The sequence below is a fragment of the Gandjariella thermophila genome (assembly GCF_005405885.1).
GTDB classification, from domain to species: domain Bacteria; phylum Actinomycetota; class Actinomycetes; order Mycobacteriales; family Pseudonocardiaceae; genus Gandjariella; species Gandjariella thermophila.
In genome coordinates, this window is sequence record NZ_BJFL01000013.1 from 55,801 (window position 1) to 113,471 (window position 57,671).

At 73.3% G+C, this 57,671-nt stretch carries 50 protein-coding genes (2 of these 50 only partly in view); 23 read left to right on the forward strand and 27 right to left on the reverse strand.

Annotated elements, in window-relative coordinates; all coding sequences use genetic code 11:
* Positions 1–404 carry the 3' portion of a hypothetical protein gene (locus FFT21_RS14460; protein ID WP_225978412.1) on the forward strand. It extends 655 nt beyond the left edge of the window, so 404 of the gene's 1,059 nt are visible here — the last part of the coding sequence; its start codon lies beyond the left edge, outside the window; the stop codon is at positions 402–404.
* Between the two features lie 9 nt (positions 405–413).
* On the forward strand, positions 414–2,759 hold the full coding sequence (locus tag FFT21_RS14465) for an ATP-binding protein (RefSeq protein WP_137814380.1): 2,346 nt from the start codon (positions 414–416) through the stop codon (positions 2,757–2,759).
* Between the two features lie 165 nt (positions 2,760–2,924).
* Here the strand turns inward: FFT21_RS14465 and ahcY are convergent, their stop codons facing one another.
* The gene (gene ahcY / locus FFT21_RS14470) at positions 2,925–4,388 is read right to left on the reverse strand and encodes an adenosylhomocysteinase (RefSeq protein ID WP_137814381.1); all 1,464 of its coding nucleotides are present in this window, start codon (positions 4,386–4,388) and stop codon (positions 2,925–2,927) included.
* Between the two features lie 297 nt (positions 4,389–4,685).
* Between ahcY and FFT21_RS14475 the strand changes: the two genes are divergently transcribed.
* Positions 4,686–7,097 carry a hypothetical protein gene (locus tag FFT21_RS14475; protein ID WP_192909542.1) on the forward strand — a complete coding sequence of 804 codons (2,412 nt, stop codon included), beginning with the start codon at positions 4,686–4,688 and terminating at the stop codon, positions 7,095–7,097.
* A 154-nt stretch (positions 7,098–7,251) separates the two neighbouring features.
* Here FFT21_RS14475 and FFT21_RS14485 read toward each other — a convergent pair whose 3' ends face one another.
* The 3 genes from FFT21_RS14485 to FFT21_RS14495 are packed head-to-tail and all read right to left on the reverse strand — an operon-like array spanning position 7,252 to position 9,641.
* Positions 7,252–8,589 carry a glutamate mutase L gene (locus tag FFT21_RS14485; RefSeq protein ID WP_137814382.1) on the reverse strand — a complete coding sequence of 446 codons (1,338 nt, stop codon included), beginning with the start codon at positions 8,587–8,589 and terminating at the stop codon, positions 7,252–7,254.
* The gene (locus FFT21_RS14490) at positions 8,586–8,765 is read right to left on the reverse strand and encodes a DUF397 domain-containing protein (protein ID WP_137814383.1); all 180 of its coding nucleotides are present in this window, start codon (positions 8,763–8,765) and stop codon (positions 8,586–8,588) included. The genes FFT21_RS14485 and FFT21_RS14490 overlap by 4 nt, the downstream gene beginning before the upstream one ends.
* 39 nt (positions 8,766–8,804) lie before the next feature.
* On the reverse strand, positions 8,805–9,641 hold the full coding sequence (locus tag FFT21_RS14495) for a helix-turn-helix domain-containing protein (protein WP_225978413.1): 837 nt from the start codon (positions 9,639–9,641) through the stop codon (positions 8,805–8,807).
* An 83-nt stretch (positions 9,642–9,724) separates the two neighbouring features.
* Between FFT21_RS14495 and FFT21_RS14500 the strand changes: the two genes are divergently transcribed.
* On the forward strand, positions 9,725–10,312 hold the full coding sequence (locus FFT21_RS14500) for a hypothetical protein (protein WP_225978414.1): 588 nt from the start codon (positions 9,725–9,727) through the stop codon (positions 10,310–10,312).
* A 509-nt stretch (positions 10,313–10,821) separates the two neighbouring features.
* Here the strand turns inward: FFT21_RS14500 and FFT21_RS14505 are convergent.
* The 8 genes from FFT21_RS14505 to FFT21_RS14540 form a co-directional block, all read right to left on the reverse strand.
* Complete coding sequence (locus FFT21_RS14505; protein WP_137814384.1) at positions 10,822–11,100, reverse strand: hypothetical protein; 279 nt, start codon at positions 11,098–11,100, stop codon at positions 10,822–10,824.
* 57 nt (positions 11,101–11,157) lie between these two features.
* Positions 11,158–12,699, reverse strand: coding sequence for an amino acid permease (locus FFT21_RS14510; RefSeq protein WP_137814385.1), 1,542 nt, complete (start codon positions 12,697–12,699; stop codon positions 11,158–11,160).
* Positions 12,700–12,832: 133 nt separating this feature from the next.
* Complete coding sequence (locus tag FFT21_RS14515; RefSeq protein WP_137814386.1) at positions 12,833–13,768, reverse strand: cation diffusion facilitator family transporter; 936 nt, start codon at positions 13,766–13,768, stop codon at positions 12,833–12,835.
* A gap of 58 nt (positions 13,769–13,826) precedes the next feature.
* On the reverse strand, positions 13,827–15,059 hold the full coding sequence (manA, locus tag FFT21_RS14520) for a mannose-6-phosphate isomerase, class I (protein WP_137814387.1): 1,233 nt from the start codon (positions 15,057–15,059) through the stop codon (positions 13,827–13,829).
* 116 nt (positions 15,060–15,175) lie between these two features.
* On the reverse strand, positions 15,176–16,264 hold the full coding sequence (locus FFT21_RS14525; protein WP_137814388.1) for an SIS domain-containing protein: 1,089 nt from the start codon (positions 16,262–16,264) through the stop codon (positions 15,176–15,178).
* Between the two features lie 181 nt (positions 16,265–16,445).
* Positions 16,446–16,700: a Trm112 family protein gene (locus FFT21_RS14530; protein ID WP_137814389.1), complete on the reverse strand. Its 255-nt coding sequence runs from the start codon at positions 16,698–16,700 to the stop codon at positions 16,446–16,448.
* 59 nt (positions 16,701–16,759) lie between these two features.
* Entirely contained in the window at positions 16,760–18,109 is a 1,350-nt protein-coding gene (locus FFT21_RS14535; protein ID WP_137814390.1) for a phosphomannomutase/phosphoglucomutase, read from the reverse strand.
* Between the two features lie 153 nt (positions 18,110–18,262).
* Positions 18,263–18,625, reverse strand: a complete 363-nt coding sequence (locus FFT21_RS14540; protein ID WP_137814391.1) for a DUF3499 domain-containing protein — start codon at positions 18,623–18,625, stop codon at positions 18,263–18,265.
* Between the two features lie 91 nt (positions 18,626–18,716).
* On the opposite strand from FFT21_RS14540, the gene FFT21_RS14545 reads away from it, so the two are divergent.
* Entirely contained in the window at positions 18,717–19,181 is a 465-nt protein-coding gene (locus tag FFT21_RS14545) for a metallopeptidase family protein (protein ID WP_137814392.1), read from the forward strand.
* A gap of 177 nt (positions 19,182–19,358) precedes the next feature.
* Here FFT21_RS14545 and FFT21_RS14550 read toward each other — a convergent pair whose 3' ends face one another.
* Together FFT21_RS14550 and FFT21_RS14555 are read right to left on the reverse strand one after the other, a co-directional pair.
* A complete protein-coding gene (locus FFT21_RS14550; RefSeq protein WP_225978415.1) occupies positions 19,359–22,820 on the reverse strand; it encodes a glycosyltransferase family 2 protein in 3,462 nt (1,153 codons plus the stop codon).
* Positions 22,821–23,106: 286 nt separating this feature from the next.
* Positions 23,107–23,388 (reverse strand): WhiB family transcriptional regulator, encoded by a 282-nt coding sequence (locus FFT21_RS14555; protein WP_225978425.1) that lies wholly within the window; start codon positions 23,386–23,388, stop codon positions 23,107–23,109.
* 283 nt (positions 23,389–23,671) lie between these two features.
* Here FFT21_RS14555 and FFT21_RS14560 point away from each other — a divergent pair, with 283 nt between their 5' ends.
* The 5 genes from FFT21_RS14560 (at position 23,672) to FFT21_RS14580 (ending at position 28,657) form a co-directional block, all read left to right on the forward strand.
* The gene (locus FFT21_RS14560) at positions 23,672–24,424 is read left to right on the forward strand and encodes a site-2 protease family protein (RefSeq protein WP_137814395.1); all 753 of its coding nucleotides are present in this window, start codon (positions 23,672–23,674) and stop codon (positions 24,422–24,424) included.
* 47 nt (positions 24,425–24,471) lie between these two features.
* The gene (gene cofD, locus FFT21_RS14565) at positions 24,472–25,539 is read left to right on the forward strand and encodes a 2-phospho-L-lactate transferase (protein WP_137814396.1); all 1,068 of its coding nucleotides are present in this window, start codon (positions 24,472–24,474) and stop codon (positions 25,537–25,539) included.
* Positions 25,540–25,564: 25 nt separating this feature from the next.
* Complete coding sequence (locus FFT21_RS14570; protein WP_137814450.1) at positions 25,565–26,908, forward strand: coenzyme F420-0:L-glutamate ligase; 1,344 nt, start codon at positions 25,565–25,567, stop codon at positions 26,906–26,908.
* Positions 26,905–27,447: an NUDIX hydrolase gene (locus FFT21_RS14575; protein WP_137814397.1), complete on the forward strand. Its 543-nt coding sequence runs from the start codon at positions 26,905–26,907 to the stop codon at positions 27,445–27,447. The genes FFT21_RS14570 and FFT21_RS14575 overlap by 4 nt, the downstream gene beginning before the upstream one ends.
* A gap of 109 nt (positions 27,448–27,556) precedes the next feature.
* Entirely contained in the window at positions 27,557–28,657 is a 1,101-nt protein-coding gene (locus FFT21_RS14580) for a sugar ABC transporter substrate-binding protein (RefSeq protein ID WP_137814398.1), read from the forward strand.
* 63 nt (positions 28,658–28,720) lie between these two features.
* On the opposite strand, the gene FFT21_RS14585 is transcribed toward FFT21_RS14580, so the two are convergent.
* The gene (locus FFT21_RS14585) at positions 28,721–29,647 is read right to left on the reverse strand and encodes a DNA-3-methyladenine glycosylase family protein (RefSeq protein ID WP_137814399.1); all 927 of its coding nucleotides are present in this window, start codon (positions 29,645–29,647) and stop codon (positions 28,721–28,723) included.
* Positions 29,648–29,649: 2 nt separating this feature from the next.
* On the reverse strand, positions 29,650–30,759 hold the full coding sequence (gene manB, locus FFT21_RS14590; RefSeq protein ID WP_137814400.1) for a mannose-1-phosphate guanylyltransferase: 1,110 nt from the start codon (positions 30,757–30,759) through the stop codon (positions 29,650–29,652).
* A gap of 173 nt (positions 30,760–30,932) precedes the next feature.
* On the opposite strand from manB, the gene FFT21_RS14595 reads away from it, so the two are divergent.
* Positions 30,933–31,640, forward strand: a complete 708-nt coding sequence (locus FFT21_RS14595; RefSeq protein WP_137814401.1) for a hypothetical protein — start codon at positions 30,933–30,935, stop codon at positions 31,638–31,640.
* 105 nt (positions 31,641–31,745) lie between these two features.
* On the opposite strand, the gene FFT21_RS14600 is transcribed toward FFT21_RS14595, so the two are convergent.
* The 3 genes from FFT21_RS14600 to FFT21_RS14610 all read right to left on the reverse strand — a co-directional run bounded on the left by FFT21_RS14600 (position 31,746) and on the right by FFT21_RS14610 (position 35,019).
* A complete protein-coding gene (locus FFT21_RS14600) occupies positions 31,746–32,609 on the reverse strand; it encodes a glycosyltransferase family 2 protein (protein ID WP_137814402.1) in 864 nt (287 codons plus the stop codon).
* Positions 32,610–32,645: 36 nt separating this feature from the next.
* On the reverse strand, positions 32,646–33,797 hold the full coding sequence (locus FFT21_RS14605) for a glycosyltransferase family 4 protein (RefSeq protein WP_137814403.1): 1,152 nt from the start codon (positions 33,795–33,797) through the stop codon (positions 32,646–32,648).
* Between the two features lie 61 nt (positions 33,798–33,858).
* Positions 33,859–35,019: a glycosyltransferase family 4 protein gene (locus FFT21_RS14610; protein ID WP_137814404.1), complete on the reverse strand. Its 1,161-nt coding sequence runs from the start codon at positions 35,017–35,019 to the stop codon at positions 33,859–33,861.
* A 73-nt stretch (positions 35,020–35,092) separates the two neighbouring features.
* On the opposite strand from FFT21_RS14610, the gene FFT21_RS14615 reads away from it, so the two are divergent.
* Entirely contained in the window at positions 35,093–36,028 is a 936-nt protein-coding gene (locus tag FFT21_RS14615; RefSeq protein WP_225978417.1) for a glycosyltransferase family 2 protein, read from the forward strand.
* Positions 36,029–36,056: 28 nt separating this feature from the next.
* Here FFT21_RS14615 and FFT21_RS14620 read toward each other — a convergent pair whose 3' ends face one another.
* Positions 36,057–36,926 carry a methyltransferase domain-containing protein gene (locus FFT21_RS14620; protein ID WP_137814405.1) on the reverse strand — a complete coding sequence of 290 codons (870 nt, stop codon included), beginning with the start codon at positions 36,924–36,926 and terminating at the stop codon, positions 36,057–36,059.
* 251 nt (positions 36,927–37,177) lie between these two features.
* Between FFT21_RS14620 and FFT21_RS14625 the strand changes: the two genes are divergently transcribed.
* The 3 genes from FFT21_RS14625 to FFT21_RS14635 all read left to right on the forward strand — a co-directional run bounded on the left by FFT21_RS14625 (position 37,178) and on the right by FFT21_RS14635 (position 41,550).
* Complete coding sequence (locus FFT21_RS14625) at positions 37,178–39,712, forward strand: glycosyltransferase (RefSeq protein WP_225978418.1); 2,535 nt, start codon at positions 37,178–37,180, stop codon at positions 39,710–39,712.
* On the forward strand, positions 39,699–40,781 hold the full coding sequence (locus tag FFT21_RS14630; RefSeq protein WP_137814406.1) for a glycosyltransferase family 4 protein: 1,083 nt from the start codon (positions 39,699–39,701) through the stop codon (positions 40,779–40,781). The genes FFT21_RS14625 and FFT21_RS14630 overlap by 14 nt, the downstream gene beginning before the upstream one ends.
* Positions 40,782–41,121: 340 nt before the next feature.
* The gene (locus FFT21_RS14635; RefSeq protein WP_137814407.1) at positions 41,122–41,550 is read left to right on the forward strand and encodes an HIT family protein; all 429 of its coding nucleotides are present in this window, start codon (positions 41,122–41,124) and stop codon (positions 41,548–41,550) included.
* Between the two features lie 8 nt (positions 41,551–41,558).
* On the opposite strand, the gene rfbD is transcribed toward FFT21_RS14635, so the two are convergent.
* Together rfbD and rfbB are read right to left on the reverse strand one after the other, a co-directional pair.
* Positions 41,559–42,518: a dTDP-4-dehydrorhamnose reductase gene (gene rfbD, locus FFT21_RS14640; RefSeq protein WP_225978419.1), complete on the reverse strand. Its 960-nt coding sequence runs from the start codon at positions 42,516–42,518 to the stop codon at positions 41,559–41,561.
* A complete protein-coding gene (rfbB, locus tag FFT21_RS14645) occupies positions 42,476–43,468 on the reverse strand; it encodes a dTDP-glucose 4,6-dehydratase (protein WP_137814408.1) in 993 nt (330 codons plus the stop codon). The genes rfbD and rfbB overlap by 43 nt, the downstream gene beginning before the upstream one ends.
* A 186-nt stretch (positions 43,469–43,654) precedes the next feature.
* On the opposite strand from rfbB, the gene FFT21_RS14650 reads away from it, so the two are divergent.
* The 3 genes from FFT21_RS14650 (at position 43,655) to FFT21_RS14660 (ending at position 47,274) form a co-directional block, all read left to right on the forward strand.
* A complete protein-coding gene (locus tag FFT21_RS14650) occupies positions 43,655–45,055 on the forward strand; it encodes an LCP family protein (RefSeq protein ID WP_225978420.1) in 1,401 nt (466 codons plus the stop codon).
* 109 nt (positions 45,056–45,164) lie between these two features.
* Positions 45,165–46,502 carry an LCP family protein gene (locus FFT21_RS14655; RefSeq protein ID WP_225978421.1) on the forward strand — a complete coding sequence of 446 codons (1,338 nt, stop codon included), beginning with the start codon at positions 45,165–45,167 and terminating at the stop codon, positions 46,500–46,502.
* Positions 46,503–46,545: 43 nt separating this feature from the next.
* Entirely contained in the window at positions 46,546–47,274 is a 729-nt protein-coding gene (locus FFT21_RS14660) for a TIGR03089 family protein (protein ID WP_137814409.1), read from the forward strand.
* 22 nt (positions 47,275–47,296) lie between these two features.
* Here FFT21_RS14660 and FFT21_RS14665 read toward each other — a convergent pair whose 3' ends face one another.
* Complete coding sequence (locus tag FFT21_RS14665; protein WP_192909544.1) at positions 47,297–48,136, reverse strand: EamA family transporter; 840 nt, start codon at positions 48,134–48,136, stop codon at positions 47,297–47,299.
* Between the two features lie 453 nt (positions 48,137–48,589).
* Here FFT21_RS14665 and bla point away from each other — a divergent pair, with 453 nt between their 5' ends.
* Positions 48,590–49,522 (forward strand): class A beta-lactamase, encoded by a 933-nt coding sequence (bla, locus tag FFT21_RS14670; protein WP_137814457.1) that lies wholly within the window; start codon positions 48,590–48,592, stop codon positions 49,520–49,522.
* Positions 49,523–49,549: 27 nt separating this feature from the next.
* Here the strand turns inward: bla and FFT21_RS14675 are convergent, their stop codons facing one another.
* The gene (locus FFT21_RS14675; RefSeq protein WP_137814410.1) at positions 49,550–50,056 is read right to left on the reverse strand and encodes a DinB family protein; all 507 of its coding nucleotides are present in this window, start codon (positions 50,054–50,056) and stop codon (positions 49,550–49,552) included.
* A 484-nt stretch (positions 50,057–50,540) separates the two neighbouring features.
* Between FFT21_RS14675 and FFT21_RS14680 the strand changes: the two genes are divergently transcribed.
* A complete protein-coding gene (locus FFT21_RS14680) occupies positions 50,541–52,169 on the forward strand; it encodes a glycoside hydrolase family 18 protein (RefSeq protein WP_137814411.1) in 1,629 nt (542 codons plus the stop codon).
* Between the two features lie 258 nt (positions 52,170–52,427).
* Positions 52,428–52,796 (forward strand): hypothetical protein, encoded by a 369-nt coding sequence (locus FFT21_RS14685; protein WP_137814412.1) that lies wholly within the window; start codon positions 52,428–52,430, stop codon positions 52,794–52,796.
* A gap of 41 nt (positions 52,797–52,837) precedes the next feature.
* On the opposite strand, the gene FFT21_RS14690 is transcribed toward FFT21_RS14685, so the two are convergent.
* The 3 genes from FFT21_RS14690 to FFT21_RS14700 form a co-directional block, all read right to left on the reverse strand.
* Complete coding sequence (locus FFT21_RS14690; RefSeq protein ID WP_137814413.1) at positions 52,838–54,001, reverse strand: acyl-CoA dehydrogenase; 1,164 nt, start codon at positions 53,999–54,001, stop codon at positions 52,838–52,840.
* Between the two features lie 132 nt (positions 54,002–54,133).
* Positions 54,134–54,643, reverse strand: coding sequence for a 5-(carboxyamino)imidazole ribonucleotide mutase (gene purE, locus FFT21_RS14695; protein ID WP_192909545.1), 510 nt, complete (start codon positions 54,641–54,643; stop codon positions 54,134–54,136).
* Entirely contained in the window at positions 54,643–55,836 is a 1,194-nt protein-coding gene (locus FFT21_RS14700; protein WP_137814414.1) for a 5-(carboxyamino)imidazole ribonucleotide synthase, read from the reverse strand. Before FFT21_RS14700 ends, purE begins: the two co-directional genes overlap by 1 nt.
* A gap of 417 nt (positions 55,837–56,253) precedes the next feature.
* Here FFT21_RS14700 and FFT21_RS14705 point away from each other — a divergent pair, with 417 nt between their 5' ends.
* Together FFT21_RS14705 and FFT21_RS14710 are read left to right on the forward strand one after the other, a co-directional pair.
* Positions 56,254–57,432 carry a sigma-70 family RNA polymerase sigma factor gene (locus tag FFT21_RS14705; protein WP_137814415.1) on the forward strand — a complete coding sequence of 393 codons (1,179 nt, stop codon included), beginning with the start codon at positions 56,254–56,256 and terminating at the stop codon, positions 57,430–57,432.
* A gap of 9 nt (positions 57,433–57,441) precedes the next feature.
* A protein-coding gene (locus FFT21_RS14710) for a GtrA family protein (protein ID WP_137814416.1) crosses the window boundary here: on the forward strand, positions 57,442–57,671 show its beginning. Its footprint extends 331 nt past the window's final position; only the first 230 of its 561 coding nucleotides appear in the window; it begins with the start codon at positions 57,442–57,444; its stop codon lies beyond the right edge, outside the window.

The following is a 57,671-nucleotide window of genomic DNA, read 5'->3' on the forward strand; positions in this document are numbered from 1 at the left end:
GGTGCCGGCCCGGCTGGCTCCGGCGCGCCGCCGCGGTCCCCGGCCTGGTCGCCGAGCTGCTGTTCGACCGGCGGCTCGCGGAGGGCGAGACGCACGTGTTCTGCTTCACCGTCCGGGACGGCACCGGCGGGCCCACCCCCGGGCAGTACCGGATGTTCCGCGGCTCGTGCGCCAGCTACCTGGTGCAGATGTCGTTCCGGCCGGAGATGCCGCCGGCCCGCTGCGTCCGCCGGTTCCGCGCCGCGGACGGCACGGAGCCGGCGAGCGCCGACGACCTGGTGTGCGGGCTCGGCGGGGTGGTCAGCGCGTACTTCCCCGATGTCGGCCCCGGCCTGGCCGGCATCGACATCACCTGGTCCCGGGAACACAGCGCGGCTGCGCATGTCAGCGGGCAATCCGGCTAGCCTGGCGCCATGACGGCGGCCCTCCGCACCGGTACCCCACGTCGGGTCGGCAACCTGCCGTTCGACACGACGAGCTTCTTCGGCCGCCGACGTGAGATCGGCCAGATCAGGCGGCTGCTGTCCAACTACCGCGTGGTCACCATCACCGGTCCCGGCGGGGTGGGCAAGACCCGGCTGGCCGTGCGCACGGCCGGCGACACGGGGCGGGCGTTCCGGAACAACGTGTGGTTCGTCGAGCTCGGCGAGCTTCGCGACCCCAGCCTGCTGGGCACCACCGTCGCGGAGACCCTGGGCCTGTACGACCACACCAAGCGGTCCCCGATCGACACGGTCATCGACCACGTCGCCGACAGCCCGACGCTGCTCCTGCTGGACAACTGCGAGCACCTGGTCGACGAGGTGGCGGCGTTCGTGGACCGGCTCATCCGCAACTGCCCCGGGCTGACGGTCATGGCCACCAGCCGCCAGTCGCTCGGCCTGGTCGGGGAGAGCACGTTCGCGGTCGCGCCGCTCCAGGTTCCCGATCCGGACCACGTCCGGTCGCCGGACGCGGTCATGCAGTACGACTCGGTGCTGCTGTTCGCCGAACGTGCCGCCGCGGTGTGGCCGCACTTCAGCGTGACCGAACAGAACTACCGGGCCGTCGCCCGGCTGTGCCACGACCTGGACGGGATGCCGCTGGCCATCGAGTTGGCCGCGGCCCGCCTGCGGGCACTGTCCCTGGACCAGATCGTCGAGCGGCTCCGCGAGCGCTTCCGGCTGCTCTCCGGCGGCGCGCGCGGCGCGCCCACCCGGCAGCGCACGCTACGGGCGCTCATCGACTGGAGCTACGAGCTGTGCTCCGAGCGGGAACGGCACGTTTGGGCGCGCGCGGCGGTGTTCTCCGGCAGCTTCGACCTGGCCGCCGCCGAATACGTGGCCGGCGGCGGCCTGGACCCCGCGGACGTGTACAGCACCGTGGATTCCCTGTTGGACAAGTCGATCCTGATGCGCGAGGAGCACGGCGCCACCGTGCGGTACCGGATGCTCGAGACGATCCGGGAGTACGGCGAGGACATGCTCGCCGAGGCCGGCGAACTCACCGCCGTCCGGCGCCGCCACCGCGACTGGTACGGGCGGCTCGCCGCGCGGTTCGAGGCCGAGTGGATCGGTCCGCACCAGGTCGACTGGGTTCGCCGGTTGCAGCGGGAACACCCCAACCTGCGGGTGGCGCTGGAGTTCTGCGCCCAGGAGCCCGGTGAGGCGGTCGCCGGGTTGCGCCTTGCCGCGCGGCTCGACGACTACTGGGCGGTGCGCGGCCTCTACACCGAGCTGCGGCACTGGCTGGACCGGACCCTGCGGGTGGCGACCGAGCCCACCCCGGAACGGGTGGCCGGGCTGCGGATGAACGCCTGGTACGCGACGCTCCAGGGCGACATCCCCGCGGCACGACGGCTGCTCGCCGATGCCGTGATGCTCAACGGCGCGCTCGGGGTCGAGGCCGAGCGCGCCTACCTGATCCAGGCAACGGCTCTCGGTGCCCTCTTCAGCGGCGACCGGGACACGGCGGTCACGCTGTTCGGGGAGGCGCTCGCGGCGTTCCGGGCGGCCCGGGACATGCGCGGGGAACTGATCAGCCTGATGCTGCTCGGCGCGACCGTGGGCCTGCACGGAGATCCCGAGAAGGGGCTGGCCCTGCTGCACGAGTGCATCGGGAAGGCGACGGCGCTCGGCGAGGTGGGCTGGCGGTCGTGGGCGCTGTGGGAGGTGACCCAGATCGAAGTGCCCTACGGCTCGCTGGACGACGCCGACTCCGCCGCCCGCGAGGCACTCGAGCTGCACCAACGGCTCGGCATGAAGCTCGCCATGGCCTTCGCCCTCGACACCCTGGCGTGGATCGCCGAGCGTCGTGACCAGCACACCCGGGCAGCCGAGCTGTTCGGCGCCGCCAGCACCCTGTGGGACGCGGTCGGAGCCTCGCCGGAGAACTACATGGGCTTCGAGACCCAGCACCGCCGGCAGTGGGACCGTGCCCGCAAGGCGCTCGGCGACGCCGCGTTCGACGCGGCGTTCCAGCACGGCAGGCAACTGCCCACCGACGCGGCCGTGAACCTCGCGCTGGGGCGACGCCCGGTCGAAGCCGCCGCGCCACCGCCGAGCCCGAGGAAGGCACCGCTGACGCGGCGCGAGGGGGAGATCGCCGAACTGGTCGCCGAGGGCATGACCAACAGGGACATCGCCGAGCGGCTGGTGATCTCGCCGCGCACCGCGGACACGCACGTCGAGCACATCCTGACCAAGCTCGGCTTCACCTCCCGCGCCCAGATCGCGTCGTGGGTGGCCGCCCAGAAGGGGCGGCCACCCGGCACGACGTAACCGGCCCGCGGTCTCGGCGGGGCGACTCAGTGCCTGCTCCTGAACGCGCGCCGCGATCGCGTCGCCGGGGCTCGCAGGTGAGTCCACTTCCGGAACAGGCCGTCAGAGCCTGTCCCGGCGCGTTCCCAGCTCGTCACCGCCGGTCAGTCCCGTCGGAGGAGGCTGTCAGTACCGGTAGTGCTCCGACTTGAACGGGCCCTCCGGGTCCACGCCGATGTACTCGGCCTGGTCCTTGGTGAGCTTGGTGATCTCACCGCCGAGCGCCTCGACGTGGATCCTGGCCACCTTCTCGTCGAGGATCTTGGGCAGCCGGTACACCTCGCGGTCGTACCCCTGGTACTTGGTGAACAGCTCGACCTGCGCGATGACCTGGTTGGAGAACGAGTTCGACATCACGAACGACGGGTGACCGGTGGCGTTGCCCAGGTTCAGCAGCCGCCCCTCGGACAGCACGATGATCGAGTGCCCGTCCGGGAACACCCACTCGTCCACCTGCGGCTTGATGTTGATCCGGTGAATCCCGGGGTAGCGGGCCAGGCCGGCCATGTCCAGCTCATTGTCGAAGTGACCGATGTTGCCCAGGATCGCCTGGTGCTTCATCCGGGCCATGTGGTCGACCGTGACCACGTCCTTGTTACCGGTCGTGGTGATCACGATGTCGGCGGTGTCGAGCACGCTCTCCAACTTGGCCACCTGGTAGCCGTCCATCATGGCCTGCAGCGCGCAGATCGGGTCGATCTCGGTGACGATCACCCGGGCGCCCTGGCCGCGTAGCGACTCGGCGGCGCCCTTGCCCACGTCGCCGTAGCCGCAGACCACCGCCACCTTGCCGCCGATGAGCACGTCGGTGCCCCGGTTGATGCCGTCGATCAGTGAGTGCCGGATGCCGTAGCGGTTGTCGAACTTCGACTTGGTGACCGAGTCGTTGACGTTGATCGCCGGGAACAGCAGCTCACCCGCGGCGGCGAGCTGGTACAGCCGCAGCACGCCGGTGGTGGTCTCCTCGGTGACGCCCCGGATGCCCTCGCCGATCTTGGTCCACTTGCCCGGGTCGGCCGCGAGGGACGCCCGCAGCAGCTCCAGGATGACCTTCCACTCCTCCGGGTCGTCCTCCTCGGGTGAGGGCACCACGCCGGCCTTCTCGTACTGGGTGCCCTTGTGCACCAGCAGCGTCGCGTCCCCGCCGTCGTCCAGGATCATGTTCGGGCCGGCGCCGTCCGGCCAGGTCAGCGCGCGTTCGGTGCACCACCAGTACTCGGTCAGCGACTCACCCTTCCAGGCGAACACCGGCACGCCCTTCGGCTCCTCGGGGCTGCCGTGCGGGCCGACCACCACGGCGGCCGCGGCGTGGTCCTGGGTGGAGAAGATGTTGCAGGACGCCCACCGCACCTCGGCACCCAGCGCGACCAGCGTCTCGATCAGCACGGCGGTCTGCACCGTCATGTGCAGCGATCCGGAGATCCGGGCGCCCCGCAGGGGGTAGACCTCGGCGTACTCCCGGCGCAGCGCCATCAACCCCGGCATCTCGTGCTCGGCCAGCCGGATCTCCTTGCGGCCGAACTCGGCCTGCGCGAGATCGGCAACGGCGAAGTCGACGCCGTTGCGGGTCTGCAGCCGTTCTGCGGTCATGGGCGCGCCCCTCCCTGGATCCGGTTTTCGCGCCTCGACCCTACCGCCCACCACCTGCGGCTCCCGTCCGATCGACGGAAATCGCGCCGTTCCGCAGCGGCGCGCCGCGTCATCTCGAAGAATGATCGCGAGCCTGACGGTTCGCGGAGCCGCAGAGGTTACCTGGCCGACGTGAGTCGCGGCACGTGGGGCGACCCGCGCGCGCCGGGCCGCCGGGCCCGCGATCGGGGTGGCCAGAGGCGCCCTGCCGACACGATCGCGGCGGCGCGCGAAGTCGCGAAGGGAGGAGCCGTGCTGATGCCGGGGCCCGACACGCGGGTGGTCGAGCTGAGGGTGCATGGCGTGCACGGGACCGCGCCCGAGGACCTGGTCGACGCGGTGGCCGCGGTGGACGTGGCCGGCGACGGGGTGGGCCGGATCGTGCGCCCGGCGGACCGGCTGCGCAGACCGGCGCCCGGGCCGGTGCTGCACGCCGCGGTGCAGCCGGTCACCCGCACCGTGGAGGGCTACCACTGGGGCGCGATGACCTCCGGCGGGCTGGCCAAGTCGACCTGGGCGCTGCTGTTCCCGTTCGCGCTGGCCAACGTCGCGCACTGGATGCTGCCGCCGGTGCCCGAGGGCGATCGCCCGGCCCGGGTGCTCGGCTACCTGCTGCGCGCGCTCCTGCGGCTGGCCGCGTTACTGCTGACGATGCTGCTCACCGCCCAGTTGACAGTGGTCAGCTTCGACCTGCTGGCCGCCCAGTGCCTCGCGCCCGGCTCATCCTGCCTGGCCGGCACGGTCGGAGAGTGGCTGCGCGAGCTACCCGGCGTGCGCCCGGCGGCCGGCCTGCTCCCGGTGGCACTGGCCGCGTACGTGCTGCACCGGGTGTCCACGGTGAACTGGAAGGTGTCCGAGGACGCGACCGCGACGACGGCGCCGCGCGAGGGCGTCGACCCGAAGCTGCCCGGGGCCACGGTGGACGCCGACCCGGACACCGCGGCGCTGCGCACGTTGCACCTCACCGCGGCCCTGGCGGTGACCGCGCTGCTGGTGCTCGGCGGCCCGCTGCGGCCGACCGGCTCGGACACGGCCACGGTGACCTGGCTTGCCTCGCTGGTGCTGCTCGCGGTGTGCGGGGTGGGGGTACTGCTGCTGGACGACCCCACCTCGGCCACCCCGAGCCGCACGCCCGGCTGGGTGCATGCCCGGCTCGGCCCGGTGCCCCGGCGGGTGCTCGGCGGCCTGGGCGCGGTCGTCTTCGCCGTCTCCGGAGTACTGGCCACCCCGCTGCCGGAGCGGCTCGCCGGGCCGGACGCCACCGTGGAGACCATCGCCGGGCTGCTCGTGGTGGTGTGCGTGGCATTCGCCGTGCTGCTGGCGCCGGCCGCGCTGCTGGCCCGCCGCGGGTGCCACTGGTCGGCGCTGCCGCGCCGGCTACGCCCGTGGGCCGGGGGCTGGATGGCCGCGCCGGTGCTGGTGCTCGGCGCGCTGCTCGGCGGCGGGTTCGGCGCCGGCCTGGCGATCACGGTCCGCGAGGCCATCCACAGCGTCCGCCTGGACCTGCCCGCGGGCTACCGGCTGATCACCCTGCTGTGGGGCGCCGGCGCGGTGCTCGGGCTGGCGGCCGCGCTCACCGGGGTCGGCGTCGCCGCGATGCTGCGCTGGCTGTCCGCGCGCCGGGGCCGGGACACCGCACCCGAGGTCGGGCTGCTGCACGAGGGCCGGCCGGAGGATGCCCGGCGCGCGGCCCGGGCCTGGGCGCGGGCCAGCCTGGAACGCGGCCACGGGCAGCACGTGCTGCTCGCCGTGGCCGGCGCACTGGCCACCGGCGCGGCGCTCGCCATCCTGGTCCGCCTCGGCCTGCTGCCGCTGCCGGACTGGCTGCAGCCGCTGTCCACGGTCGGGGTGGCGGTGCTGTGGCTGCTGGTCGGCGGGCTGCTGCGGCTGGTGTATCTCGCCGCTGCGCGCCCGGGCGCGGCACGCGGCCTCGGCATCCTGTACGACCTGGCGTCGTTCTGGCCGAGGGAGGCGCATCCCGTGGTGCCGCCCTGCTACGCACTCAAGGCGGTGCCCGAGGTGGCCGCCCGGGCGGCGGAGCACCTCAAAGACCCGAACACCCGCGTCGTGCTCACCGGGCACAGCCAGGGCAGCCTGCTGGTCGCGGTGGCCGCGTCCCGGCTGCTCGCCGCGCTGCCGGACGCGGACCACGAGCGGGTCGGCCTGGTCACAGCGGGGTCGCAGCTGCAGTGGGCCTACCCGAGAGCGTTCCCGGCCGTGGTGCCGCACGCGTCGCTGACCGCGCTGTTCGGCGAGTTGGGCGGCCGCTGGCGGGCGCTGTGCCGGGGCACCGACCCGCTTGGCGGCGCGGTGTCCAGTTGGGGTCGCCAGGTCTACGGCGGGATGCTGCTCGGCGTCGGGTTCCGCGCGGACGGCACGGACGGCGCGCTGCCCGCCGCGACCCGCGGGCCGACCGGGGTGCTGGTGCTCGGCGGTGACCACTGGCTGCCCGACCCGCAGCGCGGCCCGTTCCCGGGCCGCCGCTGGCGCGCCGGGGTGCTCGGCCACGCCGACTACTACTCCGACCCGGAATGGGACCGCGCGGTGGCCATGGCCGCAGGCCTCGAACCCACGGTGACCGAGGAGCCGGCCGAGGAGCCGCCCAATCTGCTCGCCGCCGTCAACGGCAGCCGGGAGCCGAGCGGGCTGGCACCGCAGGACGGGCCGTGACGGCCGTTTTCGCTCGACAGCCCTGGCGGAGTGGACCGGTGAAGACGATCGGCTCGTCCGGCCCGAGGACAGCCCGGTCCCGGTGTTCCCCACCACGCGCCTGCACGTCGACGCGGCCGTGGCGCGGGGCCTGGACGAGTAGCGGCCTGGCCGGTCAACCGCTGGCGACCGCCGATTCGGCCGCCAGACGGCCGGTGAGCAGGGCGTCGGCGGTGGCCTGCCGGCCGGCGCCCGCCAGCAACCCGGCCGGCGCGAGCACGTAGTCGGCGTCCACCGTGACCGCCGCGCCGCGCAGCACCGGCCGGAGCACCGGGTCCGCGCGCAGGTCGTGTTCCAGGCCGGCGAGGGCGTCGCGGTCGGCGTGCCGGAACACACCGCCGGAGAGGACCAGCAGCCCGGCGCCGCGCGGCCCGAGCCGCCCGTCGACCAGCCGCAGATGCCGGCGGACGGCGAGCACCACGGCCAGGCGGGCGAGCGTCAGGTCGACGGTTCTCTCCCGCGCGTCGTCCGGCACCCAGCCGACGTCGGTGGCTCGCCTCTCCGCCGCCTCCCCGAGTTCCGCCGCCTGACCGGCGTCGACCAGCCGTTCCGCTGCCGCCTCGGCCACCACCGTCGGCGCCGACCACCGCATGCCGAGGTCCCCCTCGACCGTGCGCCGGTCGGCCGGCAGCCCGACGGCCCGCTCGCCTCCGTCCGGTGTGGACACCGCCGAGTACACGTCCGTGGTGGCTCCGCCGACATCGACCACGAGGACCGCGCCGCCGCTGCCGTCCCGCTCGGCGAGCACACCGGCCAGCCGGGACACCCCGGCCAGCACCGCGTCCGGGGTCACCGCGCGCACCATGCGGCGGAACGCCGGACCGCGCGACAGCCCCTTGCCGCCGATCACGTGCCGCAGGAACGCCTCCCGGATCGCCTTTCGCGCCGGCCCTGGCGCGAGTTCGCCCACGTCGGGGAGCACGTTGTCGGTGGCCGCCACGGTGCGGCCGGTGTCCCGCAGGATGGCCAGCGCCTCGTCCCTGGCGTCGGCGTTGCCGGCCAGCACGATCGGGGTGCGCAGTCGGTTGGTGGCCAGCCGGTGCGCGTTGTGCAGCAGCACGCGGCGGTCCCCGCCGTCGGTGCCGCCGACCAGCAGCACCAGGTCCGGCCGGGCGGCCCGTAGCGCCCGTAACCCCGCCCCGTCCAGCTCACCGGCGGCGACGTGCACCACCTTCGCCCCGGCGGACAGTGCCACCCGGTACCCGGCCTCGGCGCTGATCAGCCGCTCCTGCCCGACCACGGCCAGCCGCAGCCCACCACCGGCCGACGAGCACGCGAACACGTCCGCGTCTGACGCCCCGAGCCGCGCGGCCACCTCGGCGATCCCGTCCCGCACCTCTGGCGGCGTCGTCGGATGCTGCGCCGTGCCGAGCAGTTCCCCGGCCTCGCCGACCAACGCCCCCTTCGTCCACGTCGACCCGACATCCAGGCACAGCACGGGTTTCGCGCTCATCGAGGGACACCGGCGACGAACTCAGACCACGCAGTCCGCGGGAAGGTCAGCACGGCACCAGCCGCGTTCTTCGAGTCCCGAACAGCGACCACCGTCTCAGCCACCGCCACCTCGACGCAGTTGTCGTTGTTGCCGCCACCGCTGCGGCTGCTCTTCCGCCACCGGGCGTTGGACATGTGCACACTGGGCAATCCCGCACCGCCCTTCGTCGCCAGCTACAGCTCCCCGGCCACCTGACGGACAAAGCGGATCGATGCGTCCGGATCGAGCGCGCACCCCCGTAGGCGGTCGAACTTCAGCCTAGCGGCGCGGACCTGATCGACCTTCTCGATGTGCAACGCGCCGGTGGAGTGCGCGATGTAAAGCCGATCCGGCAAGACGTCGCGTGGGAAGCTCAGCACCGTGAACGCACCCTGCATGCTGACGTGCGCGCCAGCAGCCGCAGGAAGAACGTGCAACGTCACATTCGGGAGCGCGGCTAACTCGGAGATGTTCAGAAGCTGCTCACGCATGGCTACCGCGCCTCCGACCAAGGAACGCAGCGCGTGCTCGTGTACCACCGCTTCGAGCACAAGGGGCTCGTCGGCATGGAGCCGACCCTGGCGCAGCATGCGGACATCGACGTGTCGGCCGATGTCACGGCTTGGCACATCACCCTCCGCCTCGAACACCGCCCGCGCGTACGCGCTGGTCTGGAGCAACCCTGGTACGAGCGTGAGTTGGAAGTCCCGCACGACCGCGGCATCCGTTTCCAGGGCGACGTAGCCGTAGTCGCTGATTCCGTACTCCTGCCACCAACCCTTGCGGCGGGCCTGGCGGGCCAGGTCCAGCAGTTCGTTCCAGCAGTCGCTGCCGTTGTAGAGGTCGAGCATGCTGCGCACGAGGTGGACGTTGACGCCCTGCTTTCCGTTCTCGATACGGCTGAGGGTCGCCGTGGAGACATCCAGTTCCTTGGCCGCGTGATCGAGGCTGAGCCGGGCGATCTCCCGCAGCCGCTTCAGTTCACGCGCCAGCCGCAGCCTTGGCACGATCGGACTGAACGGCTCGGCCACCGGCCACCTCCCGGACTATTGATCAACACATAGCCTGCGAGCGGAACCCAGCGTCCGTAATTGCGCCGCGCTCACCCGAACGAGTGACTACCTCGGTCAAGGAAACCGGCTGGCCGGACAGGGTTATCGCCGGCATGATGCCGCTGGTGCGTGACTGGCCGCCGCAGGACGACGTCGAGATACCGTCACCCTCTCTGGTAGCCGCGTGGCTTGTCCTGGACACGCTTGCCACCGAGCGGGTTCCGCTCTGGGCCGCGCACTGGCTGGCGGCTGGACACGGCGGGGAAGCCCTCGCCGAACTTGCCGGTCTGCGCGGTGACGACCCGCGAGAGGTCCGCGACTTGCTGGATGGTCCACTGGCCGAGTGCGGCGTCACCGCGCCAGATATCGACGCTGCCAACCATCGGGCCGAACGGGCCGCGGCGATGGTCGCGTTCACGGCCATCGCCGAGCTTCAGGTGAACGGCCGGGCCAGCGAGCGATGGTTGGTCCAGAAGGTTGTCGAGATCGCGGAACCCTACTTCCCCGACTGGATCGTCAGTCTCCCGCTCGGCCAGTTGTCGTGCCTCGACGACGAGTGGGACGCCGACTGGGGACGTTCGGAGGAACAACTGCGAGAAATTGTCAACAAATCCTGCATTGACCAACTGAGAGAATCCGGAATACGGTGAACGAGAACAACACGGCACACGCCGCTGCGACCGATCCGAAGCCGCACGTACCGGTGGCTTCCACTGCGAAGAAAAGGAAACCGGCCACCAGACCCGGGTACCGCCCGGTCATGCGGCCCAACGACGGAAAAGATCGACTCAGCGAAGCCCTTGAAGCGCTGCGGAACGAGGAATCCTGGTAGGGCCACGGCACATTCCGAGACATCCTGCCACGCTTCAGTTATGTGGCGGCTGACCGGCGCGCGGCATAGGTGAAGGTCAGGAAATCGCCAGTTCATCGTCGCGGGCGGCATCGTCGATCGTGTAGAGGATACGCCACTCCCTCATCACCCGAGCCGCCTAGACACCGTCGTAAGGCACCTCGAGTTCCTTTCCAACGCGGTGCGGGTTCTCGGACAACGGGCCGTCCAGAAACTCGTACACGGCCATGGCGACCTCAAAGGGAAGGCGTTCGGCTAAGGCTCGCCGCGTGGTCGCGTTGATCGCGACCGTAAAGCGTTGTCGGGACGTCACCGGCCCTCGCGTTCGGCTCGCTCGGCGAGAAGGGCGCGAATAGCGTCGGTACCCTCCAGGACGTCGTCCGTGTCTTCCAGAGCACGACGGGCCTCCGGATCAGCCAACACCTCGATTGTCTCGCGGAGGCGCGCGAGTTCGCCCGAGGGCACGACGTCGGCCACGTGCTCGCCGTGCGCGATCACGGCGACAGTCTCGCCGCGCTCGGCCCGGCGAACAGCATCGTTCCACGACTCGAAACCGTCCGCGGACACGCTCACCGGATGCTCGCTCATGACCTCCAGTGTCGCCGAATTCGGGCGGCTTGGCGAGCAGGCCAACCCTCCGAGCGGTCAGGTCGGGAAGGCGCGTTGGGTGGGGGCGGGTCCGCCGAGTTCGGCGGGGAGGCCGCGGAGGCGGCGGCCGAGGACGGAGTGGCGGACGCCGTACAGGAAGTAGATGACCAGGCCGAGGGCCATCCAGGCGGCGAACCGCACCCAGGTCAGCGCGGTGAGGTTGAGCATCAGCCACAGGCAGGACGCCACCGACAGGATCGGCACCAGCGGCACGAGCGGGGTGCGGAACCCGCGCGGCAGGTCGGGCCGGGTGCGGCGGAGGATCAGCACGCCGATGGAGACCAGCACGAACGCGAACAGCGTGCCGACGTTGACCATCTCCTCGAGTTTCTCCGCCGGGAAGAATCCGGCCGCCACGGCGACCAGCAGGCCGACCAGCAGGGTGGCGCGCACCGGGGTGCCCCGGTGGCCGGTGATCGCGAGCGGGCGGGGCAGCAGGCCGTCCCGGGACATCGCGAACAGCACCCGGATCTGGCCGAGCAGCAGCACCAGGACCACCGTGGTGAGGCCGGCCAGCGCGCCGATCGCGACCACCACCGCGGCCCAGGTGACGCCGTGGTCGGCGAACGCGGTCGCCAGGGTGGCCTTGGTGCCGTCCGGCTTGGTCTTCAGGTTGGTGTACGGGACCATGCCGGTGAGCACCAGGGCGACGGCCACGTAGAGGACCGTGACGATGGCCAGCGAGCCGAGGATGCCGCGCGGCACGTCCCGCTTCGGGCGGCGGGTCTCCTCGGCGGTGGTGGCCACCACGTCGAAGCCGATGAAGGCGAAGAACACGATGGACGCCGCGGCGAGCAGGCCGAAGATGCCGTAGGTGCTGGTCGCGCCGCCGACGATGAGGGAGAACAGGGACTGTTCCAGCCCGCTGCCGGCGCCGCTGCCGGCCGACGCGGCGGGCGGGATGTACGGGTGGTAGTTGGCCGCGCTGACGTAGCGCAGGCCGAGCAGGATGACCAGCAGGATCACCAGGATCTTGATCGCGGTGATCACCTGGCTGACGCGGGAGGACAGCTTGGTGCCCGCGGCCAGCAGCCCGGTCAGCACCGCGACCAGCAGCACCGCGCCCCAGTCGAGGCTCACCGCGCCGAGGTGGACGGTGGTGCGCATGCCCGGCCCGCCGAGGCCGAGCAGGTTCTGCAGGTAGGACGACCAGCCCTTGCCCACCACGGCCGCGCCGACGGCGAACTCGAGCACCAGGTCCCAGCCGATGACCCAGGCGATGAACTCGCCGAAGGTGGCGTAGGAGAACGTGTACGCGCTGCCGGCGACCGGGACGGTGGAGGCGAACTCGGCGTAGCAGAGCGCGGCCAGCCCGCAGGCGATCGCGGACAGCACGAAGGCCAGCGAGACGGACGGGCCGGCCAGGTTACCGGCGGTGCTCGCGGCGAGCGTGAAGATGCCGGCGCCGACCACCACGGCGACACCGAAGACGGTCAGGTCGAGCGCGGTGAGGTCCTTGCGGAGCCGTGTCGCCGGCGCGTCGGTGTCGGCGATGGACTGTTCCACGGACTTGGTGCGCCACAGGCGGTTCCCCAGCACGGCAACCTCCCCCATTCCCCCAAGCACCGCCGTCACCGTTCGTGACGCGGGTCACACGAACGGCCAGGTAAGGCTCACCGTACGCGCGTTCGTGTCACCTCGCCGACCACCTGTGCGGTACGGACCACCCGTTTCAGTCGGCCGGGACGGACCGCTCGGCGGTGCTGCGGTCCAGGTCGGGCTCCAGGTAGATGAGCCGCGCCGCGGGCACCTTGCCGCGCACCCGCAGCTCCGCGTCGTCGATGGCCTGCGCGACCTCGGCCAGCGGGAGTTCGCTGACCAGCGCGATCTTGGCGGCGACCAGCAGCTCGTCCGGCCCGAGGTACTGGGTGCGGATGTGGATCACCCGCTCCACCCTGCCGGCTTCCAGGGCGGTGACGATGGTGTGCAGTTCCTCCGGGGTGGCGCCCTCGCCGATCAGCAGGCTCTTCATCTCGACGATCAGGAACAGCGCGATCGCGCCGAGCAGGGCGCCGATCGCGACGGTGCCCACGCCGTCCCACAGCGGGTCGCCGGTGACCAGCGAGAGCACCACACCGAGCAGCGCGAACAGCAGGCCGACCAGCGCGCCGGTGTCCTCCAGCAGCACCACCGGCAGTTCGGGCGCCCTGGCCTGGCGGAGGAACCGCAACCAGCTCGCGGAGCCCTTCAGCGGCGCCGACTCGCGTACCGCGGTGCGGAAGCTGAACCCTTCCAGGATGGTCGCGACCAGCAGGATGGCCACCCCGACAACGGGCGTGGTGAGCGGGTGCGGGTGGGTGATCTTCTCGATGCCCTCGTAGACCGCGAACACCGAACCGAGAGTGAACAGCAGCAGGGCCACCACGAACGAGTAGAAGTACCTGTCTCGGCCGTAGCCGAACGGGTGCTCCGGGGTGGCGCGGCGCCGCGAGGTGCGCCGGCCGAGCAGCAGCAGCGCCTGGTTCGCGGTGTCCGCCAGCGAGTGCACCGCCTCGGCCAGCAGCGAGGACGCGCCAGTGACCAGGAACCCGACGAACTTGGCCGCCGCGATCCCCGCGTTCGCCAGCAGGGCCGCGATGATCGCCCGAGCGCCACCTTCCGCCGACACGCCGCCAACTCCTTACCCGGATGTCCGAATTGCCGGGGCCACCCTAACGGAGCGCCGATCAGCTCCCGGTTCCGGCGGTGGCCCGGAACACCTGGGCCGCGCCGCCGCCGGCCGGGCTGACCAGTACCGCCGGGTCGGTGGCTGGCAGCCACACCGACTGCCCCCGGTGCAGGCACAGTTCCGGGCCGCCCTCGCTGGCCAGCCGCACCGATCCGGCGGTGCACAGCAGGATCTGCGGGCCGCGGTGCTCGGCCCGCACCGGCCGGCCGCCGTGCCCGTCCGGCCATTCCATGCGGGACAGCTCGAACTCCCTCGCCGGGGTTCGGTAGACGTACAGGTGCGGGGCCACCGGCTCGCCGCGGAGCACCGGCATGTCGCCGCATGCGAAGTCCAGCACCCGCAGCAGTTCCGGCACGTCCACGTGCTTCGGGGTGAGCCCGCAGCGCAGGATGTTGTCGGAGTTGGCCAGGATCTCCACGCAGGTGCCGCGCAGGTAGGCGTGCAGGTTGCCGGCCGGCATGTAGGTGGCCTCGCCGGGTTGCAGCACGATCCGGTTGAGCAGCAGCGCGGCCAGCACCCCGGCGTCCCCGGGGTACGCCTCACCCAGCTCCAGCACGGTGCGGCACTCCAGGTCGAAGTCGCCGTGCTCCTTGACGTGCAGCACGCAGGCGTCCAGCACCTGCGGCAGCAGCCCGTCCAGCGCCGGCTGGGGCAGCGTGATCCAGGTGGTGAACAGCGCGCGCAGCCCGTCCGCGTCCGGCTGGGCGGCCAGCAGTTCGGTGTAGACGGCCAGGTCCGGCACGTCCAGCGAGCGGAGCAGGTCCACGGTGCGGTGCGGGTCGCGGAACCCGGCCAGCGCGTCGAACTCGGTGAGCGCGCAGACCAGTTCCGGCTTGGCGGTCGGGTCCGGGTAGTTGCGGTTGGCCGCGTCCCGGGGAATACCGGCGGCCTCCTCCCGGGCGAAGCCCTCGGCGGCCTGCCGCGCGGACGGGTGGGCCTGCAGGCTCAGCGGCTCATCCGCGGCGAGCACCTTGAGCAGGAACGGCAGCCGGCCGTCCCAGCGGCGCGCGCACTCGGGGCCGAGCTGGCCGATCGGGTCGGCGCTGACCACCTCCAGCAGCGACACCTCGGTGCCGTCCGGCCGCAGCAGCCGGGACGGGTCGCCCGGGTGGGCACCCAGCCACAGCTCGGCCTCCGGGTGCGGTGCGGGCACCTGCTTGCCCAACAGGTCCGCGATCGCCGTACGCGACCCCCACGCGTACGGGCGCACCGCGTTGCGCAGCAACTCCACTCTCCACTCACTCCCTCGTCGCCCCGGCAGGAGAAGCGGGCACCGATGGAATTCCGCGCTGCCGGCCGGACAGCACACCACACCGCGACACGGCGGACCTCATCGCACCCCTTCCCTCACGCGCCGACCGGTGCGGGTGGCACCGGCCCCCCGAGCGTGCCGGCGGCCAACCCCAGGTACAGGGCGGCCAGCTCGAACCGGAGGGCGAGCATCGCGGCGCACACCGCGTCGCCCCCGGAAACCTCTTCGGCGGGCTCCATCAGGTCGGCACCGGGCAGGGCGTCCGAGGCCGCGCGCTTGGCGGCCTGCACCTCGGGGCCCTGCCGCACGGCGAGCAGTTGCACCCGAAGCACCGAGCCGCCGGACGGCTCCTCGTCCGGGTCGGCGAAGATGTCCGCGCCGGAGGTCGCCTGCCGCACCACGGCCCGGTACAGGCCGGAGCGGGTCATCGCCTGGGCGTAGCTGGCCGCGTCGCAGACCACGCCGGCAAACCCGGCCAGCGCGGCGGCGGCGCGGTGGGCGACCGCGGTGGCCACCGGGTCCAGACCCCACAGCAGCGGGGTGCGCTCGGCCAGCCGCAGCGCGATCGACTTGGCCGGGTTGACGAAGGACTCGTGCACCGGGTGGTCCCGTTCCGACTCCACGTCCAACTCGTCGGCCAGCACGTCGGTGTCGGTGCGCAGCAGGTCCAGCCCGTGCACCACGAGCAGGGCGGCGGTGAACGCGCGGGGGAAGGAGAACCCGGGCGGCACCGGCACCCGGGACGGCAGCAGCGCCGCCCGGCCGGCGGCGGCCGCGGCGACCGGCCCCTCCTCCGGCGCGGTGAGCACCACCCGGGCGCCGCGCCGGCTGGCCCGGTCCACGGACTCGGCGAGCACGTCGTCGCCGGGGTCTTCGGTGTGCGCGACCACCACGTCCAGCGCGCCCACCCAGGTCGGGGCCGCGTCCGCGACCACCAGCGGCACCGGGCAGGACGCGCCGAGCAGCGCGGCGAGCAGCCCGGCCACCTCCGAACTCACCCCGGGGCGGGTGAGCAACACCAGCGCCCTCGGGCGGACGTCGAGCAGGCCGGCCAGGCCGGCCTCGGTCGCGGCCTCGGCGGTGGCGCGGACCTGCGCGCCGGCCGAAGCGCCCGCGCGGAGCAGGCCACCGGCGTCGTGGTCGGTCAGCCGCGCCGGATCGTCGAGCAGACTTTCGTCAAGCACGGTCCCACCGGCCTCAGTGCGTGTTCCGGAACGCGCACCGCGATCGCGTCGCCCGGGCTCCGCCATGGTGTCGCATCCAGCGGCCATGCCGCATGGGGCGCCCCGCCGCCATCGCGGGGGCTTCGCCCAGGCGCGTTCCCGAACTCGTCATCGCAGATTCCTCCCGTCCTGGAACGCGCTGTCAGGATGGCCCGTCGGTGGCGCCGGTCTCGGGCAGCACCGCCTCGTCCAGCAGCAGCACCGGGATGCCGTCCCGCACCGGGAACATCCGCCCGCAGGAGGTGCAGGTGAGGAACTCGGCGCCCGCCGAGGCGCCCTCTCCCCCCGAGGCGGCGGACGACTCGGCGCCGGTCGCGGTACCCACCCGCAGCGGGGCGTGCTCGGGGCAGGGGCAGGCGAGGATGTCGAGCAGCCGCTGGTCGAGCTGGACGGTCACGGTTCCTCCTCAAACGTCCTCGACATGTCCTGCGGGGCCGCCGGTGCGCTCGGCACGGGTCAGCCACGGACGACGGCAAGTACCTCGTCGCGCAGGGCGGCAACCGCGTCCGCGTCGGGCGCCTCGATGTTCAGCCGCAGCAGCGGCTCGGTGTTGGACGGGCGCAGGTTGAACCACGACCCGTCCGGCAGTTCGACGGTCAGCCCGTCCAACTCGTCGACCTGCACACCCTCCCGGCCGGCGAACGCGTCCTTGACCGCGAGCATGCGCGCGACCTGGTCGTCCACCGTGGAGTTGATCTCGCCGGACGCCGCGTACCGGGAGTAGGCGGCCATCAGCTCCGACAGCGGCCGGTTCTGCTCGCCGAGCGCGGCGAGCACGTGCAGCGCGGCGAGCATGCCCGAGTCGGCCCGCCAGAAGTCGCGGAAGTAGTAGTGCGCGGAGTGCTCGCCACCGAAGATGGCGCCGGTCTCGGCCATCCGCGCCTTGATGAACGAGTGCCCGACCCGGGTGCGCACCGGCTTGCCGCCGTGCTCGGCGACGATCTCCGGCACCGCCTTGGACGTGATCAGGTTGTGGATGATCGTCGCGCCCGGCTCCTTGGCCAGCTCGCGCACGGCGACCAGCGCGGTGATCGCGCTCGGCGCGACCGGGTCGCCCTTCTCGTCCACGACGAAGCAGCGGTCCGCGTCGCCGTCGAAGGCCACACCCGCGTCCGCGCCGATCTCGCGCACCTTGGCCTGCAGATCCACCAGGTTCTTCGGATCCAGCGGGTTGGCCTCGTGGTTGGGGAAGGTGCCGTCCAGCTCGAAGTACATCGGCACGACCTCGACGGGCAGGCCCTCGAACACCGCGGGGACGGTGTGCCCGGCCATCCCGTTGCCGGCGTCCACCGCGATCTTCAGCGGCCGGGTGTTCTTGAGGTCGACCAGCTCGTGCAGGTAGGCGGCGTACTCAGCGAGCATGTTCCGCGTGCTGACGGAACCCTTGGTGCCGGCCTCGGCGAGCGCGCCCTCCTCCACCGAGGCACGGATCTCGGCGAGCCCGCTGTCCTGGCCGACCGGCGCGGCGCCGGCCCGGCAGAGCTTGATCCCGTTATACCGGGCGGGGTTGTGGCTGGCGGTGAACATCGCGCCGGGGCGGTCCAGCCGGCCGGAGGCGAAGTACAGCATGTCGGTGCTGGCCAGGCCGATGTTGACGACGTCGACGCCCTGGCCGGTGACGCCATCGGCGAACGCCTCAGCCAGGCCGGGCGAGGACTCCCGCATGTCGTGGCCGATCACCACCGCCGGGCCGTCCACCAGCCGCGCGAACGCGGCCCCGATGCCGCGGGCGACCTCGGCGTCGAGCTGCTCGCCGACGACCCCGCGGATGTCGTACGCCTTGACGATGGCGGACAGGTCGCGCACGCCTTCTCCCGATTCGCTCGCCTGGTTACTTGACATCGCCGCACCCACACTGCTCCCGATGAGAGCGTACCGGCGTGACGGTCACCGCCGTGTTGGGTGGACCGAAGGTGCGCCAGCCGTAACGATTCCGGCTCGCGCCTGTGACTCGGGTGGTCAGTCGTCCACCGGGTCTGGAAGGACGCGGAGGTGGCCGCGCCGACCACTGCCGCCCGAGCCGGGCTCCGGTGGGTCGACCGGGCGGTCCGCCCTTCCGGCCTCACGTACCGCCTCGGCCAGTGCGGTCAAGTCGTCCACCGTGGGCTGCGGGAGGGAGAACTCGCCCTCGTGCCGGACGACCTCCCAGCCCCGGGGAACCGTGAGCCGCAACGCGTGTTGCTCGCAGAGATCGTAGCTGTGCGGCTCTGAGTAGGTGGCCAGTGGCCCGACCACGGCCGTCGAGTCGGCATAGGCGTACGTGAGCGTGGCGACGGCCGGGTTCGTGCACCCGGTCCGCGAGCACCTTCTCACGCTCCGCACGATCAGCGACGATAGCGCGTCCGCGGGTCCGGGCGGTGAAGGGACGCGCGCGACACGCGGCCGCGTACGCTTTGTCCGTGGTGATGTGCCAGTGGTGACCGCTCGTGGTTCCCGGCGCCGGGTGCGCCGCCGCCGCGACCGACACGGTCGTGGCCTGCGTGGACCGCTGTACCCGGCCACCCTGCCCGCCGCCCGCACCAGGGCCGAACGGTTCGACGCGCTGGTGCTGGAGGCGCTCGACCCGATCGAGGCCAGGTGGCGCACCGAGTTGACCCAGTTGGACGTGGCCGTGGACGACGTTCCGGACGTCCGTGAGCAGGCGTTCACCCCGGACGAGGGCGTGGTCGAGGACGCCGACGTGCCGCTGGCCCGGCTGGTCCCCGCCGGCGTGGACCGCAGGGGCGTGCCGACCAGGGCGCGGATCGTGCTGTATCGGCGGCCGCTGGAGGCCCGTGCGCGGGACGGCGCCGACCTCGCCGACCTGGTGCACGACGTGCTGGTCGAGCAAGTCGCCAACTACCTCGGCCTGGACCCGGACATCATCGACGGCGACTAACCCGGGCGACCGGCACCGACGGCGGACGGTCCGCCCCCGGCGGACAGCGGGCGTCGTCGTGACCGGTCGGGCGAGTCCTTCGGTAACCGGCCGGTCGGGGCGCAGGCTGCCGGTCGGCCCCGGGTAAAACGCGTTCAGCGGGCTGAACGGCAATTCGGAAAGCGCGCGAAGCCCCGTTCAGCGGGCTGAACGGGGGCGGCCGGGGACGGCGGTGAGCACGGTGAACAGCGCGGCCGCGGCCTGGACGAGCAGCAGCACGTCGCGCAGCGAGGCCGGGTAGTCGATGCGGACCTCGGACGCCGTGGCCGGCAGCGGCACGGCGACCAGGTGCGCCCAGGCCGTCACGGTCGGGGTGGGCCGCCCGTCCACCATGGCCGACCAGCCGCTCTCCTCCTCGGCGGCGAGCACCAGCAGCCGGCCGGCCGGGCCGCCGGAGACGTGCAGCGCGAGGTCCGGCAGCGCGGCGTCCACCGGGGCGATGCCGGCCGCGTTCGGCTCGGCGGGCGGCTGACCGCCCGCCCCGCCCCGGGCCCGCTCGGCCAGTTCCGGGCCGAGCAGCACCACCTGGCGGCCGGTGAGCAGCAGCCGCAGCACCGGCCGGCCATCCGAGGTCACGCCGGCCGCGGACACCGCGTCGGGCGCGGCCGCGCCCAACCGGTCCGCGCTCGCCGCGTCCGGCATGACCAGGAACGCCACGTCCGCGGCGGCCAGGTAGCCGAGGGCGACCCTGGCCCGGCTGCCGCCCTCGGTCAGCGCGCCGCGCAGTTGCTCGGTGCGCTCGGCGAAGCCGGGCACCGGGGCGAGGTCGTCGTCGCCGAACGCGGGCATCCGGCCGGCCGCCTGCCGGCTCGGTTCGCCGCCCGCGGCGAGCACCAGCACGGATCGTCCACCGCCGGCCAGGTCCGCGGTGATCGGGGCGGGCGGCCGCACCCCGCCGCCGGTGCGCAGCGGGCCCTGGCGGCCGGCGACCGCCCCGCCCAGCGCCATGGCGAGCACCGCGAGCGCACCCAGCCCGGCGACCAGCCGGCGGACGGCCGGCCCGGAGGGCAGCAACCGGCCCCGCACCCCGCGCCCGCACGCGGCCAGCACCGACCACAGCAGGCCGGCGCCGACCACCAGCAGTGGCGCACCGGTCCAGCCGTACCGTGCGTCCCCGCCGGTCAGCGGCACCGCCGGAACCGCCCACACAGCCGCGGTGGCCAGCACCCCGAGCAGGGCCACCGCGACGCCGGGTAGCGCCGCGGGCGTCGGCCGCAACACCAGCGCGAGCAGCGCGGCGACCACCACCAGCGCGCCGAGCAGCGGAACGGCGCCCGGCCCTCCCGGCTGCAGCGCGAGCAGGCCCGGCCCGGCGGCGGGCGAGCCGGCCGGCTGCGCGCCGACCCCGTGCAGCACCACGCCGGGGTGCTGCAGCACCACCGCCGGCCAGGGCAGCAGCAGCGCCACGGGCAGCAACACCATGGCGAACAGCGCGATCACCCGGCGCCGGCCATCCCCGGGGCGGCCTGGTACGGCGACAAACCCGACCAGGGCAACGGCCAGCAGCACCAGGTACACCAGCGGGGCGAACGCGCCGATCACCGCCAGGCCGAGCGCGGTGGCGGACACCGGGGCCAGCCAGGACGGCTGCCGCTCGGCTGTGGTCCCCGGGCGGAGCACGGCCACCACCCCGGCCAGCACCAGCGGGGTGAGCACGTGCGCCACCACGGCGTCCAGCCGCCCCTGGGCCACCGCGGCGGTGGCCGGCGGCAGCAGCCCATAGGCTGCGGCGACGAGCGCGCGGACCGGCCGGGACACCCGCACCCGCCGGGTGGCGGCGTAGGCGGAGACGGCGGCCAGTGGGGCGTCGCCGAGCAGCAGCACGGCCACCGCGGCGGGCGGGCCGCCGAACGGGGCGAGCAGCGTGCCCAGCACGCCCAGCACGGCGAGCGCGGCCGGGGCGGGCGCCCCGGTGCCACCCGAGGTGGGGTGCCAGGCCGCCAGGTACGCCGACCAGGTGGCGGACAGGCCCGGCACCGGGAGCAGCCGCCCGCCGGCCAGATCGGTGCCCAGCCGGTGCGCGTTCGCCACCAGCGCCACCACGGCGAGCCCGGCGACCAGCAGCACCGGCGGGGCGAGCAGCAACTGCCGCGCCACCCGCCACCGGTCGACCTCGACCAGCACCAGGTCCGGGGTCTCCTGCGCGGGTGCGCCGCGCGGCCGGGGCGAGGGTCGGGGCCGGGGGCTGGGTCGCAGCCCGGCCGGCAGGGTGCCCTCGGTGAACACCGGCACCGCCACCGTGGTGGTCGGCCGGCGCAACCCGGCGGGGCGGCGGGTGCCGCGTCCCCGGCGCACCGCGCCCGCGGGCAGCGCGTCGGGTCCGACCGGGCGGCGGTACCCGGCCCGCTCGTCCTCCGGGGTCAGCCACACGGCGTGCTGGTCGTCGGCGGGCAGCCGGCCGAGCGCGACATCCGCCCGGACCCGTTGCCGGACCAGGTGCGCCAGGCCGCCGCGGACCACGTTGCGCAGCCGGGTGAGCCGGCTGGTGAATAGGCCACGGACGTTGCGCTCGCCGCGGGTGATGGTGGTCCGCCGGCTGCGGCGGCCGGCGAGCAGCCGGGCCCGCCCGCCGGCCAGGTAGGCCAGCGCGGCCAACTCGCCGCGCGCCTCGGTGGGCCGCAGCAGCAGCGCGAAGCCGAGCGCGCGGAGCAGAACGAGCGCCGCCAGCCGGGGCACGCCGAGCAGGAACGACACCGTGGAGCAGTTGACCAGGAAGGTGCGCAGGCCGTGCGCGCGGGCCACGGCGTACCGGGACGGGCCTGGCCGGGCCACGGTCGCGTCCAGCCGGCGCAGTCCCCTGCTCGCCGCCCTGGCGTGGCGCAGCCGCGCGGAGGGCACGCACAGCACCAGGTGCCCCGCCTGGTTGACCCGCCAGCCGAAGTCGAGGTCGTCGCGCAGCAGCGGCAGCGCCGGGTCGTAGCCGCCGAGCCGCTGCCACACCTCCAGGCGCACCAGCGAACCGGCCGAGCCGACCGCGAGCACCTCGGTGTTGCGCTCGAACCGCGCCTCGTCCCCGCCGTCATCGCTCGTGCCGGTACCGACGCTCTGGGTGCCGCCGGCGTCGATGTCCGGGTGGAACCGGCTCCAGTCCAGTTCGGTCGGGCCGATGCCGGTCTGCAGGTGCCCGGAGGCGTCTGTGGACAGTCCCGCCTCGACGATCAGCCGCGAGTCGGACCAGTCCAGGCAGAGCGGGCCGAGCAGTGCGGCGGAGGGTGACACCTCGGCCACGGTGAGCAGCGCGGCCAGGCAGTCCGGCTCCGGCGCGCAGTCGTCGTGCAGCAGCCACAGCCATCCGCCGGGATCGCCCCAGCGCTGCACGGCGTGCTGCACCGCGGCCCGCACCGCGGCGCCGAAACCGGTGCCGCGCGGCAGGGTCAGCACGCCGTCGAGCACGCGCTCCGGACCGTCCGCAGCGTCGGCGAGGATCTTCGGGGTGCGGTCGGTGGAACCGGTGTCCACCGCGATCACGTGCCTGGGCCGCAGCCGCAGGTGCCGCAACGCGGAGAGGGCCGGGTACAGCCAGGGTTCACCGTCGTGGCAGACCAGCACGGCGAGCACGGGCGCGGTACGGAGCCGGGGCAGGGGTCGGCTGTGCGGCAAACGGCCACTCCTCGCTCGCAGGCGGCGTTGCCGCATCACGGTACGACGGAGTGGCCGGTTGCCGATCAGCCGGACACGGGGTCGTCAGTATTCGTTACCGAACACGCACCGCGATCGGGTCGCCGGGGCGTGTCCTGCGCGGGCGGCGCGCCGGTGGCCGTATCCGTTGCGGTGCAACGGATACGGCCACCGGCGGAGTGACCGGCCGGTCCGGACTCCCGATCGGACCGGCGCCTCGCCGAGGCATGCGCGCCCGGCGGTGGCGGCGGACGATGCCGCGAGCGGTTCAGCCCGCGCGCTTCTTCAGCTTCCGCCGCTCCCGTTCGGACAGTCCGCCCCAGATGCCGAACCGCTCGTCGTGCGCCAGGGCGTACTCAAGACACTCGGCACGCACGTCGCAACCCTGGCAGATGCGCTTGGCCTCCCGTGTGGAGCCGCCCTTCTCCGGGAAGAACGCCTCCGGGTCGGTCTGGGCGCACAGCGCGTGCTCCTGCCACTCCTGCTCTTCGGCTCCGTCGAAGAGCGCGGCCAAGTCTCCCCACGATGTTGAGGTGTCCCCCCGCTCCATCACGCGGCCCCCTTCGGTATGTTGCATGTCCGTCCGCCTCCTCGCCTTTCCGCACTCCCCGGTTGGCGGACACCATCCGCCGCCCCACGAAAACGGCGAATGACACCGATGTGATTACACCTGCGTCTCTGCAGGGGGTCAAGCGGAGCCCACTCCACAGGGGGACCCTCCGTCGATGCTGCCCAGTTACCCGCGCTAGCTGGGCAGACGGTGCTGCCGGCGGCGGTCGCCGGGCATGCCCCTCGCCGCCGCGCCGGTTGCCCCCGGCGGCCACACTGGTCGGGTGAATCCGACCACGGTTCGACCGAGTCCCCTGTTCCTCGGCATCCTTGCGGTCACCGTCGCCGGTGGCGTACTCACCGTGACCGGCTCGGACGCCGCGCAGACCGCCGGCCTCGTGCTGCTCGTACTCGGCGGCTGGGCGGTGTCGCTGTGTCTGCACGAGTTCGGCCACGCGTTGGTGGCCTACCGCGGCGGTGACCGCGCGGTGCGCGCCAAGGGCTACCTGACGCTGGATCCGCGCCGCTACACCGATCCCGGCCTGAGCCTGGTGCTGCCGCTGCTGATCCTGGTGATCGGCGGCATCCCGCTGCCCGGCGGCGCGGTGTGGATCAACCACTACGCGTTGCGCTCCCGGGCCGTCGAGTCACTGGTCTCGCTCGCCGGGCCACTGTCCAATCTGGTGCTCGGCGTCCTGCTGGCCGGCTCGGTGGAGCTGTTCCACCCGCCGCTGGGGCTCACCGCGGCGCTGTCCCTGCTGGCGCTGCTGGAGGTGTTCGCCTTCGTCCTCAACATCCTCCCGGTGCCCGGCCTGGACGGGTTCGGCGCGCTGGAGCCCTTCCTGTCCGCCGAGTCCCGGAGCTTCGCCGCCAAGGTGCGGCCGTGGGCGCCGCTGGTGCTGTTCGCGATCCTGATCGCGATCCGCCCGGCGTACACGGTGTTCTCCGAGATCTCGCTGACGATCTTCAACGCGGTCGGCGGGAACGGGTTCTACGCGGAACTCGGGTTCGCCCGGTTCTTCTTCTGGCGGCGGTGACCGGGCCGGGCACGCCGGGTACTCCGAACGTGCGAGGATGGCCGCCCGTGAAGGTCGTGGTACTGGTCGGTGGGGTCGGCGGGGCCAGGTTCCTGCTGGGGTTGAAGGCCGCGCTGGGGTTGCCTCCGGTCGGCGCGGCACCGGAGGGGTCGCCGCACGAGGTGGTGGCCGTGGTGAACACCGCGGACGACGTGTGGCTGCACGGCCTGCGGATCTGCCCCGACCTGGATACCTGCATGTACACCCTGGGCGGCGGCATCGACCCGGACCGCGGCTGGGGCCGGGCCGACGAGACCTGGGTGGTCAAGGAGGAGTTGGCCGCCTACGGCGCGGACCCGACCTGGTTCGGCTTGGGCGACCGGGACATCGCCACGCACCTGGTCCGCTCCCGGATGCTGCGCGCCGGCTTCCCGCTGTCCGCGGTGACCGAGGCGCTGTGCACCCGCTGGCGGCCCGGCGTGACGCTGCTGCCCATGTCCGACGACCGGGTGGAGACCCACGTCGTGGTGGACGAGCCGGGCGGCGAGCGCCGGGCGATCCACTTCCAGGAGTGGTGGGTGCGGCACCGCGCCGAGTTGACCGCGCACGCGATCGTGCCGGTGGGGGCGGAGCAGGCCAAGCCCGGTCCCGGCGTGATCGAGGCGATCGAGAGCGCGGACGCCGTGCTGCTCGCCCCGTCCAACCCGGTGGTCAGCATCGACACGATCCTGTCCGTGCCGGGGGTGCGGGACGCGCTGCGCGGCACCTCGGCCGGGGTGGTGGGGCTGTCCCCGATCATCGGCGGCAAGGCGCTGCGCGGCATGGCGGACGCGTGCCTGTCCGCGATCGGCGTGGAGACCAGCGCCGAGGCGGTCGGCCGGCACTACGGCGGCCGCCCCGCCGAGGCGGCAGACAACACCGCCGAGGCAAGTCCTCCCGCCGAGGCGGCAGACAACACCGCCGAGGCGGCGGGCAGCGCGGCCGGCGTGCTGGACGGCTGGCTGGTGCACTCCACCGACACGGCCACCGTGCCCGGGGTGACGGTCCGGTCGGTGCCGCTGCTGATGTCCGACGTGCCGGCCACGGCCGCGATGGCCAGAGCCGCGCTCGATCTTGCCGGGGTGACCGTTGGCTGAGCAACCCACCGGGGTCGTCGTGCCCGTGCCCGACCACGCCGCACCGGGACGGCTGGAGCTGCTGCCGGTCAGCGGGTTGCCCGAGTTCCGCCCCGGCGACGACCTGGCCGGCGCGATCGCCGGCGCCGCGCCCTGGCTGGTGGACGGCGACGTCGTCGTGGTCACCAGCAAGGTGGTGTCCAAGGTGGAAGGACGCCTGGTACCGGTGCCGGTCGACCCGGCCGCGCGCGAGCGGGCCAGGCGGGAGCTGGTGGCCGCCGAGTCGGTGCGGGTGCTGGCCCGCCGGGGGCAGACGCTGATCACCCAGAACCGCCTCGGCATCGTGCAGGCCGCGGCCGGCGTGGACGCCTCCAACGTGGCCGGCAACGAGTTGGCGCTGCTGCCCGAGGACCCGGACGCCTCCGCCGCCCGGCTGCGCGCCGCGCTGCGCGAGCGGCTCGGCGTGGAGGTGGCCGTGGTTGTCACCGACACCATGGGTCGGACCTGGCGCAACGGCCAGACCGACGTGGCGATCGGCTCGGCCGGGCTGGCCGTGCTGCACGGCTACGCCGGCGCGGTGGACGGGCAGGGCAACGAGCTGGCCGTCACCGAGATCGCGGTGGCCGACGAGGTGGCCGCCGCCGCCGACCTGGTCAAGGGCAAGCTGGGTGGCGTGCCGGTGGCGGTACTGCGCGGCCTGGCCACCGTGGACGACGGGTCGACCGCGCGGCGGCTGGTGCGGCCGGTGGAGGACGACCTGTTCCGGCTGGGCACCGCGGAGGCGCTCGCCGAGGGCCGGCGGGAGGCGGTGCTGCTGCGCCGGTCGGTGCGCGCGTTCACCGACGAGCCGGTGGACGTGGCCACGCTGCACCGGGCGGTCGGCGCGGCGCTCACCGCGCCCGCCCCGCACCACACCCGGCCGGTGCGGTTCGTGCACCTGCGGGACGCGGGCCGGCGGGCCCGGCTGCTGGCCGCGATGCGCGAGGCGTGGCGGGCGGACCTGCGCGGCGACGGGCTCGCCGAGGACCGGATCGAGCGCCGGGTGGCCCGCGGTGACCTGCTCTACGCCGCTCCCGAGGTGGTGCTGCCGTTCCTGGTGACCGACGGCGCGCACGACTACCCGGACACCCGCCGCGCCGGGGCGGAGAAGACGATGTTCGTGGTGGCCGGCGGCGCCGCGGTGCAGGGGCTGCTCGTCGCGCTGGCCGCGGAGGGGCTGGGCTCCTGCTGGGTGTCCTCGACGATCTTCTGCCCGGACGTGGTGCGCGCGGTGCTCGACCTGCCGGAGTCGTGGGAACCGCTGGGCGCGGTCGCCGTCGGGCATCCCGCCGGCGGCGAACAGGGTCCCCGCCCGCCCCGCGAGTTGACCGACGGGTTGGTGGAGCGATGAGGCAACTGCATCTGGACGCCACCTCGCTGCTCGGCGGCTGGTCCGCGCCCGACCCCGAGCAGGACGCGCTGCGGCACGCCTATCTCGGCTTCCTCGCCGTCCGGGAGGACGCCTGCCTGCGCTCCTGCGTGCCCGGGCACCTCACCGCGTCCGCGCTGGTGCTGGACGAGGCGCGGGAGCGGGTGCTGCTCACCCTGCATCCCCGGGTGGGCCGGTGGCTGCAGCTCGGCGGGCACTGCGAACCGGCGGACGGCACGCTGGCCGCCGCGGCGCTGCGCGAGGCCACCGAGGAGTCCGGCATCGAGGGCCTGCGCATCGAACCGTCGCCGCTGCACCTCGAGGTGCACCCGATCACCTGCTCGCTGGGGGTGCCGACCCGGCATTTCGACGTGCGGTTCCTGGTGGTCGCGCCGGCCGGCGCGCGGGAGGTGCGCAGCGACGAGTCGCTGGACCTGCGCTGGTGGCCGCTGTCCGACCTGCCCGAGGACACCGACAGCGTGCCTCGCATGGTGGAGCTGGCTCTGGCCCGGACGGGTTGATAACGGAGAGCCTTCGGTCACTTCCGATCAAGGAATCCCGCGTATATGTTGCGGCGGCCAACATTCGCGATGCGCCGATGATATCGGCACGGTGACGAAGGGGTCGCCGATGCGTAACAGAACTCGGGCTCTGCTGGCCACGAGCTGGACGTTACTGCTTTTCGTGTCGGGATGCGAAGGCGGTGGCGGCGCGGAGACGCCACCCGCGAATCGACCGAAAGTGGGCGTCATTCTGCCGGACCGGACGACGTCGGCGCGCTGGGAAACGCTCGATCATCCACTTCTCGCGAGCGCACTCGCGGCGACCGGGGTGGACGCCGACATCAGAAACGCCGACGGAGATGTCCAGAAATTCTCCCAGGACGCCGACGACCTGATCCGGAAGGGCGTCAAGGTCCTCATGGTGGTCAGCCTCGACTCGCAGAGCGGCGCCGAGGTGGAGCGGAAGGCTCGGGCGGCCGGCGTGGCGACGGTCGACTACGACCGGCTGACCCTCGGCGGCTCCGCCAGTTACTACGTCTCCTTCGACAACGTCGGCGTCGGCCAGTTGCAGGCGCAGGGACTGGTGGACTGCCTGGGTCAGAAACGGGGCGCGAGAATCGTTGAGATCGAGGGCGCTCCCACCGACAACAATGCCACCCTGTTCCACCAGGGGCAGGAGCAGGTGCTCAAACCGAAGTACGATTCCGGCGAATACACGCTGGTCCGGTCGCAGCCCATCGACAATTGGGACGCCGAGCAGGCCGGCGGGGTCTTCGAGCAGATCCTCGACGCCAACCGGGACCGGGTCGACGGCGTGGTCGCCGCCAATGACGGCCTGGCGGACGCGGTGATCAGCGTGCTGCGGCAGCACGGGCTGGCCGGCAAGGTCCCGGTCACCGGGCAGGACGCCACCCTGGCCGGGCTGCGCTCCGTGCTGCGCGGCGACCAGTGCATGTCGGTGTACAAGCCGGTCCGGGACGAGGCCGCCGCGGCGGCCGGCCTGGTCAGCGCGCTGGCCAAGGGCGACAAGGGCAGCGCCGACACGCTGGCCACCGGGGTGGTTCGGGACGAGGCGGGCCACCGGGACGTGCCGGCACTGCTGATCAAGCCCACGATGATCACCAAGGCCAACATCAAGAAGGTGGTCAGCGACAACGCCGTGTCCGCCGCCGACCTGTGTGCCGGCGACCTGGCTCCGCTGTGCCGCGCCGCCGACCTCCCCGGCTAGCAGCGACCGTGACGGCGCGGTGCCGACGGGCCGACACGTGGCGTGCGCCGCCGGAACGGGCTGTCAGATGCCCCGGTAGTCGCGCGGGCTGTAGCGGGGGCCGAACCGGGGACGGCGGAACCCGGCCACCTCGACGTAGCGCACGGCGCGCTGCCGCTGCGGCGCGTACGGCGCGAGCACCCGCCGCATGCCCTCGTCGTCCAGCGGCCGGCCGACCAGTGCCATGCCGACCACGCTGGGAATGTGGAAGTCGCCGAAGCTCACCGCGTCCGGGTCGGCCCAGGCGCGCTGGGCGACCTCGGCGGCGGTCCACACGCCGATCCCCGGCACCCGGCGCAGCAGGTCCCGGCCGGCGGTGCCGCGTAGTTCGGCGGCCCGTTCCAGCCGGTGCGCCACCCGCGCGGCGGCCAGCAGCGCCCGCCGCCTGGCGCCGTCCACGCCGGCCCGGTGCCAGTCCCAGTCCGGCACGGCCAGCAGCGCCTGCGGCGTGGGCGGCACCCGCATGCCGCGCGGCGCCGGTCCGGGCGCGGGCTCGCCGAACCACCGGCACAGCTCGCGCCAGGACCGCCGGGCCTCGTAGCCGGTCACCTTCTGCTCCAGGATCGCCGGCACCAGCACGTCCCACACCCGGCGGGTGGCGGAGAGCCGCAGCCCGGGGTTGCGCCGGCGGACATCGGCCACGACCGGGTGGTGCGCGGCGAAGCCGGTGTCGTCGTCCCGCGCACCGAGCAGCGCGGGTACGCCGGAGAGCAGCCACTCCGCGCCGGGCCCCCAGGCGTCGGCCAGCACCTCGCCGTCGCCGCGCCGGCGCAGCGCGAGGCTGCCCGGACCGGCCGGGGTGTTCGCGGCCAGCCACCACACACCGGCGGCGTCCACCTGGTGCGCCGGGTCGCCGCGACCCCGCCGCAGCGGCCCGAGGACCGCGCCGAGATCGAGGGGGAAAGCCGGCCGCCAGGTGCGCTGCCGACCCGTTGCGGTCGTGACAGGCATGGTCACACGTCGGAGGAGAACCGGATGGCGCCGTCGGGCAGGTGCACGCCCGGCCAGAGGCGCACGCCGTCGAGCAGTTCGCAGCCGGCGCCCACCACGGCCTTGTCGCCGACCACCGCGCCGCGCACCACCGCGCCGTCGCCGACCAGGGCGTGCGCGCCGATCACCGAGTCCTCCACCACCGCGCCGGCACCAACCACGGCGCCGTCGAAGAGCACCGATCCGCGCACCCTCGCCCCGGCACCGACCTGGCAGCCGGCGCCGATCGTGCAGCCGCCGGCCAGTTCCGCACCCTCACGCACCCGGGCGCCCTCCAGCACCAGCGCCTCGCCCGGGTCGCCGGGCAGCGCGGCGGACGGCGCGATGCCGCGCACCAGATCGGCGCTGCCCCGGACGAACGCCGCCGGCGTGCCCAGGTCCAGCCAGTAGGACGAGTCCACGTGCCCCTGCAGCCGGGCGCCGCTGGCCAGCAGGCCGGGGAAGGTCTCCCGCTCGACGGAGACCGGCCGGCCGGCCGGGATGGACTCGACCGCCTCCCGGCGGAACACGTAGCACCCGGCATTGACCTGGTCGGTCGGCGGGTTGTCGGTCTTCTCCAGGAACGCGGTGACCCGCCCGTCGGCGTCGGTGGGCACGCAGCCGAACCGCCGGGGGTCGTCCACCCGCACCAGGTGCAGGGTCACGTCCGCGGCGTTCGCCCGGTGGGTGGCCAGCACCGCCGGAAGGTCGACGCCGGAGAGGATGTCGCCGTTGAAGACCATGGCGTCGGGCTCGCGCAGCCGGTCGGCCACGTTGCGGATCGCGCCGCCGGTGTCCAGCGGCTCGTCCTCCACGACGTACTCCAGATCCAGGCCAAGCCGGGAGCCGTCGCCGAAGTACTCCTGGAACACCTCCGCCTTGTACGAGGTACCGAGCACGACGTGGTTGATCCCGGCCGCGGCGATCCGGGACAGCAGGTGGGTCAGGAACGGCACGCCCGCGGTGGGCAGCATCGGCTTGGGCGCGGAGAGGGTCAGCGGGCGCAGCCGGGTGCCCTTGCCGCCGACCAGCACCACCGCGTCGACCCCGCGCGCCGGCTCCGGGGGGTCTGGCTCAGGTGTGCTCACCGACATGCCGGTTGCCTCCTCCGCTGTCCTCAACCCGGTATGGGGGAATACTCTGGCAGACGCATGTCGAGCACGGGGGCAGCGGTCCCGTCCAACGGCGGGCGGGCAGCGGCCGCACGGTGCCGAAGGACCGCCGGCGAATGCTGCCGGCCTCAGGCAACGTAGGAGAGGTCAGCAGGATGGACCCCCGCGACCGGGCCGAGGCTCAGCTCGCCCGCGCTCGCGCCCGAGGCGCCCATGTGGTCACTCCGGACAGCGCCACATCGCCGATGGACGCGAGCAACACGGTGCAGATTCCCAGGGTGGTCGTGAACGACGCGGATCCGCGGCAGGGCGGCCGGGACGCCACGATGGTCCTTCCGCCGGGCGCGGCGCCCGGGGCCCAACCGGCCGGGCCGCCGCAGCACCTCGGCCACGCACCGCAGCAGCGCACCTCGGCGCCGCCGCCCAGCCCCCAGCAGTACGGCTCCCCGGAGCACGGCACCCACCAGCAGCACGGCGGCCAGCAGCACGGCGGTCAGCAGCAGGGCCCGCAACAGCAGGGCGACCCGCGGGGCGGGCACAGGCAGCAGCCGCATCATGCGCCGCCGCCCGGCGCGCAGCACCAGACCTCCCAGCAGCCGGGCATGCAGCAGCAGAACTCTCCGCACCAGGGTGCGCAGCAGCACGGCTCGCCGGAACGCACCGCGCCGCACCCCTCGGGTCAGCCGCACCAGGCCCACCCGCAGCACCCGGTGCAGAAGCCGCTCACCCGGCAGCTTCCCGGCCTGCTGCCCACGGTGCAGCAGGCCCAGCCGCACCGGCCCAGCCTGGCCGAGCGGCTCAACGGGGAACTGGTCGACCCGGGCGAGGGTCCCGAGAACGGCCAGCGGGACCAGCGCCGCTGAGCCGAGCCGCGCGGTCGCCCGCGAAATCCGCCGGGCGGGGTCAGCCGGCGAAACCAGCCGGGCAGCATGAGCCCGCGCGGCCGGCGGCGAACCTCCCGTGCCGGATCAGCCGCGGCGGGCGAGCAACCGCCAGCGCAGTTCCAGGCCGGCCCACAGGACCAGCCGCAGCGGCGCCCAGCGGGGGCCGCGGTGCCGGTCGGCGAGGTAGCGGTACGCGCTGCGGTGGTGCTCGGCCAGCATCCGGGTGGACGCGCGGGCGGTGGCGTGGCCGCCGAGATGCACCACCTCGGCGATGGGCACGTAGACGTTCAGCCACCCGGCACGACCCAGCCGGTCACCGAGGTCGACGTCCTCGAAGTACATGAAGTAGCGCGAGTCGAAGCCGTGCACCGCGTCGAACGCCACCCGCCGCACCAGCAGGCACGAACCGGAGAGCCAGCCGGCGGTCCGCTCCCGGACCGCGGTGTCGGACTGGCGGTACTCCCTGGTCCACGGGTTGCCCGGCCACACGGCACCGAGCACGGCGTGCCCGATGCCCCGGCCCAGCGAGGGCAGCAGCCGGGCGGACGGGTAGACCGCGCCGTTCGGTTCCCTGATCAGCGGGCCGAACGCGGCGCCCCGCGGCCACCGCTCGGCGGCGTCGAGCAGTTGGTCGAGCGCGCCGGGCCGCCACTCCACGTCCGGGTTGGCGATCACCACCCATCCCACCTCGTCCGGCAGTTCGGCCACGCCCCGGTTCGCGGCGGCCCCGTAGCCGAGGTTCTCCCCGGTGCGCAGCAGGCGCACGCCATCCCGCTCGGCGGCCTTCTCCGGCGCGCCGTCGGTGGAGCCGTTGTCCGCGAGCACCACCCGCACCGGCCGGGTGGTGGCCTTGGTCAGGCTGTCCAGGAAGCGTTCCAGCGTCTCGCCCGGCGAGTAGGTGACGGTCACCACCGCGAGCTCGTCGCCATACCGTGTCGGCTCGGTCACGACTCGACATTGTGCCGCGCAGCGACGCTTCCCGGGTCACCGGCCGCGGCGGTGCATGGCGGCGGCCCGGGCGTAGGCCTCACGGTGCTTCGCGGCGCTGGCGGCCCAGGTGAACTCCTTGGCGCGGCGCTGCGCGGCGGCCGCCAGCGACTCCCGGCGGGCCGGGTCGTCCAGCAGTTCGGCGATGCCGGCGGCGATGTCGCCGGCGCCGACCCCGCAGTACGCCACCGCGTCCCCACCCACCTCGGGCAGGCTCAGCCGCCGGGTGGTCAGCACGCACGCCCCGCAGGCCATCGCCTCCAGCACCGGCAGCCCGAAACCCTCCCCCAGGCTGGGGTAGGCGACCAGGTCGGCGCCGCCGAGGAAACCGGCCAGCAGATCGAACGGCAGGTAACCGGGACGGATCACCCGTAACCGGTGCGGTACCGCGTCCAGCGCGCGCTCCACCTGCCCGTCCCAGCCCGGCTGGCCGGCCAGCACCAGGGCGGGCGGATCGGCCCGGCCGTCGCACGCCGTGGCGAACCCGCGGATCAGCGCGGGGACGTTCTTGCGGGGTTCGAGCGCGCCGAGGAAAGCCACGTAGCGGGTGTCGTACAGATGCAGCGCGGCACGGAGGGCGTCCACCTCCTCCGGGGTGGGCACGTGGAACCGCTCGGTGTCCACCCCGTGCTGGGCCACGTGCAGCGCCCGCCGGTCCGCGCCGGCGACCCGCACCAACTCGGTCGCGGTGGCCGCGCTGGGCACCACGCAGACCTCGGCCGTGCGTAACGACGTCCTGGTCCACCAGCGGAAGAATCGCGCCTTGACCGAAGAGTGCAGCGTGGCGTCGGTGAAGAAGGTGGCGTCGTGCAGGGTGACCACCGAGGCCACCGGGTTGGCCAGCGGGATGGTGTAGTGCGGCGAGTGCACCACGTCCACAGCCAACCGGTGGGCCAGCCGCGGCAGGGTGGTCTGCTCCCACGACAGCCGCGCGGTGCGGGTGGCCACCGTCTCGGCGGCCGGCACCACCCGCGCGTGCGGGGCGAGCCGGGTGTAGAGATCGGCGTCGCGCGGTTGGCAGACGACGCTGATCCGGGCGCCGTCCTCGTCCAGCGCGCGGACCAGTGAGTCCACGTAGCGGCCGACGCCACCGCGATCCGCCGGCACGGCGGTGGCGTCCACCAGGACGCGGGGCTCGGGCTGGGGCACGCACGCAGGGTACGGCCGCACCCATGATCACTCGGGCGGAATGGCGAATCTGCTACCGGGATCATTGCGGACGGGTATCGGTGCCGGTACCCGAACACGTGCCGCGGTGACCGGTTCGGTGCAGATCGAGGTGCAGCCGCCAGACCTCCTCGGCGGCCCGCCGCCAGGTGAAACCGGCGGCCCGCCGCTTCGCCGCCGCCACCGCGGCCGCCGTCCGCTCCGGTTCGGCGACCACGGCACGCAGCGCGGCGGCCAGCGCGTCCGGATCGCCGCGGCGGGCGATCCGGCCGGTGCCACCTGCCACCTCGACCAGCGCGGGCGCGTCGGAGTGCACCACCGGGACGCCGGCGGCCATGGCCTCCAGCACCGGCAGGCCGAAGCCCTCGGCGAGGCTGGGCGCGGCCAGCACGGTGGCCCGGTGCAGCGTCGCGGCCAGCTCGGCGTCGGTCAGCGCGCCGAGCACCCGCAGCCGGTCGGCGGGCAGGCCGCCGGCGGCCGCCAGGGCGTGCGGGTCCACCCCGCCCCACCCGGGCGGCCCGACCAGCACCAGCGGGAGGTCCGGCGCGTCCGGCCGGGCCAGCGCGTCGATCAGCACTGGCAGGCCCTTGCGCGGCTCCAGGGTGCCGACGGCGAGCACGTAGCGCTCGGGCAGCCGCAGGCGCGCGGCGACCGCCTCCGCGCCGGCGGGTGGGCCGGCCAGGGACGGCGGCACCCCGCAGGGCACCACGTGCACCGGCGCCGGTCCAGGCGCGTACCCGCGCAGCTCGGCCGCGACCGCGGCGGTGGGCACCGCGACCGCGCCGGCCCGCCGGGTGGCCCGGCGGATCACCCTGCGGTGCCAGGCCACGCCGCGGCGGGTCAGCGTCTCCGGATGGGTCCACGGCACGGTGTCGTGCACGGTGACCACCAGGCTCCGCCCGCGCGGCACCCGGGGCGGCGCCAGCGGGGTGGGCGCGTGCACCGCGTCCCCGCCCGGCCACAGCGGCAGCCCGCGCTCCCAGGCGGCGACCAGGGCGCGGCGCGGCAGCGGCAGCACCCGGGGTCCCTCGACGCCGGGGATCGCCGCCGCGGCCGGGTCGGCGTGCCGTGCCACCGCGCCGACCACCACCCAGCCGCGGGGAGCGCTGGCGGCCAGCGCGGCGGCGAGTTCCCGGGTGTAGCGGCCGGTGCCGCCGGGGACGGGGGCGAGCAGCTGCTCAACCAGCACGACGAGTTCGGGCACGGCGGCAAGCCTGGCACGCGATCTCGGCGCCACGCCACCGTCGCCGCGTGGCCGAGCTCGGTACCGTCACCGCGTGACCGAGATCCGCAGCACCGTCGTGGTGGTCACCTGGCGAGGTCGCCCGCACCTGGGCGCGTGCCTGGACGCGCTCGCCGGCCAAGACCGTCCACATCGGACGCTTGTGGTGGACAACGCCTCCGACGACGGCACCGCGACGCTGCTGGCCCACCACCCGTCCCGGCCGGAGGTGCTGCGGCTGCCCAGGAACGTCGGCTTCGCCGGTGGTCTCGCCGAGGCGCTGTGCCGGGTGGACACGCCGTTCGTGGGCTGGCTCAACGACGACGCGGTGCCCGCGCCGGGTTGGCTCGCCGCGCTGGAGGACGCCCTGGACACCGACCAGCACGCCGCCGCTGCCGGTTCGGTGCTGCTCGGCGAGGACGGCTCGGTGCAGTCCACCGGGGTGCGGCTGACCGCGGGCGGCTACGGCGCGGACGAGACACGCGGCGAGGGCGAGCCGTTCGGTTTCTGTGGTGGGGCGGCGCTGCTGCGCACGGATGTGCTGGCCGCGGTGGGCGGGGTGCCCGCCGGGTTCTTCTGCTACTACGAGGACACCGACACGTCGTGGCGGCTGCGGCTGGCCGGCTGGCGGGTGTGCGCGGTCCCCTCGGCGCGGGTGGTGCACCGGCACGGCGCCAGCAGCGCGATCGGCTCGGCGCGGTTCCACCGCTGGAACGAGCGCAACCGGCTGCTCACCCTGCTGCGCTGCGCACCGGGATGGGTGGCCGGCCCGGAGTTGCTCCGGTTCGCCGCGCTGACCGCGCTGCTGCCGGCGCGCCGCGCGCTGGGTCGGCCAGTGCCGAGCGCGGCGAACTTCGCCGTGCCGCTGCGGCTGGGAGTGCTCGCCGAGGTGCTGGCCGCGTTGCCGGTGACGCTGCTCGCCCGGCGCCGCATCGGCCGCCGCTCGGCGGTGGACCGGGACGCCGTGTGGCGGGCCTGGGCCGGCCGCTGAGGGGCGGGAGGAGGTCGAACGCCGGCGGTCAGGCGAACGGGCTGGGCACCTGGGTGGGCAGTTCCGGCATGCCGAACTCCAGTTCCCAGGTATCGCGGCGGGGGGTCAGCCGAGGCCACAGGTCGGTGAGCGCCGGCCGGCCGGCGGAGCGCCACTCGGTGATCCAGTCCAGCAACCCGTCCAGCGCCTCCGGGGTGCCGCCGGACACCAGCGAGTCCCCGGCCAGCACCGCGAGGCTGCCCGGCAGCGCGCAGCCGATGCCGGCGGGCAGGTCGCCGAGCCCCGCGGTGAGCATGCCGTCCGGGCGGCGGGCGAGCAGGTAGCCGACCAGGTGGGCGGTGTCCCGGCCGGCCCCGATCGGGCTGGGCCGCCGGCGCGGCCGGTGCAGGAGCAGGTCGAGCAGGTCGACCGCGACGCCGTGGTCCCGGCCGTGCAGCCACTCCGCGCTGATCCACCACCACCGCCCGTCCGGCCGCAGCACCGCGCCGTCCACGAACCGTTCTGGCGGCTCACCCGGCGCGGCCCGGGTGAACAGCGGTGTCGTGCTGAGATCGGTGACCTCGGGCCGGCCGTCGGGGTCGAGCCGGATGCGGGCCACCGCCTCCGCCATGGCCAGCGGGGCGAGCAGCACCGGCACCACGGCGAGGCCACCGGGCGCCACGTGGGCGACCCATTCGCCGGGCAGGCTGGACGGGGCGCTCCACGCCACCAGCCGGTCGTAGCGCACTGCTGGTGCGCTGCCGAGTTTGCCGGCCGGGAGCGAGACGACGGCACCGGAAGGGTCGACGAACCGGCCGAACTCGACGACGCCCGCGGCGTCCTGGGGGTTGATCTCCAGCAACCGGTGCCCCGGTCGCAGATCCAGCATCTCCAGCAGGTCAGCCAGTTCGCATTTCAACGAAACGGACGGCACAGCTACCTGAACCGCCCGCGGCGACGTAGATCGTGGCCAAGCCGGTTCCGACGCGGTGCTCGACACAACGTTCCCTTCCGGGGAGCACCATCAGCTTACTCCGGCACACCAACGTTCCGTTTACCGCGACAAAGCGTGGAGTCCCCGCCCGCGGCCGTCACCGCATGGTGCACGCTTAGTGCACGGACGGGGCGTCACCCGATCGTGTATCGGTCTGCACCTGGAGGGAGACCGTCGTGCCTGAGGGGGCGGTGCTGCCGGTGCTCTCCGTCGTGGTGGTCAACTACCGCGGCGCCGAGGACACCGTCACGTGTCTGCGAACGCTGCGCACCGAGTTGGACTACCCGGCGGAGCGGCTGCAGGTGATCTGCGTCGACAACGCGTCGGGGGACGGCGGCGTCGACCGGATCCGCGCGGCGGTGGACGGCGTGGAGATCGTCGAGGCGCCGGAGAACCTGGGTTTCGCCGGTGGCTGCAACCTCGGCGCCCGGCACGCGAGAGGCGAGGTACTGGCCTTCCTCAACAACGACGCCCGGACGGACCGGGGTTGGGCCACGGCCGCGGTGCGGGTGCTGCGCGACGAGCCGGACGTGGCCGCGGTGGCCGGTAAGGTGCTCGACTGGGACGGCGAGCGCGTGGACTTCGTGGACGGCGGGCTCACCTGGTTCGGCATGGGCTACAAGCGGCACGCCGGCCGCTCCCTCGCCGAACTGCCCGACACCGAGCACGACACGCCGAAGGACGTGCTGTTCGGCACCGGGTCGTCGCTGTTCGTCCGTGCGCCGGTGTTCCACGAGCTGGGCGGGTTCGACGAGCGGTTCTTCATGTTCTACGAGGACGTCGACCTGGGCTGGCGGCTGAACCTGCGCGGCTGGCGGGTGCGCTACGAGCCCGCGTCGATCGCCTACCACCGGCACCACGGCTCCATGGCCGGCGTGCACTCCTCCCGCGAGCTGTACCTGCTGGAGCGTAACGCGCTGTGCACGCTGTACAAGAACCTCTCCGACGCGACGCTGGCCAGCGTGCTCCCGGCGGCGCTGGCGCTAACCGCACGCCGGGCCACCGCCCGGGGCGAGCTGGACCCGACCCAGTTGGAGATCACCCGGCGGCCGGCCGACCCGCACCTCGACGCTGAGCCCGTGCCCGTGGCCCGGGAAGCGCTGGCCGGCTTCCTCGCGGTGGACCAGTTCGTCGAGCTGCTGCCGGAACTGACCGAGGCGCGCCGGACCGAGCAGGCCGCGCGGGTGCGCACCGACGCCGACCTGGTGCCGCTGATGCGCAGGGCGATGGAGCCGGCCTACCCGCTGCCCCGGTACCTGGCCGCGCACGACCTGCTGGTCGAGGCCTTCGGGCTGGCCGAGGCGTTCGGCGGGGCGCGGAAGGTGCTGGTGGTCACCGGCGACGCGCTGGGCGAGCGGATGGCCGGGCCGGCGATCCGCGCCTGGCACATGGCCGACGTGCTGTCCCGGGAGCACGACGTGCGGCTGGTCACCGTCAACCCGCGGTGCGCCCCGCCGGAGGCGCCGTTCCCGGTGCTGCACCCCCGCCGCCGCGACCTGCCCGGCCACGTGGCCTGGGCCGACGTGGTGATCCTGCAGGGGCACGTGCTGGAGATGGTGCCCGAACTGAAGGACACCGCGTCGAGCACGGTGGTGGTCTGCGACGTCTACGACCCGATGCACCTGGAGCTGTTGGAGCAGGGCAAGGACGGCACGGACGAGCAGCGCGCGCTGGACCTGGCCGGGGTGACCAGGGTGCTCAACGCGCAACTGGAGCGCGGCGACTTCTTCCTCTGCGCCAGCGAGCGGCAGCGGCACTTCTGGCTCGGCCACCTCGCCGCGATCGGGCGGCTGACCCCGAGCCTGTACGACGCCGACCCGAGCCTGCGGTCGCTGCTCGCGGTGGTGCCGTTCGGGCTGCCGGGCAAGCCGCCGGAGCGCACCGCGGTGGCGATCAGGGGCGTGGTGCCCGGCATCGGCGAGCAGGACCGCGTGGTGCTGTGGGCGGGCGGCGTCTACAACTGGTTCGACCCGCTGACCCTGCTGCACGCGGTCGACCGGCTCCGCGCCGACCACGCCGACGTGCGGCTGTTCTTCCTGGGCATGCGGCACCCCAACCCGGAGGTGCCGGACGGCAGCATGGCGTTCCGCACCAGGGAACTCGCCGAGCGGCTCGGCCTGGTCGGCGAGCACGTGTTCTTCAACGAGACCTGGGTGCCTTACGCGGAGCGGCAGAACTGGCTTCTGGACGCGGACTGCGGGGTGACCACACACTTCGAGCACGTGGAGACCACGTTCGCGTTCCGCACCCGGGTGCTCGACTACCTGTGGGCGGGGTTACCGATCGTGACCACGGACGGGGACTCGTTCGCCGACCTGGTCCGCCGGGAACGGCTTGGCGTGGTCGTTCCCGCCGAGGACCCGGCGGCGCTGGCCGGCGCGCTGGAGCGGGTGCTCTACGACGCCGAGTTCGCGGCGGGCTGCCGGGAACGGATCGCCGCGGTGCGGGAGCGGTTCACCTGGGAGACCACGCTGGCGCCGCTGGTGGCGTTCTGCCGCAACCCCCGGCCGGCGGTGGACCGGCTGCCCGGAGCCGCGCCGCTGGTGCGCAACGAGCCGCTGCGGATCGGCGACCGGCTCCGCCGGGACGCGGGGTTGGTGCGCGAATATCTGGACGCCGGCGGACCGTCGGAGCTGGCCAGACGCGCGGCCGGCCGGGTCCGTCGGTTGGCGCGGGAGCGGCTGTTCGGTGCGCGGGGTGGCCGTGGGTAGGTTGCGTGTGCTGCTGGACGGCACTCCGCTGCTCGGGCACCGGACCGGGATCGGCCGGTACACGGCGGCGCTCGCCGAGGAACTGGCGTCGACGGCGGGGGTGGACATCCGCGCGGTGGCGTTCACGATCCGCGGGTGGCGGGCGTTGCGGTCGGTGCTGCCGCACGGGGTGCGAGCCCGGGGACTGCCCGCCTCGGCCCGGCTGGTGCGGGCCTGCTGGCTGCGCGGCCCGTTCCCGCCGATCGAGCTGATCGCCGGGCCGGCCGACGTGGTGCACGCGACGAATTTCGTGCTGCCCCCGGCGGTTCGCGCGCGGGGCGTGCTCACCCTGCACGACCTGGCGTTCCTGGACGCCCCGGAGGAACTGTCGCCGTCCGATCGGGAACTGCCGGAGTTGGTGCGACGCTCAGCGCGGCGGGCCGCCGCGGTGTGCACGCCGACCGCGGCGGTGGCCCGGGTGGTGGCCGAGCGGCTGGCCGTGCCGGAGGAGCGGATCGCGGTCACCCCGCTCGGCGTGGACGCGGCCTGGTTCGCCGCGCGGCCGCCGAGCGACCCGCTGCGGCGGCGGCTCGGCCTGCCCCGCGAGTACGTGCTGTTCGTCGGTGCCGGCGGGCCACGCAAGGGACTGGAGCGGCTGCTGCGCGCGCACGCCGCCGCGCCGTCGTTGCCCCCACTGGTGATCACCGGCCCTGGACCGTCCGGTGCGGACGGGCGGGTACTGCGCACCGGGTACCTGTCCGATGTGGACCTGCGGAGTGTGGTGGCCGGCGCCTCGGTGCTCGCGATGCCCTCCCGCGACGAGGGCTTCGGGTTGCCGGTGCTGGAGGCGCTGGCCTGCAGCGTGCCGGTGGTGTGCTCGGACGTACCGGCGCTGCGCGAGGTCGGTGGAGGGCACGCGGAGTTGGTGCCGGTCGGTGACGTGGACGCACTGGCCGACGCCCTGGTGCGGGCGGTTGAGGCGCCGCGGTCGCCGGAGGTGCTGGCCGCGCGGCGGTCGCACGCCGCCGAGTTCACCTGGCGCCGCTGCGCGCAGTCGACGGTCGACGCCTACCGCCGCGCGGTGGGTTGACCGCTTCACCGCGAAAAGCCGAAGTACCGCCACGGTGAGGGCGATTGGATACCTTCCGGACAGCGGAAAGCACTTTTCGCCTGCCGTCGCCGCTAAGCTGCGCGGCCGCCCACCAGTCGACACGACCAAAGCAGGTCTGAAGCTGGTGGTGTAAGGCGTTGCGTAGCGTCACCTCGAGACAGTGCAGCGGCGTGCAGAAGGCCGCCGGCACTTCGACACCGGCCGAACTCCGCGCTGTCACGTGAAGCGCCGCGTATGGCGATCATGCGCTGCAAGTACTGCGGTACGCGGCGCGCCCGCAACGGACGTAAGTCCAGGACGCCCGTGCGAGGATCACCTCGTGGCCAGCAAGCCGTGCACGTTCTGCCAGATCATCGAGGGTGCGGTGGACGCAGTCCGGGTGTACGAGGACGACGCGGTCGTGGCGTTCCTCGACCACCGGCCGGTGTTCCACGGGCACACCCTGCTGGTGCCCAAGCTGCACGTTCGGCTGCTGTCCGACCTTCCCGCCGAGCGGGTGCCGCACTTCTTCACCACCGCGCAGCGGCTGGAGCGCGCCGTCGAGTCCGGCCTCGACGCGCACGGCTCGATGATCCTGGTCAACAACGTGGTCAGCCAGTCCGTGCCACACCTGCACCTGCACGTCATCCCGCGCCGGTTCAAGGACGGCCTGCGGTTCTGGCTCGGCCCGCGCCACCCGTACCGGGACGCCGAGGCGGAAGACACCGCCGAGCGCATCCGCCGCGCCCTGGCCGAGCAGCTCGGCTGACCCGGCGGTCAGCCGCGGAGCGCGGGGCCGTGGTCGGCGAAGGCGGCGGCGAGGGCGTCCCGCCAGTGCCGCAGCGGGGGCAGCCCGGCCTCGCGCCACGCGTCATCGGACAGCACCGAGTACGCCGGGCGCGGCGCGGGGCGCGGGAACTCGGCGGTGGTGCACGGCCGCACCCGGTCCGGGTCGGCGCCGAGTTCCTCGAACACCGCCCGGGCGAACCCGTACCAGGTGGTCGATCCGCCACCGGTGGCGTGCAGCAGGCGCTGCGCCGGCGCGTCGGGGCCGACCACCCGGGCGGCGAGCGCGAGCAGGCCGTCGGCGAGGTCCGCGGTGTAGGTGGGCGAACCGGTCTGGTCGTCCACAACGGACAGCTTGTCCCGTTCACGTTCCAGACGGGCCATGGTTTTCACGAAGTTGCCGCCAGAAGGCCCGTACAGCCACGCGGTGCGCACCACCCAGGCGCGCGCACCGTACTCGGCGACCACGTGCACCGCCCGCTCCCCGGCGAGCTTGCTGCGGCCGTACACCGAGCGGGGACCCGGCGAGTCGTCCGTCCGGTATGGACGGTCGGTGTCGCCGGAGAACACGTAGTCGGTGGACACGTGGACCAGCGGCACGCCGGCGCGCAGGCAGGCACAGGCGAGGTGCCACGGCCCCTGCGCGTTCACCGCGAACGCCCGCTCCTCGTTCTCCTCGGCGGCGTCCACGGCGGCGTACGCGGCGGCGTTGACCACCACCGGGGGCAGTCCCTCCGCCCGCGCGGCCGCGACCAGGGCATCCACCGCGTCGGCGACCGCGGCGGGGTCGGTGACGTCCAGTTCGGCGGAGCCGGGGGCATGCACGTACCCGCTGGCCCGCGCGGCCAGGTCGCTGCCCAGTTGCCCGCGGCCGCCCGAGACCAGCAACGCGAGGTCGGCCACGCCGATCAGCTCCCCGCCAGCGTCGCGCGGTGCTTCAACGGTTCCCACCAGGAACGGTTCTCCCGGTACCAGCGCACCGTGTCGGCGAGTCCGGCGTCGATCGGGACGCGGGGCGCGTAGCCCAGCTCGTTGGTGATCTTCGTGATGTCCACCGAGTACCGCCGGTCGTGGCCCTTGCGGTCGGGCACCGGTTCCACCATGGACCAGCCGGCGCCCATGATGTCGAGCAGCCGCGCGGTCAGCTCGCGGTTGGTCAACTCGGTGCCGCCGCCGATGTTGTACACCTCGCCCGGGCGGCCCTTCTCGGCCACCAGTTGCACCCCGCGGCAGTGGTCGTCGACGTGCAACCAGTCGCGCACGTTGAGCCCATCGCCGTAGAGGGGGACCTTACGTCCCTCGATGAGATTGGTCACAAACAGCGGGATGACCTTCTCCGGGAACTGGTACGGACCGTAGTTGTTGGAGCACCGCGTCACGCACACCGGTAGGCCGTGCGTGCGGAAATACGCCCTGGCCAGCAGGTCGCCGGATGCCTTGGACGCGGAGTACGGCGAATTCGGCTGCAGCGGGTGTTCCTCCGGCCACGAACCGTGCTCAATGGACCCGTACACCTCATCGGTGGACACCTGCACGAACCTGCCCACGCCGGCGTCCAGCGCGCACTGCAGCAACACCTGGGTGCCCACCACGTTGGTGGTCACGAACTCCGCCGCGCCCAGGATGGACCGGTCCACGTGCGACTCGGCGGCGAAGTGCACGACCACGTCCACACCCCGCATCAGATCGCTGACCAAGGCGGCGTCGCAGATGTCGCCGCGCACGAAGCGCAGCCGCGGGTGACCGGACACCGGCGCCAGGTTCGCCTCGCACCCCGCGTAGGTGAGCTTGTCCAGCACCACCACCTCGGCGTCCGCGTATGCCGGGTAGGCACCGCCGACCAGCTGACGCACGTAGTGCGAGCCGATGAAGCCGGCCCCTCCGGTGACCAGTACACGCATACGCCACCCCTCACGGTCCGTGGTCGGCGAACCGCCCCCGCCGACCTTCGAGAGGAAAGTTTGGCACGACCGGTGCAACACATTCGGTGCGTACGGCGTTGTCACGACCGTAGGTGTTGGCTGAGGCTGTTCGCCCCGGGCGACCCGACCGCCGCATGACAGCCGCAGGACCAGGGAAGGAACGGCGTGGCCGACGATCCGCACGAGCCGGGCATCGAGGGGCACCCCGACGCGGCAGCCGACCGGTCCCCCGAGGTAGCCGCCGCCCGGCGGCCGGGCACGGGCCGTGGGATCGGCGCCCGCATCGCCCTCGGCACCCTGCGGACGGCGGTCGCGCTGGTGTCGGCCGCGGTGCTGGCGGCGAGCGCGTACGGCTGGATCGAGGAGCACCGGATCAACGCCGGCGCGGCCATCACGGACGTGATCGACACGCCGCCGCCCGGGCACCGCCAACTGGACGGCTCGATGGACATCCTGCTGGTCGGGCTGGACAGCCGCACCGACGCGCAGGGGCGCCCGCTGCCGCAGGACGTACTGGACCAGTTGCACGCCGGCGACGACACCGGCGAACTGAACACCGACACCATGATCCTGGTACACATCCCGCAGGACGGCAGGCGCGCGGTGGCGATCTCCTTCCCGCGCGACTCCTACGTGCAGATCGCCGGGGGCTTCGGCAGGCACAAGCTCAACTCCGCCTACGCGCGCGCCAAGATGGAGACCGCCCGCATCCTGCGGAACCACGGCGTCACCGACCCGGCACGGATCGAGCAGGAGTCGACGGTGGCCGGCCGGAAGAACCTGATCAGGACGATCGAGGACCTGACGGGCGGCGCCGTGCACATCGACCGCTACGCCGAGGTGAACCTGGCCAGCTTCTACGAGGTGAGCAAGGTACTCGGCGGCGTGGAGGTGTGCCTGCGCGCACCGACGCACGACGACATGTCCGGGGCCAGCTTCCCGGCCGGCCGGCAGACCGTGTCGGGCGCCCAGGCGCTGTCCTTCGTCCGCCAGCGGCACGGCCTGCCCGGCGGCGACCTGGACCGGATCGTGCGGCAGCAGGTGTTCATCGGCGCGATGGTCCGCAAGGTGCTGGCCGGCGGGATGCTCGCCGACCCCGGGAAGCTGAGCGACCTGGTCGGCGCGGTACAGCGCTCCGTGGTACTCAGCCAGGGCTGGGACCTGACCAGCTTCGCCGAGCAGATGCAGGACCTGGCCGGCGGCAAGATGCAGTTTCGCACCATCCCGGTGGTCGGTGAGACGACCGTCGCCAGCGACGGCGACGTGCTGCTGGTCAACCCGCAACAGGTGCGCGCCTTTGTCACTGGGATGGCCGCGGAGGCGGCGCCGGCTGCCACCCGGCCGGCGGATCCCACCACGACCGGGCCGCGACCCCGCGCCCGGGGCGCCGACGACGACCCCGAGGAGTACGCGCCGCCGTCCACCCGCACCGCGCCCACGGTGTCCCCGCCGCCCCCGCTGACCACCACCGGCCGGACCGCGCCGAGCAGCGCCGCGACGCTGCCCACGGCGACGTCCTCCCTGGACGAGACGATCAGCAGCGACGACGTGCCCTGCGTGAACTAGGCGGGCGGAACGGCTCCGCTCGCACGTGCCGGCGCCCGGCCGCCCTGGCTAGCCTTGAAGCGCGACGCCGAGGGGGGATCTCGGCGGATTTTCGGGGAGGGAGGCCGCCGTGGACGACGGGCCCGCACCAGGCGAGCAGCAGGCCGTAGAGGCGGACCAGCCGGACCCTCCGCCGGCGCGGGGGCGCGTGCGGGCGGCCGCACTGGTCACCGGCCGCACCCTGGTCGCCCTACTGTCCGCGGCCGCGCTGGCCGGCGCCGGGCTGGCCTGGGCCACCCTGGACCGCACGCGGCAGCCCGCGAACACCACGAACGTGCTCTCCGACCTGGCCACCGCGCCGAACTCGCCGCCCACCGACGACGGCGCCACGGACATCCTGCTCATCGGCAGCGACAGCCGCACTGATCTGGCCGGCAACCCGCTGCCCGTCAGCGTGCTCAAGCAGTTGCGCACCGAGGCGGACAGCGGCCTCAACACCGACACGATCATCCTGCTGCGCGTCCCCCGGAGCGGTGGCCGCACCCATGCGATTTCCATCCCGCGGGACACCTTCGTGCCGATCCCCGGCTACCGGGAAGACAAGATCAACGCTGCGTACGGGATGGCGAAGCTCCAGGCCGAGCAGCAACTCCGCGCCCAGGGCGTCACCGACCCGGCGCGTATCGCCAGGGAGTCCGACCAGGCGGGCCGGCGGGCGCTGGTGCAGACCGTGCAGGACCTCACCGGGCTGCGGGTGGACCACTACGCCGAGGTCGGCCTGTACGGGTTCTACCTGCTCAGTGAGGCGCTGGGCGGGGTGGACGTGTGCCTGAGGCACGCCACCACCGACCCCGAATCGGGAGCGAACTTCCGGGCCGGCGTGCAGCAGATCAGCGGCGCCGATGCGCTGTCCTTCGTCCGCCAGCGGGTGAACCTGCCGCGCGGCGACCTCGACCGGATCGTGCGCCAGCAGGCGTTCCTCGGCTCCGCCGTGCGCAAGCTGTTCTCCGGCGGGGTGCTCGCCGACCCGGGAAAGCTGGGCGACCTGATGGACGCGGTGAAGCGTTCCGTGGTGGTGGACGCCGGCTGGAACGTGGTGAGCCTACTCGGCCAGGTGCAGAGCCTGGCCTCCGGCAAAGTCGACTTCGTCACCATCCCGGTGACCAACACCAACGCCCGCAACGACCGCGGGCAGAGCATCGTCACGGTGGACCGCGACCAGGTGCGCGCCTTCGTCGCCGGCCTGGTCGGCAGCGCGCCCGCCCCGGCGGCTCCGGCCGCCCCACCGGCGCCGGCGAGCCCGGCCGCCCCGCCAACTCCGCCCGTCCCGGGGAGTCCGGGTAATCCGCCGGGCGGCGGGCAGCGCGTCGCCGGTTCCCCACCGCTGCGGCTGGACGGCGGCGTGCCGGACCGGCCGCAACCGCGGCCGGCGAACGCGGCGGCCGCCGACGTTCCGTGCGTCGACTGACCGTAAGGTCGTCCCCGCGTGCCATCTCCGAGCGGGGAGAACGATGACGGTCACCGAGAAGCTGTTCCTGCCACTGGTCACCGCCGACCCCGGCCGGCCACTGATCACGCACTACGACGACGCCCTGGGCAGCCGGGTTGAGCTGTCCGGGGCGACGCTGGCGAACTGGGCCGCGAAGACCGCGAACTGGCTGCGCGACGAGCACGACGTCGAGCCCGGGACCGCGGTCGCGGTGCGGCTGCCCGCGCACTGGCAGACCGCGGGCGTGCTGCTCGGCGCGTGGTGGTGCGGCGCCCACGTTGTCGACGACCAGGCGGGCGCCGCGGTCGCCTTCGTCACTCCGGACACGGCGGCGGCCGACGCCGACCTGGTGGCCGTGGTGTCGCTGGACCCGATGGGCCGCGGGCTGGACCACGAGCCGGCCGGCGGCGCGATCGACTACCTGGTCGACGTGCGGGCGCATCCGGACGACTTCGTCGCGCTGGATCCGGTGCCCGGCGAAACACCCGCCCTGCTCGGGTCCACTGTGGACGACGTGGTGGCCAGGGCGGCGGACCGCGCGGCCGCGCTGGGCATCACGGCCGGCGCCCGCGTGATGTCCACTCTGGACTGGTCGCTGCCGGACGGCGTGCTGGACGGCCTGCTCGCCGTGCTCGCCGGGCGCGCCTCGCTGGTGCAGTGCGGCAACGCGGACCCGGCCGCCCTGCCGGCCCGCCGGTCCACCGAGCGGACCACCGTGGACCTCGGCGGACCGGCAACCGGAACGTCGTGAGACGGGTGACCGTTCCGGCGCATCAGCGCAGGTTGATCAGGATGACCCCGCCGACCACCACCGCGCTGGCGAGTGCCCGACCCCGGCCGAGCCGCTCGTGGAAGGCGACCGCACCGATCAGCGCGCCGAAGATGATGCTGGTCTCGCGCAGCGCGGCGATCGGCGCCAGCGCGCCGCGGGCCTGCGCCCACAGCACCAGGCCGTAGGCGGCAAGCGACACCACGCCGCCGATCAGCCCGGTGACCAGCGAAGGGCGAAGCCCCACGGGCAGCGCCCGGCCCCGCACGGCCAGCGCGAGCAGCGGCACCGCCGGCCCCTGCAGCAGGAACAGCCAGCCGGCGTAGCTCGCCACCCCGGTCCGGTGCACCCCGACGCCGTCGATCACCGTGTAGGTGGCGATGAGCAGCCCCGTGCCGAATGCCGCCCCGAGCGCGGGCAGGTCGGCCCGCTTCGGCCGGCCGCCCAGCACGACCAGGCTGATCAGCCCGGCGGAGACCACCAGCACGCCGATCAGTTCGGGTAGCGGCATGCGCTGCCCCAGCACGGTGATCGACACGACGGCGACCACCCACGGCGAGGTGCCCCGCGCCAGCGGGTACGCCTGGCTGAACTGGCCGAGTTGGTAGCTGCGCATCAGCGCGAGTTGGTAGAGCACGTGCACCGCGGCCGACGCCAGCAGGTATGGCCAGGCCGCCACCGCGGGTGCGCCGGTGACCACCACGACCACCGCGGAAACGCCCGTGTACGCCAGACCGATCAGGGTGAACCCGACCAGCCGATCGCCGGCCCCGTGCGCGATCGCGTTCCACGCGGCATGCAGCACCGCCGCGCCGAGCACGGCCAGCATGATCGTCGGCGACATCCCTGGGGCTCCTCGCCGTCCGGGCCCGCCGTACGCGGGCGCGTCGTACCGGAGCCCTCAGGGCTTTTGTCCCGTCAGGTGTCGGCGCGTGCGGCCGGCCGCCGCACCGCCGTGGCGCCGCTCGGTCCAGCCCTCGCGGTCCTGGTTGTCCGGATCCTCATGGCGGACCGCGAGCGGAACCCTAGGCGCAACCACGTGCTGCGCCGGATGTTACTGGCGTCGTCAACCGGGTCCGTCCGTGGACGTAGCGACGGGATACGCCGGGGAACGGATGGCGCGGCTGACGGTCCGCGTCCTGGACCGCGCCGACCCGCTCCACGCCCCCGGACTGCTCCGGCTGGTCGCCTTCATGCTCTTCGTCCTCGCCAGCGCACCGTGGTTACTCCACGCAGTCCGCGGGCGCCCGAAGCGCGAGGCGTCCTCCCTGGGCACGGCTACACTGGATCGGTGATCATGTGGCAACGGCTGCGGCGCCGCACCGTCCTGTCCGGGGGCCTGGTGGGTCTGGGCGCCGCGCTGGCCGGTTGCGCGTCCGCATCGCCGCCGGGTGGTACGCCGTCGCGGCCGGCGGCACCGTCCTCGCCGGCCAGCGCCGCCGAGGCGGAACTGTCCCGACTGGAAGCCACGTTCGGCGGCCGACTCGGGATATGTGCGGTCGACACGGGGAGCGGTGCCAGCGTGCGCCACCGCGCCGGCGAGCGGTTCCTGATGTGCTCCACCTTCAAGGCTCTGGCCGTGTCGGCGATCCTGCGGCGACGCCAGCAGCAGCCGGGGCTGCTGGACACGGTGATCCGCTACGACCGCTCGCAACTGCTGCCCTATGCGCCGGTCACCTCCCAGCACGTCGCCGAGGGGATGACCGTCTCCGCGCTGTGCCAGGCGGCGATCACCTACAGCGACAACACGGCCGCCAACCTGCTGCTGCAGGTCCTGGGTGGTCCGCCAGCCGTCACCGCGTTCGCCCGAACCCTCGGCGATCAGCTCACTCGTCTTGACCGCACCGAGCCGGACCTCAACGTGACCGCCGCCGGCGATCAGCGGGACACCTCCACACCCGCTCAGATGGCTGCCGACCTGCGTGTCCTCGCGCTGGGCGACGGCCTGGACCCGGCCGGCCGGGACCTCCTCGTCGGCTGGCTGAAGGCCAACACCACCGGCGGCCGGTCGATCCGGGCGGGCCTCCCCGCAGGCTGGCAGGTCGGCGACAAGACCGGCAGTGGCGCGCAGGGCGAGACCAACGACATCGCGGTGGTATGGCCGCCGAACCACGCCCCGCTGGTCATCGCTGTCTACACGGCACCGGCCGATCCGAAGTCCACCGCCGGCTACGCGACCGTGGCTCGGGCGGCCACCATCGTGGCCAACGCCCTCGTGCCGACCGGGTGAGCCAGCGTGCCGGCGATCCGGCAAGGGTCAGTAGTACCCCGTTTCGCCGTCGAGAAGCTCGCGGATGGCGTCCGCGTGGCCGGCGTGGCGCGCGGTCTCCTCGATCATGTGGAGCAGCATCCAGCGCAGCGTCCCGGAGGATGCCTGGTAGTCGGGATGGCGACCGGCCTCGTCCAGCGAATGGCTGGCGATGATCTCGTTGGAGACGGCGCACTGCCGGTCGTACTCGTCGAGCAGCCGTGCGAGCGGCACACCGTCCACCCGCATGTCGGCGTCGCCGTCCTCGAAGATCGGCCCGACGGCGGGCCTGCCCAGGAAGAGCGCCTCGAACCAGAGGAACTCCACCCAGCGCAGGTGCGACACGATCCCGGCCATGGTCATCAGCGGGGACGACGGCAGGACGGCCCGGTGCGCCTCCGACTCGGACAGGCCTTCGCATTTGAAGTGGATGACCGCGCGCTGCAGGTCGAGCCAGCCGAGGAGCTGGGCCCGCTCGTCGGCGTCGAAAGCCGGCCGAATCCGAGGTGGAGGCATGGAGCGACGCTAGACCGGTCCGCGCCGCCCCACACCGCATTTTCGCGGACCCGCCACCCGTACTGCCGAGGAACCGCGACGCTACGCCATTCGGCCGATATCCGACCTGCCGGGGATGCATTTCCTTCCCACGCCGGTGAGGAACGCCACGCGAGTCGCGGTACGGATGCCGTCGGTTCTCGCCGGATTTCTACGGTGTCATCTTGGTTGCCCACATTGCGGCCTGATCAGTCTTCTTGACAGGTGCTTGGTCGTGGTCAACACTCCCACAGCCGGTAATGTAAGTGATCTGAAAGACCAGAATGGACTAGTCCAATCTGGACGGTAACCCACGGCCGGAGGACGCGCTGTGCGAGGCGGAGTGGAACCACCGTGGCGCTGGCACCAGAACTCTCGACGCGGCCGCGTCCTTCGACTGCGGGGATGGCGGTTGCCGCGGTTAAAACGGTGGGTATACGCGTTAACCGCATTCGTGGTGGTCGCCGTGGCCACGGCCCTCGTCGCCGTCGTTGAGCACGAGGGCGCCCGGAACCCGTCCGCGCCGAATGTCACCCTGGGGAACCGCTCGGACATCGGCGCGCGGCTGCCCGACAGCTGGTACGGGGCCGCGCCCTACGCGATGCCGCTGCGCAGCGACCCACCCGACCTTCCGCGCCTCATGGCGGCGACCGGGCAGCAGTCGTTCACGCTGGCCGTCGTGCGCGCACCCGACGACGGTGGTTGCCGTCCCGCCTGGGACGGGGACAAGCCGGTAGCCGCGGACACCACGGTCGGCAAGGTGATCACGGCTGTGCGGGCCGCCGGCGGGGACGTCTCGGTGTCCTTCGGTGGCTACGGCGGCACGAAGCTGGGCCAGGTCTGCGGCAGCGCCCAGGCCACCGCGGACGCCTACCAGCAGGTGATCGACCGCTACCGGCTGAAGGCGGTCGACTTCGATCTCGAACCGCCCGGCTACGGCAGCCCGGACGCGGTCGCCAACGAGTTGGCCGCCGCGCGGATCCTGCAGGAGCACAACCCCGGGCTGTACGTCTCGGTCACCACGGCCGGCAGCGCGGCGGGCACCGGCCCGTTCGGCCAGCAGATGCTCAACCAGGCCAAGCGGGTCGGGTTCGCCCCGAACAACTACGCCATCACGCCGTTCGGCGGTGGCTTCGTCGGGTCCGGCAGCCAGATCAGTGCACTGGAGGCGTTCCACGGCATCCTGATGAACACCTTCGGCTGGGACAGCGCCACCGCATACGCCCGGGAAGGCTTCGCCGGCATCAACGGCACCTCTGACGCCGGCGAGGTGTTCACCCAGGCTGACTTCCAGGCCGTGCTCGACTACGCCATCGGCCACAAGCTGAGCCGCTACACGTTCTTCACGGTCAACCGCGACCGACCGTGCGCCTCGCCAACCGACAACGGCGTGTGCAGCAACATCCCCCAGCGCCCAGGGGACTTCACCACCCTCACCACACGGTTCGGCAACGCGACGGCGCCCACAGCCTCGGTGACGAGTGCGGCCACCGCGCCACCCCCACCGACGGCCGCGATGATCCCGACGACCACCACGACGACCACCAGAAGCACCACGACGGGGGTCGCCGTGGCCCCGCCGGTGCGGTATTTCGCGGTGGCCGGGCCGGGATGTTCCAACAACTCGACCGGAATCAGGCCGGTGGGGTATTACACCGATCGCAACACCGGCTGGGTGACGAACACGGGCGGCTTCGTGGGCTCCGGATGCGACGGGCACTACCTGTCCGTACCCATGTCCGGTGACCGGTACCGGGACGACGAGAACTCGATGTGGTGGTATTTCGACACGCGTCCGGTCCTGGGTGGGAGTTGCCGGGTGTCCGTCTATGTTCCCGACGACGGCGACATCCAGAACGTCGGCGGCCACCCCACCTTCTACACCGTGTACAGCAACGATGGGAGCAGCGGCCAGACCGGTCAGTTCACCATTGACCAGGTGTACAACCGCGGAAATTGGGTCGACGCCGGCTCCTTTCCGGTCAACGGCCGTGGCATCTCGATCGAACTACACACCCGTGGCCAGGACTGGGTGGGAGATCAGCGCACCAACGCCCACCATGCCGCCGCCCAGATCAGCGCCACATGCACGTAGCGACCACGCGGTCCGGCGCCCGAGAAGGTTGTTCCATCCCCGACTCCTGACGGCCGTGGTTGTCCGCTTGATCAACTCGTGAAACCCGCCAGATGTTCACGCGTAAGTACAGACATGGACGAGACACGGCACGACCAGATCGATGGAGCCCAAGCGGCGTCGGCGACGAGGCGACCGTCGGTAGCCGTGGGTCTTGCTGTCAGCGTGGGCGGGGCGGTCCTGGTAGTCGGTGGCATCTGGGCCGCCACGCTGCTACCGATGGACGGCCAGGCCGTCACCGCGGCGAGCAACACCGCACCGACCACGGTGAAGCAGGACGTCATGACCGTCAGGCCGCCGACGACCCAGCCATCCCAGACCCAGCCATCGCAGGCCGCGCCACCGCGCACCGGCACCGCCGCGCCGACCGTCCTGCCGAGCACCGCACTGGGCTCGGCGCCGCCGACCACGGTGCAGCCGGGCGGGCACCGCCCGCCCATGTTCGCGCCGCCGCCCTGGTCGCCGCCGCCGCGGTACTCGCCGTCCCCGACCACGACCGCCGGGACGGCGACGTCCGGAAAATGCGATGGATACGGAGACGAGAAGGGGAACGGTAAGGGTTGGGGCTGGGGCAACTGCGGAGACTAGCCTGGCGACACGGATCCCCGCCCCGGGCCCAGCTCGTTGATCTAGCCCTTGAGCAGGGAGCGGGCCATGACCATGCGCTGGATCTGGTTGGTGCCCTCGTAGATCTGGGTGATCTTGGCGTCGCGCATCATGCGCTCGACCGGGAAGTCGCGGGTGTAGCCGGCGCCGCCGAACAGTTGGACGGCGTCGGTGGTGACCTCCATGGCCACGTCGGAGGCATAGCATTTGGCGGCGCTGGAGATGAAGCCGAGGTTCGGCTCGCCGCGCTCGGCGCGGGCCGCGGCCACGTAGACCATGTGCCGCGCCGCCTCGATCTTCATCGCCATGTCGGCGAGCATGAACTGCACGCCCTGGAAGTCGGCGACGGCCCTGCCGAACTGCTTGCGCTCCTTGACGTAGGCGACCGCCGCGTCCAGCGCGCCCTGGGCGATGCCGACCGCCTGAGCGCCGATGGTCGGCCGGGTGTGGTCGAGGGTGCGCAGCGCGGTCTTCAACCCGGTGCCCGGCTCGCCGATGATCCGGTCGGCCGGGATGGCGCAGTCGGTGAAGTAGATCTCGCAGGTGGGCGAGCCCTTGATGCCGAGCTTGCGCTCCTTGGGGCCGACCTCGAAGCCGGGGTCGTCCTTGTGCACCACGAACGCGGAGATGCCGTCGACCGGCTTGGCGGCGTCCGGGTCGGTGACCGCCATCACGGTGTACCAAGCGGACTCGCCAGCATTGGTGATCCAGCACTTGGTGCCGTTGAGGACCCAGTGATCGCCGTCGAGCCGGGCGCGGGTGCGCATCGACGCGGTGTCGGAACCGGCCTCCCGCTCGGACAGCGCGTAGGAGCACATCGCCTCGCCGGCCGCGATCGACGGCAGCACCTGCTTCTTCAGCTGGTCGGACGCGGACAGCAGGATCGGCACGGTGCCCAGCTTGTTCACCGCGGGGATCAGCGAGGAGTTGGCGCAGACCCGGGCGACCTCCTCGATCACGATGCAGGTGGAGATCGCGTCCGCGCCCTCGCCGCCGTACTCCTCGGGAATGTGCGTGGCGTGGAACCCGGCCTTGACCAGCGCTTCGCGTGCCTCGACGGGGTAGCGCTCATGCTCGTCGACGTCCGCGGCGTGCGGCGCGATCTCGTTCTCCGCCAGGGAGCGGACCGCCTCGCGCAGCGCCTCGTGCTCCTCGGCGAGCTGGTACGTGCCGAAGCTCGGGTCCACCGTGATCCCTCCCGTTACTGCTGAGTACGCGAGAGGATGTTAGCGTGCGTTCACGTCTCGGTGGGTGTGCCTTCCGTCGCACCTCGGCCGAGTGGGTGCCCACCATCGGCGGGCCGGCAGGCGGAGCAGGCGTCAGGACCCGGCCAGGCGCTCGCGGAGCGCCGCGTCCTTGTCCAGCACCAGCCGCTCCAGGTCGGCCTGGAACGCGGCGATCCGCTCGCGCAGGCCGGCGTCCGACGCGGCGAGGATGCGCACGGCGAGCAGGCCGGCATTGCGGGCGCCGCCCACGGAGACGGTGGCCACCGGGATCCCGGCCGGCATCTGCACGATGGACAGCAGCGAATCCATGCCGTCCAGGTGCGCAAGCGGCACCGGCACGCCGATCACCGGCAGCACGGTGGCGGAGGCGACCATGCCGGGCAGGTGCGCGGCCCCGCCGGCGCCGGCGATGATCACTCGCAGGCCACGGCCGAGGGCATTGCGGGCGTAGTCCAGCATCCGCTGCGGTGTGCGGTGCGCGGAGACCACGCTGACCTCGTGCGGCACGTCGAACTCGGCCAGCGCCGTGGCGGCCGCCTCCATCACCGGCCAGTCCGAGTCGCTGCCCATGATCACGCCGACCACCGGCGCGCGGCTCTCCATCAGGTACCTCCGTGGATGTCCCAGCCGTCTGGCCATTCCGCGTGGGACAGCCAGTGCGCGGCGAGCCGTGCCCGCCGGCGCACCTCGGCCATCCGCTCGCCCAGCACGGTCACGTGGCCGATCTTGCGGCCCGGGCGCTCCGCCTTGCCGTACAGGTGCACGTGCGCGTCGGGGAACCGGGCGAACAGGTGGTGCAGCCGCTCGTCCGGGCCCATCTTCGGGGCGGCCGGTGCGCCCAGCACGTTGGCCATCACCACGGCCGGGGCCAGCGGGTCGGTGGCGCCCAGCGGGTAGTCCAGCACGGCCCGCAGGTGCTGCTCGAACTGGGAGGTGCGGGCGCCCTCGATCGTCCAGTGGCCGGAGTTGTGCGGCCGCATGGCCAGCTCGTTGACCACCAGGCCGTCCCGGCCATCGAACAGCTCCACCGCCAGCACCCCGACCACGCCCAGTTCCTCGGCGATGCGCAGCGCCATCTCCTGGGCGTACGCGGCCGACTCGGCCGGCACGTCGGGCGCGGGGGCCAGGACCTCGACGCAGATGCCGTCCTCCTGCACGGTCTGCACCAGCGGCCAGGCCCCGCCCTGCCCGAACGGCGAGCGGGCGACCAGCGCGGCCAGCTCGCGCCGCATCGGCACGCACTGCTCGGCGATCAGTCGGGTGCCGGACTCGAGCAGTTCCGGCACCGTGCGGTGGACACTCTCCGGGGTGTTCAGCATCCACACCCCGCGCCCGTCGTAGCCGCCGCTGATCGCCTTGAGCACGCACGGCCAGCCGTGCGCGACGCCGAACTTCAGCACCTCGTCGACCGAGGCGACCGGCGCGAACGGCGGCACGGGCAGACCCAGGTCGGCCAGCCGCTCCCGCATGGCCAGCTTGTCCTGGGCGTAGCGCAGCGCGTCCGGACCAGGATGGACCCGCACCCCCTCGGCGACCAGTGCACGCAGGTGCTCGTTGGGCACGTGCTCGTGGTCGAAGGTGAGCACGTCGCAGCCGGCCGCGAAGGAGCGCAGGGCCTCCAGATCGGTGTGGTGGCCGACCACCACGTCGCCGCTGACCAGGGCCGCCGGGTCGGTTTCGGACACCGCGAGCACGCGCAGGGACTGGCCGAGCGGGATCGCCGCCTGGTGCGTCATCCGGGCGAGCTGACCGCCACCGACCATGCCGACGACGGGGAAGCCAGTGCGTGGGTCCACGGGAACCGCAGCCTAAACGAGCCGGTCAGCCCGACTTTCAGTGCCTGTCTGAGAACGCGCGCCGCGATCGTGCCGCCGAGGCTCGCAGGGACCGGGCACGTCCCTGTTTGTCCTGGTGGCTCGCCCCCCACGATCGCAGGGGCTTCGCCCTGGCGCGTTCCGCAAATCAGCATCGCAGGTCAGTCCAGTTTCCGGAACAGGCTGTCGGCGGCCACCGCTCGCTCACACGGGGCCGCGGGCGCGCTTCGCCGGGCCGGGGCCGGTGGGCTCGGCGACACTGGGCACGGAAGGTTCCGGGCACGGCGCTGGGGGGAGAGTTCGGCGCTCGGGCTTCCCTCCGCCTCGCCTGCCGCGGATACCCGCGCGGCCGGGGGGCCGCGCGGTCGCGTGCGCACGCGCGGAAGGGGGAGGAGCCACGTGTCGACCGTTGCCACCGAGGTGTCGGGCCTCAGCGATCCGGAGCTGATCGCTTCGGTCCGCGGCGGTTACGCCGACGCGTACCGCGCGCTCTACCAGCGGCACGTGGCCGCCGCCGGCAAGCTGGCCCGGCAGCTCGCCGGCTCCGCCGAGGAGGCCGAGGACCTGGTGGCCGAGGCGTTCGCCCGGGTGCTGAACGCGCTGCGCGCCGGTCGGGGGCCGGACGCGGCGTTCCGCGCGTACCTGCTCACCGCGCTGCGCCACGTGGCCTACGACAAGGCCCGCCGCGACCGCCGGATGTCGCTGGCAGCGGACGTCGCCGCGGTGGCCGGCGCGGGCGCGACCAGCGTGCCGTTCCAGGACACCGCCCTGGCCCACCTGGAGCGCTCGCTCGCCGCCCGCGCCTTCGCCCGGCTGCCCGAGCGGTGGCAGGCGGTGCTGTGGCACACCGAGATCGAGGGCCAGCTTCCGGCCGAGGTGGCGCCGCTGCTGGGCCTCACCCAGAACGGGGTGTCCGCACTCGCGCACCGGGCCAGGGAGGGGCTGCGCCAGGCGTACCTGCAGGCACACCTGGCGCAGGCACCGACGGAACGGTGCCGGCTCGTCGTCAACCGGCTGGGCGCCTGGACCCGCAGCGGGCTGTCCCGGCGGGAGGCCGCGCAGGTGGAGCAGCACCTGGATGGCTGCGCGGCGTGCCGGTCGATGGCCGACGAACTGGCCGACGTCAACGGCACCCTGCGGGCCGTGGTGGCGCCACTGGTGCTCGGCTCGGCGGCGGCCGGCTACCTGGCGCCCATCCCGCCCGCCGGGCCGCCACCGGCGACGGGATCGGCGGCCCCCGCTCCGGCGCCGGACTCGCTGGTCCGGCACCTGCTGCGGCTGATCACCTGGCTCGCCGCGATGGCCACGGCCACCACGGTGGGGTTGACCTCGGACGCGAACCGGAACGTCGCCCCGCTGGCCTGGGACACTCCGCCGGCCGGGCTCAACCCGGCGCCGGCCCAGCGGGCGCCCGGGGAGCGAGCGCCGGCCGAGCACTCCCGGCCGAACGGACCGGTGCCGCCGGCCGCGGACCGGTCCGGACCGGTGGGATCTTCGGCCGGACGGGTGACACCCGGCGGTGAGTTATCTCCCCGGAGTGACCGGGTCGGCCGGCGGGGGTTAGCCCGACCTCCGTAGACTACGTCGGTGCCCCCTCTCGACACCGCGCTCGCGCGCGTCCCCGAGCCCGTGCGTTCGCTGATCGTGAAGCATCAGGAGTTGCTGAAGTTCGCCGTGGTCGGTGGCACCACATTCGTGATCGACAACGGTGTCTGGTGGGCGCTGAAGACCACCGTGCTGGACAGCAAGCCGGTGACCGCGAAAGCGATCGGCGTGCTGGTCGCCACCATCGCCTCCTACGTGCTCAGCCGCGAGTG

Excerpts from the sequence above, each read along its gene's own strand:
- FFT21_RS14575 (WP_137814397.1), top strand. The coding sequence starts at position 26,905 with ATGAGGCAACTGCATCTGGACGCCACCTCGCTGCTCGGCGGCTGGTCC.
- FFT21_RS14580 (WP_137814398.1), top strand. The coding sequence starts at position 27,557 with ATGCGTAACAGAACTCGGGCTCTGCTGGCCACGAGCTGGACGTTACTG.
- FFT21_RS14465 (WP_137814380.1), top strand. The coding sequence starts at position 414 with ATGACGGCGGCCCTCCGCACCGGTACCCCACGTCGGGTCGGCAACCTG.
- FFT21_RS14595 (WP_137814401.1), top strand. The coding sequence starts at position 30,933 with ATGGACCCCCGCGACCGGGCCGAGGCTCAGCTCGCCCGCGCTCGCGCC.
- FFT21_RS14665 (WP_192909544.1), bottom strand. The coding sequence starts at position 48,136 with ATGTCGCCGACGATCATGCTGGCCGTGCTCGGCGCGGCGGTGCTGCAT.
- FFT21_RS14505 (WP_137814384.1), bottom strand. The coding sequence starts at position 11,100 with ATGAGCGAGCATCCGGTGAGCGTGTCCGCGGACGGTTTCGAGTCGTGG.
- FFT21_RS14555 (WP_225978425.1), bottom strand. The coding sequence starts at position 23,388 with ATGGAGCGGGGGGACACCTCAACATCGTGGGGAGACTTGGCCGCGCTC.
- purE (WP_192909545.1), bottom strand. The coding sequence starts at position 54,643 with ATGGAGAGCCGCGCGCCGGTGGTCGGCGTGATCATGGGCAGCGACTCG.
- FFT21_RS14485 (WP_137814382.1), bottom strand. The coding sequence starts at position 8,589 with ATGAGCGCGAAACCCGTGCTGTGCCTGGATGTCGGGTCGACGTGGACG.
- rfbB (WP_137814408.1), bottom strand. The coding sequence starts at position 43,468 with ATGCGTGTACTGGTCACCGGAGGGGCCGGCTTCATCGGCTCGCACTAC.
- manB (WP_137814400.1), bottom strand. The coding sequence starts at position 30,759 with ATGTCGGTGAGCACACCTGAGCCAGACCCCCCGGAGCCGGCGCGCGGG.
- FFT21_RS14675 (WP_137814410.1), bottom strand. The coding sequence starts at position 50,056 with ATGCCTCCACCTCGGATTCGGCCGGCTTTCGACGCCGACGAGCGGGCC.
- bla (WP_137814457.1), top strand. The coding sequence starts at position 48,590 with ATGTGGCAACGGCTGCGGCGCCGCACCGTCCTGTCCGGGGGCCTGGTG.
- FFT21_RS14585 (WP_137814399.1), bottom strand. The coding sequence starts at position 29,647 with ATGCCTGTCACGACCGCAACGGGTCGGCAGCGCACCTGGCGGCCGGCT.
- FFT21_RS14490 (WP_137814383.1), bottom strand. The coding sequence starts at position 8,765 with ATGTCCAACGCCCGGTGGCGGAAGAGCAGCCGCAGCGGTGGCGGCAAC.
- FFT21_RS14475 (WP_192909542.1), top strand. The coding sequence starts at position 4,686 with ATGCCGGGGCCCGACACGCGGGTGGTCGAGCTGAGGGTGCATGGCGTG.
- FFT21_RS14685 (WP_137814412.1), top strand. The coding sequence starts at position 52,428 with ATGGACGGCCAGGCCGTCACCGCGGCGAGCAACACCGCACCGACCACG.
- ahcY (WP_137814381.1), bottom strand. The coding sequence starts at position 4,388 with ATGACCGCAGAACGGCTGCAGACCCGCAACGGCGTCGACTTCGCCGTT.
- FFT21_RS14660 (WP_137814409.1), top strand. The coding sequence starts at position 46,546 with ATGACGGTCACCGAGAAGCTGTTCCTGCCACTGGTCACCGCCGACCCC.